This window comes from Coleofasciculus sp. B1-GNL1-01, assembly GCF_040220235.1.
Classification (GTDB): domain Bacteria; phylum Cyanobacteriota; class Cyanobacteriia; order Cyanobacteriales; family Coleofasciculaceae; genus Coleofasciculus.
In genome coordinates this window covers 1-57,671 of sequence record NZ_JAVJTO010000096.1, presented here as the reverse complement: position 1 = coordinate 57,671, position 57,671 = coordinate 1, and the positions used below count along the sequence as shown (strand labels likewise).

Genomic DNA, 57,671 nt, shown 5'->3' with positions numbered 1-57,671 from the left:
TGCTTCTCTGAAGTCACCTGTTTCTAATTTTTGTACTCCTCGTCGGAGAAAATCCTCAGCAGTAGTTTGGGCGATGAAACTCTCCGCCGTGGTCAAGCTAGTTCTAGGAAATTGAACTTCGCTAGCTGCAACTGGATTGATGAAAATGGCAGATAAACCCAACAGGTAAATCGTGCGGCGAATAATATCTGGAATCCCTACAATATTTTGCCTGTTTTCATAGTCTAATACCTGCTTAAGATAATTCAATTTGATATGCATCAGTTCCTCCCTAAGTTGGTCATTCCTCTGTAGAGATAGGAATACCTTACGTATTAATAGCAAGAGCATTGGTCACATCAAGGGATGAGAACAAGCTCGATCCAGTAATCACTGTAATGAACTCTTACTAACATCCTCTCTCTATTATGGCAGGTAGGTCAATGACTATTAGCTGATTTTAATTAAACTTAAACCTTTTAACTTATTGATAAAAAATATCAATTTGCCCTAGAATTGACAATTTTTATTGATACTTGATTAGTCACTTGGTTTCATTCCTAAAACTGACACAGTGTAAAAATGTGATAACTGAACCACCCTAATAATTTTTTATACCGTTTGTTAGAGGAAAAAATTATGTCTCTTCACTATAATGGGAAGTTCTGATACCTTGACTTTGAGTTGGAAACCCCATGTTGCAGAAGAATAGCACTGACGTATGGGTTTGTCGTGGGCGATGCTAGGATTTTTAGCGCTGAAGCGCAACTACGAACTTAGAGTTAGTCCATAACATTCGTGTTAGGGTGGGATCAGGGCTTATGGATTCCGGTGAGTTAATTAAAAAATTATGAAATCAGCCAATAAAATTATCATAGGCTTTCTCTTAGTCGTCATCCTCGGCTTACCTTTCTCTCACACCTTGGTTCACATTCTTACTGAAGCCTGGTGGTTTAATTCCGTTAACTTTTCAGATGTATTCTGGACGCGGATCACCTGGAAAATTATTGCTTGGGTGGGAACGTTTATTATTTACGGACTATTCTTGTGGTTTAACTACTGGATGGCGCAGCGTCTAACTCGCGATCGCGCCTTTCGTTTCCTAGACGGTAGTGATTTAGCTCCCTATACCGATAGTATCGCCAATTCCACTGTCTTAGTGGGGATCTTCCTGATTAGTTTAGCCGCCGCCACCAGCAGTGCTGCGGCTTGGGAGACGATATTAAAGTATTTGAATGCCACCGATTTTAATCTGACTGACCCCATTTATCAACAGGATATTGGATTTTACCTATTTCAGTTTCCATTCTATGAAGGGTTAAAAAATTGGGTATTGACTCTCTTTGGCTGGGGGTTTGTTCTAGCTGTTACCGTTTATGTATTGAAAGGCAAAATACGGTTAGATCGCTACTGGCAACATTTCCTAACCAAAGATGTGAAAACCCATCTCAGTTTACTGTTAGCGGGAATTGCCTTAGTGATTGCGATCGGCTTTTGGTTAGAACGCTACGAATTACTCTACAATGCTGATGGTGTCGTCTATGGTGCAGGGTACACCGATGCTCATGCTCAACGTCTAGCGTTTTGGATTATGAGCGTTATCTCACTTCTGCTAGGCTTATCGTTTATCCTAGCCATTTGGCAAAATAATATTGCTTTACCCACCTATGGCATCGGGATTTATCTGATTGCTTTTCTCGTCTTCAGTGGTCTTTTTCCCTGGTTTCAACAACGATTTATTGTCGAACCCAATGAATTAGAAAAAGAAAAGCCCTACATTGAACATAATATCGCCTATACGCGCAAGGCTTATGATTTAGATGAAGTCCCCACCCAAGACTATCCAGCGGAAGAACAGTTAAGTCGCCAAGCCTTGCAAGAAAATCAATCCACGATTCGTAACATTCGCTTGTGGGATTATCGACCCTTATTAAGTACCTATCGTCAACTGCAAGAAATTCGCCTTTACTATCGATTTAAGGATGTCGATGTTGATCGCTACACCATTGACGATAATTACCGACAGGTGATGCTTTCACCACGGGAATTAGTGTATTCCCAAGTCCCCGATCGCGCTCAGACTTGGGTCAACGAACGGCTAAAATATACCCATGGCTATGGTTTGGTGATGAGTCCGGTTAATATAGTGACGGAGGATGGCTTACCCGAACTGTTTATCAAAGATATCCCGCCAGTTTCTCAAGTCGATCTACAAGTAGATGAATCCGCCATTTACTACGGAGAAGAAACCGATACCTATATCTTTACCGGGACAACAACTCAAGAATTTGACTATCCCCGTGGTGATGAAAATGCCTTCACGAATTACGAAGGAAATGGGGGTGTACCGATTCCTTCACTGTGGCAACGATTAGCTTATGCTTATGATTTAGGTGATCTGAAGATTTTAATCTCGAATTACTTTACCAACACCTCCCGCATTCATTACCATCGCCCGATTCAGGAACGGGTGAGCCAAGTTGCACCTTTTTTACGGTTTGATAAAGACCCCTACATTACCCTAATTAACGGCAGATTACAGTGGATTATTGATGCCTATACGATAAGCGATCGCTATCCCTATTCTGAACCTGTTTCCCAGAGTAATAATGCGAACGCCATATCCCAAGATGGGGATATCGCCCAAATGTCTCAAGGGGATATTAATTATATTCGTAACTCGGTTAAAGTTGTCGTGGATGCCTTTAATGGCACAATGCAGTTTTTAGTCGTTGATGAAGATGACCCTGTACTGCAAACCTATCGTAAAATATTCCCTAACCTATTTACAGCCAACGACGCGATTCCCACTGATGTAAAAGCGCATTTTCGCTATCCTTTGGATCTGTTTACTATTCAGGCGCAGATGTATCTGTCCTACCACATGAATAATCCCCAAGTCTTTTACAATCGGGAGGATTTGTGGCGCTTTCCCACGGAAATCTATGAAGGGAATGAGCAGATCATGCAGCCTTATTATGTGATCATGCGCTTACCCGAAGCATCGAGTGAAGAATTTATTCTAATTCTGCCCTTTACGCCCGTCAATAAAGATAACATGATTGCGTGGATGGCAGCGCGTTCTGATGGGGAAAACTACGGCAAATTACTTTTGTACGAATTCCCGAAACAAGAACTGGTTTATGGTCCTTCTCAAATTGAAGCTCGCATTGACCAAAATCCGCAAATCTCCCAACAATTAACCTTATGGAGTCAGGAAGGTTCACGGGTGATTCGTGGCGATTTATTAGTGATTCCCATTGACCAATCTTTACTTTACGTCGAACCTGTTTATCTGCGGGCGGAACAAGGGGAACTGCCCGAATTGAAGCGGGTGATTGTGGCGTATGCGAAAGAAGTAGTCATGGAAGAAACCTTAGAGGAAGCATTAGCCACTATCTTTGGTGGAACCCAACCCGAGGTACAAGAACCTACTTCGGCTCCACCCTCTGCTCCACCCAAAGAAGGAGTGTCCAAACTTGCCCAATCCGCCTTGGAAACCTATCAAAAAGCACAGGAAGCCATGCGTCAAGGGAATTGGCAAAAATATGGTCAATATCAGCAAGAACTGGAGAGCATCTTACAGCAACTGAACCAAACCCCAAAATCTGCACCCAATCTGAGAAAGTCAGCAGGCGACCAAAATTAAACCTTACGTAGGGGCGAAGCCTTCGCCCCTATAGTTTTCGGATTGACTGCCAAATTTTCATCGCGAATGCTTCACCCAAAAGCCTTACACCAGCTATGACTTTAGCAAGATGAAGCGTATTGAATTAATAGTGATCATAAAAATAGTAGGCAAACTATGATGTTAGATATTTTATGAGTAGGAATAAAATAAATTTAAAACACCAATCAATGTTGATGAGTGCTGTCTTGGCGCTATCTTTCACGACTGCATCGGCTTGGGAAGCGCACAGCACCTCTGTAACCACTCCGGAGAACTCTGAAGCCACCTCACAACCTCAACCCCAAACAATTAGCCAAAATCCAGATGATCCCAGACAAATTCAAGTCTTTTTACCCAAGCCTTCCGCCAACAATCAAACCATAGGGTACGTTGAACCTGTAACCCGCACCACATCCCGCGTTGATGTTGCTGAATTTGCGATTGAGCAAGTCGTCCAAGGTCCGACATCCGCCGAAAAAGAGCAAGGATTTGCTGATTTATTTGACTTTCGAGGCGAATCTACCTGTGGTGAAAACTTTACTGTTGATATCTCCAATGGAATTGCCCAACTTCAGTTTTGTCGCACCGTCTATACGGCTGGACTTGGTGAAGATGCGGGAATTCAAAAAGCTGTAACCAACACACTCAAACAGTTTAATAGTGTTGACCAAGTGGTTATTCTCAACAAAAACGGCGACTGCTTTAAAGATATGAGTGGTAAAAATGCCTGCTTGAATTCTATTGAAGGTGTTGTGTGGAGACCTGTTCCTGGGACTACAGCCGAGTCTGGTGGTGAATTAGGTAGAGTAAATCCCCAACCTTGGGAAGTCGGGATTAATACCATTAGTCGTAATGGAAATGCGATTAACTTCGATGTGAACGCCAGTGGCAAATATGTCAGATATTCGGGAAATTGCCAACGTGAGTTACTATCGCGAATTAAAATTGGCGATGTGCAAAATGGTCAAGTAACGGATACGATATCCGTGGATGAAAACTATTTCAAAGCTGACCGATTTCAAGAACCAGTGTTAGATTATGCTTGTACCCATAGTTAGTTAAAGGTATAGCAAAAGGTAGAGGACAGAGACCAGAGGGCAGAAGACAGAAGGGGTATTACTGGTACGTTATCGCCAGAGCCATTCAATCTGTCCTAGCCTTTTATTAAGACTAAATCCGGGTTAACTACTCCCCTTTTTTGTTTTAACTAAAACTTGTTTTAAACTGCTCAATTTTGCTTTCAATTTGTTGAACAAGCTGCTGGCAGTAATCTAAAGCTGTTCTCGCCTGATCTTGTTCTATATTATTAAGTTCCAAGGAAAGTTTCACTTTTTTATCAGGCGTGTTTTCTCCAGTGATAACTGCATAACCTACCCAGGTTCTATATCTAAAATACTTTTCATAATCTATTTTTAGGGCATAGCATAACAAAATTTCCTGCATTTTTTGTAATTCTTGAGAAACTTGAAAATTAACTTTTTGTTTGCCAAATTCATCCTGAACAACAACTCCGTCAAATGCTTCAAGGCTGGAAGACTCATCGTGTTTTAGTTCTAAAACAGTTCCTTTGGCAACGCTTATCGTCAAATCAAGAGAAGCTGTAGCATAACTAATCGCCTGCATTAATTTGCCATCGGCAAAAAAATGTTCAGCAACCTCTAAAAGGTCTTTGTGTTCTTTTATCTTGTCCATAATCGATGAGAAATAGCTAGGGATTCAACAGTGAATCTCTAGTTTCTTGCTCACTGACTGAACTTGTCATCGACCTGAAGTTATAGGCTGTTTTCAGCTTATCCGATTAAAGTCTTGAATCATAGGAAAGATAGGGCGGGTTTAGCTGTATCTGGGTAAGGTAAGGGACTTGCAACTTAATAATGTACCAAGGAAGCTTGGCTGAGTTCATGAATTCAGCTTTCCTCACTGGTACTTTATTTTTACGCAGCTCCCTAAGTAACAATAATGGTAAAACCCGCCCCTACAAACCAGGTTCCCTTGAGCCAAGTGACAGGTTCCCACCTTGCAGATTTTTCAGATTCGCGAAATGGTTAAACAACGGCGGGAGCTTGCCAACCTCGCAAATAATAGTAAATCGAGGCGTAAAACTCTTCCACAATTCGCGTCGTGACAGTCAGCGCTTCTACAGAGGGGATAAAAGATTCAATCCATTGGGTGATTGTGGATGTTGTTCCCGGTTGAATGGTAAAGAAGCCGGTCGGTTTAGCAACAACATTGTTAAGACCTACACTTCTAAACGCCTGTTGAGCACGACGGCTGTTATAGGCTGAAGTAACCAGAAAAACGCGATTGTCTGCTATGCCGCGATCGCGTAATATATCTTCAACTTCTTCGGCGCTGGTGCGGAGATTGGTACCCGTGGGTTCAAGCACAATCCGAGTTTGGGGAACCCCAAACTGAACCAGTAAGGAGCGGATATCATTGGCTTCGACAATTTGGTCTTGATTTCCTTCCAGGTTAGGTCGAGGACCAGCACTAACCACGACTAAGGGGTTATTGCCAGATTGTCGATACAGTTGAGCGGCATAAAGAATGCGATCGCCCGTATCGGTGAGTTGAACTTGGGTTCGAGGCGGTTCATCGGGCTGGGTGGTTCCTTGTCCAAGAACCACAATCGCTGAGGCGGTTTGAGCCGCCGCCGACTCAGGCGTAACCACTGTTTGTTCCGTGCTAGCCGCCAACAGGTTAGAGAAAAAGGGCGTGCTGGCGAGGAGTAAGATTAGTAAGGCTGCCATAACCTGGTTCTTTGACTTATCCAGCCCTTGGCGGAGGGCAAAACCCAACAGCACGATGCAAGCACCGACAGGTTTCAAGAAAAACGAGAGAACCTGCCAAATCGTTGATACTGCATCATTGCCGGGAGAGAAAAACGCCACAACAATGAAGCCAAACAGAAATAAACCCCCAAGCAAGGTAAAATACTCCTTGGGGATTACCTTCTTAAACAGGTTGTAGAGAATAACTGCAATCAGCAGCCAGAGTAGGATTCGAGTCAGTAGTAAAAACATTGTGTTTTGACGGTGTAATGTTTGGATAGTGAGCGAGGAATTGTTACTTGTTAGTCTGACTCCTCAAAATAACAATTAACAAGTTAGGGGGGATTGGGATCAAGTTTTGTGTAACGTATCACTTGGGGAGAGCATGGTTCAAATAACCCTAACACGGGCATTATACTCGTCATTGTCCACAAGCATGAGGGAAATGAGGGAGAGGGGGGATAGGGGCGATGGAGAAGAGGGGGGAGAAGCCGTTTTGAGCCAAATTACTATTCAAGCAAAGACAAATAGCGAAAATATTTGTAAAGTTAGTCTATAAAACGAAACAGGGACGGTTTGAGCGTGTCGCAAGTCCAACCGGAAATTCTAGTGACTGGCGGAGCTGGATACATCGGCTCTCACACAGTATTAGCCCTGCAACGGGCAGGTTACAACGTCGTTGTACTGGATAACCTGGTCTGTGGACATCGAGAGTTTGTCGAAGAGATCCTGAAAGCGAAATTGGTGATCGGGGACGTGGGCGATCGCACTCTGTTAGACCAACTCTTCGCCAGCCACAATATTGCGGCTGTACTCCACTTTGCCGCCTATATTGCCGTGGGTGAGTCGGTTACCTATCCGGCTAAATACTACCGCAATAACGTGAGTGGCACTCTGACCCTCTTAGAAGCCATGGTCGCCGCTAATGTGAAAACCTTAGTGTTTCCCTCCACCTGTGCCGTCTACGGGATGCCTCAGCAAGTACCCATGACCGAAGACCATCCGCAAAATCCGATTAATCCTTATGCGACGAGTAAGTGGATGATGGAGCGGATGCTAGCGGACTTTGATCGCGCATACAATTTACGTTCAATTGTATTTCGCTTCTTCAACGCGGCTGGGGCGAATCCCGAAGGACTACTGGGTGAAGACCATTACCCAGAAACCCATCTGATTCCCTTAGTCCTGTGGACCGCATTAGGCAAACGGAACTCGATTGCCATTTGGGGAACCGACTACTCCACCCCAGACGGAACCTGCTTGCGCGATTATATTCATGTCAGCGACTTGGCAGATGCCCATATCCTCGGGCTAGAGTATTTGTTAGGTGGCGGCAAGAGTGAAATCTTGAATTTAGGCAGTGGCAATGGTTTCTCGGTGCGACAGGTGATTGACACAGCAAGGCAAGTCACCCAGAAAGAGATTAAAATCATTGAGTGCGATCGCCGCCCTGGTGATGCACCAATTTTGGTGGGTAGTAGCGACAAGGCGAGGAAAATTTTGGGTTGGTCTGCCAAATACCCGGAACTCAGTAAAATTATCAGCGATGCTTGGCAATGGCATCAACGGCGTCATCATTAAGTAGGTTGGTGGAAATAAACTCAACCTTATGAAGTTATGTTAACAAGCCTCAAACCCTTACAAAGGACGAATGACCAATGACCAATGACGATCCGTACCATTAACTTTAATTGTCCCCACCTCCTTAGTAAAGTATGGACAATTGCTATTTTCTTAGAAACTGGGAGTTCACATAAGTTTTTTGAAGCAGTGAAACAATTATCGGTGAATAAACACACCCAGACTGGAAAGGCTACAAACAACCTCAACTCTACCAACAAAAGGACTCTTGCCCTAGAAGCTCGACTCAGCCGTTTGGAATCCATTGTTGGGCAAATTGGTGAGGCGGTGCTTGCCACAACCGAGACGGTTGAGTGTCTAGGTAAGCGGGTTGATGCGTTGGCTGTGCAGGTGCAACACCAAGGGCATCAAGTTCAACAACAGGGTTACCAACTCTTTGCCTTGAGTGATGCGGTGCAAACCTTAGCCGAAAACCAAAATGAGTCACTCGCAGAACTTGGAGAACTCACTGAAACACTCCAACGCCTTGCGGCTGCCATCGAAGCCCAGCAGAAGTCAGTAAGCTAGGAGTAGCGTTAAAATGTTGGACGGCTTATTCTTCAATGAACCTAAGAGCATTCATGTATCGTCCCCGGCGAAATTTCCTGCGGCTAAGTGTCACGGCTGTGATTAGCCTATTGGCAGTAAGCTGTGGTCAGAGCAAGGTTGCCCAGTGTAATCAAATGATTCAAGTGGCGAATCAGGCGGTCAGTGACGCCAAAGTCGTGACCAGTGGTGTTCAAGAGGACAATCCGCAAGCTGAGGCAATGCGACAAGCGGCGGCTGTCATGGATAAGGCTTCTGAAGAAATGAACGCGATAGACGTAACCGACGAGACGTTGGAAGACTATCAAGCCAGTTTTGTCAACATGTATCGCGATACGAGTCAAGCGATGCGGAATTTCGCGGTGGCGTTTGAGCAGAAAGACCGCCAAGGGGCGGAAACAGCACAGATGAGTTTACAGCAAGCAACGACTCCAGAAAAGCAATTAGTTGATAATCTTAATGCTTACTGCTCCGGTCAATAGTGATAGGGGGGAGATGGGGAAGCATGTAGAGACGTAGCATGCTACGTCTGGAAGCTGGGGAAAAATAAATGAAACTACAGCTTATTTGAACAGACTTGTATTGGGGGATAACGATTCTTGAAATATGCCTTGGTGCATGAGTGGCTAACGCCCAACGCAACGGGGGGTTCTGAACGGGTGGTTCGAGAAATCCTCAAGTCCGTTGAGGCAGATTTGTATGCTTTGATTGATTTTGAATCAACCAATCCCCACAGTTATTTGTTTGAGCGTCGGATTGGCACGACTTTTCTACAGCATTTTCCTGGGGCGAGGAAGGGGGTACAGAAGTATTTACCCCTGCTACCCTTAGCCATTGAACAGCTAGATTTGCGGGATTACGATGTAATTCTCTCCTCCTCCCATGCGGTTGCCAAAGGTGTCCTCACCCGTCCACAACAGCTACACATCTGCTACTGCCATACACCGATGCGCTACGCTTGGGATTTGACCTTTGATTACCTCAACAGCAGTGCTATGGGGCGGGGACTCCCTGGGTCAATCACGCGGTATCTGCTGCATCGGTTGCGTCAATGGGATGTGATCTCAGCCAATCGAGTGGATTATTTTATTGCTAACTCCCGCCATACCGCACAACGGATTTGGCGTTGCTACAGGCGAGAGGCACAGGTGATTTACCCTCCGGTTCATACGGAACGGTTTTCTTTCCAGGCTCAAAAGTCAGATTTTTACTTGACGGTTTCTCGATTGGTTAGTTATAAGCAAGTGACTTTAATCGTGGAGGCGTTCAATCAACTGGGATATCCTTTGGTCGTCATTGGCGAGGGATCGCAATTGCAGGCGCTGCGCCATCTGGCTAAACCCAACGTGCAAGTCCTGGGTTTTTGTCCCGATCGCGTGGTCGAGGAGTATATGGCACAGGCAAAAGCCTTTGTCTATGCTGCCTGTGAAGATTTTGGCATTGCTTTGGTGGAAGCTCAAGCTTGTGGTACACCAGTCATTGCCTATGGTGCTGGTGGGGCATTGGAAACCGTTCGGGATATCCGGAAACATCCGGATAAGGGTACGGGTCTGTTTTTTCTAGACCAAAGTCCCCAGGCTTTGATGGAGGCGGTGAAAGTCTTTGAAGCACGAGCCACTGCCTTTAGTCCCGAACAGATACAATTAAACGCGGCTCAATTTGCGCCAACTGTGTTTAGCGATCGCTACTTGACGTTTCTGGACGGCTGCTATCGAGACCACCTGTCACGATGTTGAGTCATAAATTCCAGTTTCCTGGTCGCTATTGCCTTAGCTAACCGCTTCTGGCTTTATGATCGTGACGTGTGGTGTGAAGTGAAGGAGTAAGATGACTGCCCAAAGCCAACTTATCTCCGTCAAGACGTTGCGAGCGTTCGTGAAGCGTGGTATCCAGCCCCGCGCTCCACGCAGTAGACCCAAAGGTCTGTCTCGATATCGCTTAGACGGAATTTTTGCCAAGCGGCTGTTTGATGTCGTATTTTCCCTATCGATTCTCACGGTGTTTTTCCCGATTTACCTGCTCTTAGCGGTCTTAATCGCTATCAGTTCACCGGGTCCTATTTTTTATGTTCAGGAGCGAATCGGTAAAGACTATCAGCCGTTTCGGTGTATTAAATTTAGAACCATGGTGGAAAATGCAGATGAACTATTGCTAGAAATGATGACCGAATCAACCTCTATTCGTTGTGAGTTTGAAGAAAATTTCAAGCTCAAGGAAGACCCCAGAGTGACCTGGATTGGTAAATTCTTGCGATATACGAGCCTGGATGAGTTTCCGCAATTTTGGAATGTTTTGAAAGGAGATATGAGTGTGGTCGGTCCTCGCCCCTTAGTCCCGGAAGAAATGCATAAGTACGGGCGTTACATGGATAAAATCTTGACAATTAAACCAGGCATTACTGGACTATGGCAAGTTTCAGGGCGCAATGACATTCCCTATAACCGTCGAGTACAAATCGATGTTTATTACGTGAATTTCCAAAATTTTTGGCTTGACTTATGGCTGGTGTTGAAAACAATCGGCGTAATGATTTCCCCAAAAAATAATGGGGCGTACTGACGAATTAAGCATGGGGAGCATGGGAGGATTAATTCAGAATTAAACCTCTCGGCTCAAATGCAGTAAATCAGCGTAATATTGGGATGGCTTCGGTGTTCAATGTTATTCCCGGCAGGACTTTCCTGGGTTTTGACGGAAATAAACCAAACACCGGACGGAACAACGATGACAAAACCGCGCCAGAGAGATCATCGAACTCCGACATGGTAGGCTTGATAGGTTATGAGTCAAAAGAAAGTTGATCAATGCTGGGAATTTTAGGATAATCTAAGGAATAATTTCCCTGATCCCAAAATCCAGTTGGGAGATTAACACTTTTGTCAACCACTGTTGCCCATACGCATCACAGGACGATTCAAGGATGACGCAACCCAAACGAGCGCTGATTACAGGTATAACTGGTCAAGACGGTTCCTACTTAAGTGAGTTATTACTGGAGAAAGGCTACGAAGTTCACGGAATTGTCCGGCGAACTTCCACCTTTAACACCGATCGCATTGACCATATCTATGTTGATCCTCATAATCAGGTTGCCCGATTATTTCTGCACTACGGCGACTTGACCGATGGCGTAACCTTACGCCGCATTCTCGAAGAAGTTAGACCCAAAGAAATTTACAATTTGGGCGCTCAATCTCACGTTCGCGTCAGTTTTGACTGTCCGGAATATACGGTGGATGCGGTGGGAATGGGAACCCTGCGCCTGTTGGAAGCGATTCGGGATTATCGAAATCGCACAGGTATTGATGTGCGCTTCTATCAGGCGGGTTCGTCGGAAATGTTTGGTAAAGTGCAGGAAGTTCCCCAAAAGGAAACTACTCCATTTTATCCCCGTAGTCCTTATGCTTGTGCTAAGGTGTATGCCCATTGGCAAACGGTGAATTATCGCGAGTCTTACGAGATATTTGGTTGCAATGGTATCTTATTTAACCATGAATCGCCGCGTCGGGGAGAAACCTTTGTCACCCGTAAGATTACTCGGGCGATCGCCCGGATTGTCTCGGGACAGCAGAAAAAACTCTATCTGGGGAATCTAGACGCCAAGCGAGACTGGGGCTATGCTAAAGACTATGTTCAAGCCATGTGGCTGATGCTGCAACAAGACGAACCCGACGATTACGTCGTCGCCACAGGTGAAACTCACTCAATTCGGGAATTTTTGGATATTGCCTTTAACTGTGTCGGTAAGAATTGGCAAGATTATGTAGAGTTTGACCCACGTTATTTACGTCCTGCGGAAGTCGAATTACTCATTGGTGATCCGACAAAAGCTAAGGAAAAGCTAAATTGGCAACCGTCTTTATCGTTTGAACAGTTAGTCGCCCTGATGGTAGAAGCCGATTTACGTAGCTTCGGCAAATCATCGAATGGTGAAGGGGCAGAACTGTTTGAAAAACACAAAGAAAATACTTACGAACATTCCGCTGCTCACGCACCTGTTGATTGAGCCAAGGTCAAACGGACGTATTGGTAAGGGCGGACGAGAGTTACTTAGAGAATACGGTAACCAATAATTTATCAAAATTATCCGCCCTGGAATTATGGATTATTCAGTGTTTTCAAGTATCTAATAAATATGACCATGAACAAGGACTCAAAAATTTATGTAGCCGGTCATCGTGGCTTAGTGGGTAGCGCCATTGTTAGATGTTTACGCGATAACGGGTATACCAATCTTATCCTCAAAACTAGCCAAGAGGTGGATTTAAGACGCCAGCAAGCCGTAGAAGATTTCTTTGCCGCTGAACGCCCAGAGTACGTGTTTATCGCGGCGGCAAAAGTCGGGGGGATTAATGCCAACAATACCTACCGGGCTGAGTTTCTCTACGACAACTTAATGATTGAATCAAATATTATTCATAGCGCCTATTTGTCTGGTGTAGAAAAGTTGTTATTTCTCGGCTCATCCTGTATCTATCCCAAACACTGTCCCCAGCCGATGCAGGAAGAACACCTACTCAGTGGGTATCTGGAACCGACAAATGAACCTTATGCGATCGCCAAAATTGCCGGACTCAAACTTTGCGAAAATTATTGTCGGCAATATGGGGTAAATTTTATCTCGGCTATGCCCACGAATCTCTATGGTCTTAATGATAATTTCAATTTAGCCAATTCCCACGTTCTCCCCGCCCTATTGCGGAAAACCCATGAAGCAAAAATTAATAATGCTGAGGCGGTAGAAATTTGGGGAACGGGTTCGCCGCTGCGGGAATTTTTATACGTGGATGACTTAGCGGATGCCTTGGTTTTCCTGATGAATCACTATGATGATATCCAATTCCTGAATGTGGGGACAGGGGAAGAGGTTTCGATTAAAGACTTGGCGATGTTAATTAAAGCGGTGGTGGGTTATGAGGGTGAGTTGAAATTTGATTCCTCTAAACCCGATGGCACACCGCGTAAACTGTTGGATACCTCGAAACTGAATGCCGCTGGTTGGCAACCCAACATTTCGTTAAAGAAAGGTTTAGAATTGACCTATCAGTGGTTTGTCGAGAACTATGAGAGTATTAAAGGAAAATAGTCTGATTATGACTAAATAATGTGTGCCAAAATATTTCGGGTCTTCGGTACTTAGTGTGCTCAATTGTTAGTTTGATTAGTCCGAAGATTGAAGAGTAAGCTAAATGAATTGTTGATGGTGGGTTAAAGGCAACAGGGAATAGGCAACGGGGAACAGTTGTCGTGGCAAGGTTTTAACCTTTAAGAATCCTCTCGCTTTTAAATACTTATTCAGCAGACCCTAATTACAAATGACAACGAATTCATAGTGAGGCGTCTAAATAATGTGTGCCAAAATCTCTCTGTACTCCTTTTCGTTCAGAGGAGTTAACTGCTTCTTTTCCACCCAAAATAGGCAGTAATCGCAGTAACCATTTTCCGGTTTGAGAACTTCGGCTTTGACCATATCATGTTCACGCTGGGGACTACCATCAGCATTTTTGAGCGCCGTATATTCGGGGTTAATTTCGTGAATTAATAAGAACTCTTTTAGACGATCAATACTGCCCCGATATCGAGCGATTGTTCCTGGCACTATCTCGGAACTTGTTTGCTGTCTAATTTTTAAGCCCTTTCTAGAAACGGCGTTGAACATTAATTAATCCTCCTTGACAACAATATAGGATAATCCCCAGCTACTCGGTGCTTTTTTGATCGAGTAGTTAGACCAGCCTAGCTTTTGGGCTATCTTCTCAGCATTTTCTGGGGTAGCAGCAGCATGCCATTCTCGAGTTTCGCTAATCGGATCAAAAGCGCGATCGCGTGGAGATTGGCTCATCTTTGTTCTCCTCTAAATTTATTAGTTTATCAGTTAGGGGAACTTACAGGTAGAGGAACCCTTACCCAAATTAATTGGCTACTGACTAATGGGCAAGTTGTAGAGACGCGCCATGGCGCGTCTCTACTTAATTAAATCCTGAACAAATCGAGACGAACTCAAGATAGACTTCCGTAAAATCACGGTTGTGTCTAGTGGAACACACTGGAGAAAATAGAATCAGTCTTTCCTGATGATTCCCTTGCGTCCAAATCCCTCATCTCGCCCTCGTTCACGTCCCAGGAAACTGGCTAAACTGACCCGAAACTGGCGCTTTGTCGCCTCCCACTTCAATCCACGCCGACGACTTCCCACCCAACTGGGGTTGGGATTACTCTTACTGACTCTACTCTTTTCCAGCCTCACCAGTCTGGCGGTAGGATACACCACAGGGAATCAGCTTCAAGCGCTGCGGGGACAACTCTTTACCAAGCTGGTACATAATACCACTGAACTGTTGGATCGAGGGATGTTTGAGCGCTACCGGGAGATTCAAATTGTTGCCTCCCTAGAAACACTCAGCAGTCCAGACACAACCAACGTCGAGAAGCGATCGCTTCTGGAAAGGTTACAAGAAACCTACCCTGATTATGCCTGGATTGGTTTAACTGATCCCCAAGGTCAAGTGGTTGCCAGTACGGGTGGTATTCTCTCCGGTGAAGATGTCTCAGCCCGCCCTTGGTTTGACCGGGCTAAAATCAGTCCCTTTGTGGGTGATGTTCACCCAGCATTATTGTTAGAAAAATATCTTCCTAATCCTACAAACCAACCCTTGCGTTTTGTAGATATCGCTGCACCTGTATGGGATAATAATGGGCAATTTCGCGGGGTTTTAGGGGCGCACCTATATTGGCAATGGGCAGAAAAAGTTCAGGAGAATTTACTCGATCCTGTACAGCAACGGGAACAGGTTGAACTGTTGATTTTAGCGGCTGATGGCACGGTGCTAGTGGGTTCTCCTGAGGCGCAATTGTCCCCTGTGGCGTTGGCGAACTTAAGGGAGTCTCAACCGGGAGAATCGGGTTATGGGGTGGAAACTTGGTCAGATGGCAAATCTTACCTGACGGCTTTTCAGAAGACAAACGGGTTTAAGGCGTATCCGGGATTAGGATGGATTGTACTGGTGCGACAACCCACACCCCTTGCCTTTGCCGCCGCCAGACAACTCCAACAGCGCATCTTCCTATGGGGATTAGTCCTGGGTTTAGTCTTTGCCAGTGGAAGTTGGCTATTTGTTGAACGTATCACTCGCCCCCTATTGGGAATTACGGCGATCGCCGATCGCCTGCAACGGGGTGAAAAAGACGTGAAAATCAACGTACTACCAGGGAAAAATGAGGTAGCCAGACTCTCAATGTCGTTCCAGAAACTGATGAACACACTGGGACAAAAAGAACAAGCGCTGTTAGCCACGAACGCGAATTTAGCCGCCGCCAAGCAGCAGTTAGAGGACTATTCCCGCACCTTAGAAGTGAACGTTCAACAGCGAACTCAGGAATTACAGACAGCTAAGGAAGTGGCTGATGTTGCCAATCGCGCTAAGAGTGAATTCCTAGCAAACATGAGCCACGAATTGAGAACACCCCTGAATGGTATCTTGGGCTATGCTCAAATTCTCAAGCGAGAAAAAACTCTGAGTGCCAAGCAACAAGATGGTTTAGAGATTATTCAGCACAGTGGTGAACATTTGCTTACTCTAATTAATGATATCTTAGACCTGTCTAAAATTGAAGCGCGAAAAATGGAACTCCATCCGAGTGAGTTTCATTTTCCTCAATTTCTTAAAAGTATTGCTGAACTGGTTCGCATTCGTGCCGACCAAAAAGGAATTGCGTTTACTGAGCAATTTTCTGCCTCACTACCTGTAGCTGTGCGGGGAGATGAGAAACGGTTGCGACAGGTGTTGCTGAATTTGTTGAGTAATGGGATTAAGTTCACTAAAACGGGTGGCGTGGTGTTTAAGGTTGGCTATGTAACCGAGATGGAAAATGGGCAGGTTCAGGGAGAAGAGTCTGTGTTAACTCAATATTCACTCCGGACGGATATTGTAGCGAAAAACTCCCCAGGAATCGCCAAACTTCGGTTTCAAATTGAAGATACGGGCATCGGCATGACACCTGAACAAGTAGCTGAAATATTTCTACCGTTTCATCAAGTGGGTGAGCATTCTCGTCAAGTGGAAGGAACGGGATTGGGACTCGCGATCGCGCAACGGTTCGTGCAAATGATGGGAGGGGAAATTCAGGTTAAAAGTTTTTTAGGAAAGGGGAGTATTTTTTGGCTAGATTTAAGGTTACCACAGGTTCAAGCTGGGAGAACTATTACTCGAAGTAACTGGGACGAAATTACAGGATTTAAGGGGGTATCTTCTAAGGTTTTGGTTATAGACGACAACTGTGCAAATCGCTCGATAGTGGTTGATTTCCTAGAACCGTTAGGATTTAAACTGATTGAGGCAACAGATGGGCAAGATGGATTACATAAAGCCAGGACGTTGAACCCTGATATTATTTTTACTGACTTAGTGATGCCAGTAATGGACGGTTTCGAGGCGATTAGACAGCTACGCCAAGACCCCAAGTTTCAAACTGTGGCAATTATTGCTATGTCTGCCAGTGTTTTTGAGTATGATCGTCAGCAAAGTTGTCAGGCAGGATGTGATGGTTTTCTGCCCAAACCGATTCGATTTTCGGAACTTTTAGAACAGTTAAGAATTCATCTGGATTTGCAATGGGTGTATAACGAGTCAGAGGTCAAAAGTCAGACAACCGAAGTTAGCAATAGTGAACCATTGCTGAAGAGTAACCTCATTGCCCCACCACCGGAAGAATTGGCAATCTTGTTCGATCTAGCGATGCGAGGTAACATTAAGGGTATCATAGAGCAAGCCACTCTCCTGGAACAAGCGAATCAGCGTTTTGTACCGTTTACAACCCAATTGCGCCACTTTGCCAAAGAGTTTCAGGAAAGACGGATTCGTGAGTTTTTGCAGGAATATATGAATAGAGAAATAGAGTGATTGAGTATGGATATTGAGCAAGGAATAATTCTAATCGTTGACGATAATCCTACGAATTTGGGCGTCTTGTCCGATGGTTTGAGTGATTCGGGCTTTGAAGTCTTAATCGCTCAAGATGGAGAAAGCGCGATCGAACGGGTAGACTATGCTCACCCTGATATTATCTTGTTGGACGTACTTATGCCCGGAATTGATGGCTTTGAAACCTGTCGTCAGTTGAAAGCCAACCCCTCCACTCAAGACATTCCGGTCATTTTTATGACGGCGCTTTCTGACACAGTAGATAAAGTGAGAGGATTTGAACTGGGTGCAGTGGATTACATCACTAAACCTGTTCAGCATGAAGAAGTTTTAGCCAGAGTCAGAACTCACCTAACAATCCGCAGACTGACACAGCAACTGCAACAGCAAAACGCCTGTCTGAAACAGGAAATTATTGAACGTCAGCAAGTACAAGAGGCACTCCAGCAAAGCGAACAACGCTTACAAAAGCTAGCGAAAAATGTACCGGGAATGCTTTACGAATTTTTGTTGCGTCCCGATGGTTCAATGGCTTTTCCCTATATTAGTCCTGGCTGCCGCCAAATCTATGAACTCGAACCTGAAGTTATCCAGGAGAATACTACAGTAATTATTGAGCTAATTCACCCGGATCAGCGCGAGTATTTTGATCAATCTGTTGCTATTTCAGCCCAAACGTTACAACCCTGGAACTGGGAAGGAGAAATAATTTTACCATCTGGTAAGAATAAATGGATTCAAGGTGCAGCCTGTCCGGAACGACTCGATAACGGTGATATTCTTTGGTATGGTATGCTAATGGATATTACTAAGCTGAAGCAAGCCGAAGCTGCCGTTTCTATGGCACTGGCAAAAGAACAGGAACTCAACGAATTAAAATCCCGTTTCGTGTCGATGACATCCCATGAGTTTCGCACTCCGCTAACGACTATTCTTTCATCGGCTCAAATGTTGGAATATTACCGCCACAAGTTGACTGAGGAGAAACAAATAACCCACCTGCATCGAGTGCAAAAGGCGACCAACCAGATGATTGATATGTTAAATGATATGTTAGTTCTGGGCAAAGCCGAAGCGGGTAAAGTTGAATTCAATCCCACGTCTCTAGATTTGCCCTCCTTGTGTGGCGAACTGGTAGAGGAGTTACAACAGGGGATTGGTAAACGACATCATTTTGAGTTTACCTGTGAGTATAATAATACACCCCAAACCCCAAACAGCATTGCCACCTGTTTAGACGAAAAACTGGTGCGGCATATTATTGGCAATTTGCTCTCCAATGCGATTAAATACTCCCCCGAAGGGTCTACTGTACGACTGTCTCTGTGTTGTTCGCCCAAGGAAGCGACTTTCACAATTCAAGATAAAGGAATTGGCATTCCCGAATCAGACCAAAAACGACTGTTTGAAACATTTCACCGGGCGGCGAATGTGGGGAATATCGAGGGAACTGGATTGGGACTGGCAATTGTCAAAAATAGTGTGGACGCCCACGGGGGAACGATTACCTTATCCAGCGAGGTTGATGTGGGTACAAGATTTACGGTTACGCTACCGTTAATATCCTTGTGAGTGGAACAAAGGGAACAGGGAACAAGGAACAGTAAGGATTTGATAATTTTTAATTTTTAACATGTATTACGTCTCTACGAATTTATAATGTCCTAACTGTCTTGGCGGTTGCTATAAATTCAGATTCAGTTCTTGGAAAAATTCCGAACTATTTTTCAGATCAATCGTCTGGGGAAACGCAGGCTGATTGTTGATTTGCAGGCGGTATGTTCCTTGCTGTAACCGTTCTAAATAATAAACGCCAGCATCATTAGTAATGGAAAATGACCGAGTACCATAATTCGGTTGGATGGCTTCAACTCTCGCCCCACTCACAGGTTGACCTTGGTTATCGGTGACAATTCCCGATATTGTGTAAGACTGAACCAAGGGAATCAGAATCGGTGTATAACTCCCCGCCACCACCTCCACCGCCAAGGCTTCATTAATCACTTGCCAATCAAAGGGAAAACCCGCCGGATCAAAGTCGAGGCGATAGATTCCAGGGGGTAAATTCATGATGATCCGATCCTCTTGGATATCGGCGCGTAATGATCCCAGAGACTGCTGATTCACTAGGAGTAAGGTAGAGTCGGTGTAGTATTTTTCCCCTGGATCAGGTTTACTATTTTGATTGCGGTCAAAAAAGGGTTGAATCAAGAGTCCGCCTTGGGTGCGGAGATAGTCGGCTTTGGTGTCTCTGGGGGTAATCCCTTGTTGTAGATTGAGACTGGAGACGAGGTTTAAGCTGAAAGCAGAGTTATCGGAACTTACGGCTATCCCTTGATATCGCGCTTGTAGGCGTAAACCCGGTAAAATCGAGGTTCCGACTGAGGCAACTATTCCGGAACCGCGAGAACCGATACCATAGCCTAGTTGGGCATCCCAGAGGGGGTTCCCATCCCCCGATTTTTGGGGGGAACGATAGCGCCAAGTCAGGCTGGCTAAAGAGTCATGACTATTTTGGTTACGGGTATCATAACCGAGAACCAAAGAATGACCCGTACTTAAGCTATCCGAGAAACGATAACCGAGTTCAGATTGGGTGCTAATTTCATTCCCCAATGACCGAAATTCCCATTGATTCAGGCGTTGAATCAAGTTCCACCGGAAACGGCTTTGGGTATCGACGCTGAGACGGGCAAAGGTAAAGGCGTTTTTGCTGCTTAAAGCGAATTGTACACCAGCCGCCGTTGCATCATTGGTGCTGGTATTGGCAAATAGGGTGAAACCCGGTAACACTTGCCAAGACGCATTCAACCGTTGGGCGAAGCGATCGCTTGTGAATCGGGCGGTAAAATTAGGGGAGGGTTCAAACAGTACGTTGGCGTTAATATCCCAGTCGGACTCCTCTGTACCACTTAAAACGGAGACGGCGGCTTTTAAAGGGAAGCCTTCTGGCTGAAAAAAGGCTTCTGCTAATCCCCGAAACGATTCGTCGTAAACCGCACCAGCCCCTAATGTCAGGCTATTAGAAACCCCCCAGCGCCCCATCACTCCACCTTGGATGTCGGTAAAATTGCCCAATATTTCTTGATTCAAACCCGACAATTGTCGCCGCCATCCTCCAGAGACAATAACGGCTGTTGATCCGGCGGGGATTTGTCCGGGTACATTGGAAAAAGTGGCGTCTCGAAGTTCTGGGGTTTCCGTGAGTCGCCCTTGGGGATAGAGTAAAATACGATAATTATTGAACGATTGACTCTCGAATTCCACATCCTCGAAGCGGTAGACACCTGAAGAATCCACCAGAACTTCTGCGATCGCGTCATCACTTAATCCTCGCACCAAACGCACTAATGTTCCCGGTTCCGCTGTTCCAGAAATCGTGCGTCCGATTTGCGCCGCTTGTAGGCGTTGACGGGGATCAGAACCGCCGTAGAGTTGGAGTTGGGGGATAAAACCATTCCGTTGAATCGTGGTGAATCCCCAATAATCTCCTGGACTTTGACTACGCCAGAAAGGGGGTTGAGATCCAATAATATAATCCGCCGCATCCGTTTGGCGTTGAAATCGCGCTTCCGCTAAACTCCAGGTATCAGAGGAGAAGAGTTGGGGTTGATTGGCGCGGATATACCAACTCCCCCCAAAAATACTCCCCACAGCGGATACATTTCCTCGATAGTTCGGTGATTGAGTCGCCGTTCCACTCGCATCAATTCGTTGTTCAACAGCGGAAAGGGAGAAGCCAGAGGGGGCAATTCGGGGCAATCCTTCGGTTTGGATAATGACGTCTCGTTTTCCCCGTTGACGCCGTTGATTTAACCAGGGGGCTTGAATTGAAACTGCATAATCAATAATGTCAAATTCGATTTCTACGCCGAATAAGGTTCGCACATCCGCCACGGAAAACACCAAGCCTAATTCTGAATCCGTCTTGAGTTGACTGGGGTTGAGGCGAATAACCTGGGTAGGCGATCGCAGTTCGATTTGATTGTCGGGTAAAACGGTCGCGGTTAATTTTAAGGCTTTGACGATAGCGTCGTAAGGTAACAACCATTGTTCAAAATTAATCGCAGCTTCTCCGTCTTCTTGCCCGCGAATTAAAGTGCTAGTAATTACCGGGCGATTGTTGACTTTGATTCCTACCAGAAAGGAGGAGAAATCATCTGGAACTTGGGCAATTGAAAATTGAGTTTGAGGAAGGGTTAAGATATCCGGGTTTTGCGGGGGTAATGTTTCGGGTTGAGGTGTGGGTTCCTGATCCGTGAGTTTTTCGGGTTCTGATGTTGAATTAGCCGGATTTAAGCTAGGATTTGAGTCTGCTGGGGATGGTAAACTATTCGATGTTGAATTATTTGGTTCAGCCGGATAGAGAGTCAGATCCAGATTAACAGGATTGAATTGAATAGAAGGATTCGAGGAAGAAAATTCGGGTTGTATTGGCTGATTATCGGAGATGCTGACTGAAATCGGTTGTCCGAGTTTAGCAGCGTTAGATGATTCTATTCCTTCTGGCAAAGTCGGTAAATTTGAGTCGGAATATTCCGGGAAGAATAATTCAGGTGAACTCGGAATTGAATGAGATGCGACAGGATTTTGGGTGGGAAATGTTGGCGTGTTGGCGATTATAAATGGATGTTCGCGAACTTGATCTGCCTTGTCTGGAGTTACGTGATGTACAATTTCTGGCGGTGAATGGGGCGGTACGGCGTGAAACATAGGGCAGATATTAACGTCTGCTTAAAAAAAGTGGTATTTTATGTTTATAGTTCATGGTTTATTGTTCATAGCAATTAATAATCTACGATGAACAATCAACCATCAAATTTGAAACGCTTTGACAGCAAGGTTAGAAAAAAAGGTAATTTTTTTAGTGTAATCAAACATGGTGCTAAATTTTGCCTGTTCAAGTATTGTTCAAGCGAATAATTAGCTGCTAGGGTTACATTCCCCTCGATTTCCCCAGCAGCTAATTGACTAGACAAAAGCGAAGATTGACGAATAACCTTGTGGCTAAGGAGCTACAGTCAACCGCACAAAAAAGTCATAGTCACCACTAGGAATAAATCCAGTTAGCGGAGTTGTTGACATGTTTACTGTCAGATTGGTTTCACCTGGAAGAGGTACGGCTGCTGGAGTAGCAGGTGCAACAATAGCGACAGCGTTAGCACCAGTACCTGTAACACCAACAGTGGTTAATGCTGTACTATGATCGTAACCCTCAACTGTTCCTTGTTGGGCAGGAGCATCTGCTGTTAGTGTGGCAAGAACATTGTTGCAGGTAAGTTTAGCAGTACCAGCTGTACCACCATCAGCAATAGCACTGCTTAATGTAGTTCCAGTGACGAGTCCTAGAGTTCCATTATTAACCTCGCTAAACGTGCAAGATGCGGGAACATTAGCGGTAAAATGAACATCGGTAGTTTCCTCAGCTTGTGCCGAAGAAGTGAATCCAACAGTACCGCACAGAACTAAAGTAGAAGCGATTAGGGTCTTACGAATCATTGACTTGAATTCCTCAAAAGCTTTGTTTGATTTACAAGTCAATCTTATTCAAAACCCTAGCCTGAAAAAATCGGGTAAATTACGGGAATTTGTTAATAACTACTGAAATCAAAATCCGTATATACACTGAGGCTGAGTCAGACAAAATATGAGAACTGTACTTTAAACTGACGCCTCAAACCCTTGAAACCTTCATCCAGTAAAGCTTTTATCGTTGTTGTGTCGAAGGCTAGTAAACAGAGATTATCATCGTTCTCAGCAGTCATTTCCCAGTGATACTTACTCATCAACTCCAAGGAGACTCTGATCAACCAATGAGGGGTTTGACCCCTTATCCCTTACAATAATTCAGATATGGGGATTATCGAAGATAAGGATTATTTGTCTCTATGAAACAGGCGATTCAGGTGGTACTATCACTATTACCCCTACTGGTGCTTGGCATAAGCCGCGATCGCGCTGACGCCACACCGACTCAATGCCGTCAAATTCGCCAGGTACGTCGCCTCGCGATACAACAAGGTTTAGACGACGAAAACCTGGCTACCCTAGAAGCGCAATACTGTGACACCGCCCAACCCTCAGCAGTAGAAACGATTCCATCCCCAACCGCTAGCCAGGAATGTCTGGATCTCACCATCATGACACGACTGGCGCGACTGTCTGACGGAACCAACAATCTGGTGCGATTAGTCGAGAGTCAGCAACAATTCGCCTGTGGATTAGCCGATACTTGGGGACGGGCAATTATTGAATACCCGAATGGACAACGGGCAAAAATTGGTGATAATTGGCAGTATCCCAACGGACAAACGGCGAAATTTGGCGCAATTTGGAACTATCCCAACGGACAAACCGCAAAAATCGCCTCTCGCTGGTATTATCCCAATGGAGAAATCGCTAAATTTGGCACACGTTGGAGTTACCCCACAGGACAATCAGTAAACTTTGAAAATCTGGTAACCTGGGCGTGCAGTATCATAAACCGGGGTGAATGCGCCTCACGATTATTAGCGTTGCGAAATACCAATGATTTTTGGAGTGAAATGGCAACCTTAGAGTTAGCTTGGCAAGCGTACAGTCAATCAATTGTAGGGGCGGGTTTAGTCACTCAGATAAGCTTTTCACCGATAACTGCTCAACAAAACCCGCCCTTATATTACCCCCTTTTAACCCGTGGTTTAAACCTCCGGGCGATTGATTAGAATGGGGCTTTCATTAAGGACTTTCACAGTCGGTGGCGTTTTGCCAATTCACCTGAGGGGTTACGGTGGGCGATTCCGCTACCAAAACAATCTGCCCATTTGCCAATTTTACCCACCCTTGCGCTTCAATAATTTGCCGAGGTTGATTTGAATTGGACGTGACAGATTCTGGTTGCGTTTGGGTTGGAGTCTCCTCATCTAAAGTTACCCAATCACTGACCATCACGTCACTCTCCAGAACATCCAGAGGACTCGGTGGAATACCACCACGACCTGTGAAAATAAAGCTACTAGCTAAGGCTGCACCTCCCGCATTGCAGGAACGGTCAATCAGGCGTTCTGCATCAACAAAATTAGTCGGTAACTCGGTTAACCCTTGACCAAAGAAAGGTACGGGAGTGGTAACTGAACCATCGCGACCTGTTCGAGAGTCGGCGGAGATATCAACGCGCTCATTAATGCGAAATCGATTCACATTCTCGACAATATCAACGACATTAACTGGCTGATTACCAGAAAACTGAGCAAAGTCCACCGAAATATCGACCTCACCATTACGGCGAAACCGATCTAAGTCACCCGGATTACGACCGACTGGAATCGCCCGATCACTCGAAAACAAATCAGCCAGAAATACTGAGGAGTTAATGATAATATCGCCTCCGGGTCCAGCATCAGCATTTGCTAGAATATCGCTGTCCTCCAGAGCCACAAAACTATTAGAGTTTATCTGAATATTGCCACCGCCACCTGTACTATCAAATACACTCGTGCTAATTAGACTGCTGTTACGCAGGAGAATATCTTGAGCCGTGATATCGATATTACCACCACCAAATTGTAAGGACGTAGCCACAACTTGACCTTGACGCGATCGCAGCTCATCATTCAAACGGATGAAAATATTGCCAGCATTGTTCAACCCTTCACTGCGACTGGTGATACGTCCGCGATTGGCGAGTTCCAGAGAATTCCCTTGCAACTGAATATCTCCACCCAATCCTTGACCAAATGTGCCAGAGGATACGGCGGCTTCATCCTCTATTCTTAATTGTCCGGTGGTAATGGTAAGAGTTCCCCCGTTTCCTATACTGTCGGGACGAGTTTGAGTGGTAATATCGCTGCCAAAACCGATAACATTGACCGTATCGTTGGCACTAATGGTTAAGTTTCCTGAATTACCAGAACCAAAGGTATCCGTGACGATTGCACCAGCGTTATCAACCGTTAACTGTTGGGTATTTATGGTTAAATCGCCACCGGATGCTTCACCCCGACCTTGTGTCGAAATCACTCCATTCTTCGCCACATTTACGGAGTCTGTGGCAATAACAATCAGGTTTCCTGAATCCCCTTGAGTAAAATTTCCTTGAGCGGCTATATTAACATTATTCCGAATTCGTTCAATTAAATCAGGTGAATAAAGGTTCGGGTCAAGACTGTTCAAATCAAATGTACTGGCATCTAAACTGCTACTGAAAACTTTACCCTCGTCTTGGACATTTAAACTTCGGGTTTCGATTAAAAGGTTTCCACCAGTTCCTGTACCGAGAGTACCTGTTGATAATAGACCATCACGGATTACATTAACCGAGTTTTTGGCTTGTACTGTTAGGTTTCCCGCACTCCCTTGACCCGCTGTACTGGTGACCACACCACTACCATCACGAATCGTAAGAGTTCCCGTTTCGATTAAAAGATTACCCCCTATTCCTGAACCAAACGATAGACTTGAGATCACACTCCCTTTGTCTACCGTAACGGATTCGGATTGGCGAATGGCAATACTGCCAGCATCGCCTTGACCCGTCGTGCTAGTGTTAATAATTCCCCCATTTTCAAGGGTCAAATTTCTCGTTTCCATCGAGATAGTCCCACCAAATCCTGCCGCCGCGTTAGCCACTATAGACCCGCCATTAGCTAGGTCGATAAAATCGGTGGCTTGAATTGTCTGATTTCCACCATTGCCAGCCGTTGACGCCGTTGTGATAGTCCCCCCATTGCGAGCAATTAACTGATCGGTTTCAATCGTTACTTGCCCAGCATTTCCGGTTGCGCCTGGATGCGCTTGAGCAGACAAAGCGCTGGGATAAATCTTGCCCGTTCCGGTTAATTCAATCTCAGAGGCTTGAACAGTTAGCTCCCCACCCTCTTCACCCGTAAACGTGGAAACATAAACCCCTGCACCATCACGGGCAATTAATCGTTCGGTTTCAATCGTTATTTTGCCACTGACTCCTGTGCTTCCCGGTTGATTGTTAGCCAAAATTCCACTCGGAAAACCATTGAATGACGAGTCGCCAATTAGTTCAATTTCCGACGCTCTGACAATGATTTCTCCAGCATTTCCAGAACCCGATGTTGTTGCAGTTATTTGTGCGCCATTTCCAGCGGTTAACTGTTCTGTTTCAATGGTAATCCTACCCGCATTGCCACTAGAACCTCGATTGGTTTGTGCAGCAATACCTGTAAGAATATTAGATGAAGCGTTCACGGATTCAGTCATTTCAATTTCAGTCGCCCGGACATCTAGATTCCCGGCGTTACCCAATCCAAATGTACTGGTGTCTACCTGTCCTTTATTCTGAAGAATTAACCGCCCTGTTTCAATCGTCATGTCTCCCGAATCTCCGAGAAACCCCGATTCGGTATTGACTGTCGCCTCCTCGACTACGATATCACCACCAGCTTGGAGAACGATATCTCCCCCACGAGAGCGAACATCGTCGTTGATAAAAATAGAACCATTATTAGAGGTTATGCCACCGATTAATTGGATATCACCACCCGGCGTGGCAATGCGTCGATTAACGGTAATCGTGTTGCCGGCTTGGGCGGTAAGTCCGATGCCAGATTGTCGGATATTAACGGCAGCATTAAAAATAATATTATTGGTCGCCTGAAGCACGACATCCGCCGCAGCATTGTTAATCGCCGTCGCATTAATTTTGGTGTCACCATCAGCCCCAATATCTGGATCAGCAAACCCATCAACATCATTTAAATTATCAGTTTCATTTGCAAAAAGTACAACTTCGATATTTGTCGGATCAAGGAGTAGTGTTCCCGTTGTTCCATTCGCGGCAGTCGTATCGACTAATCCATCAAACTCTAAAACGTCTTTCCCCGAAACCTCCACAAAGCCACCATTACCAGACATTTCACCCCCACGGGCGCTAATCGTGCCATAAAAATGAGTGACTTCATCCGACCAAACCAATACGTTACCACCATCACTATTGCTAATTCCATTGGCATTGATAATGGTATCAGGACTGACAAAGGTTCGATTAGCATGAGTAACTGATGGAATGTATAGGTTATTCGCTTCCTCAGCTATACCAATCAATACCGTACCGCCTCCCATCTCGCTGGAGACATCAATTTGAGCATTCTCGAACAATCCCACGCGATCGCCTAATACCTGTACTGTTCCTCCGGGTGCTGTCAGTATCCCGGTATTGGTGACAGTATTGCCATACAAACTCAGGGTTTCACCGACACCCACTTCTAACGTCCCAGCATTGGCAATCTTTCCGTTTGAATTTGACCCATACTGCAATCCTGGTGTTAAATTAATCGTTAATAACGGCGGTGCTTCAGGATTCGTAGCGCTAAACTCCACCCCATTCTCCAACACCACAGAATTCGCCGTAGACGCCACAAACGAACCCGCGATATCCAACCGCGCATTTTCTCCAAAAATAATCCCATTGGGATTCAACAAAAATAAACTGGCGTCCCCATTGACTCCCAACGTTCCCAAAATATCCGAGACATCACTCCCCGTCACCCGACTGAAAATCGTTTCAATCCCCACCGGATTGGCGAAATAAACCCGCAATCCCTCGCCAACATTAAACTCAGAGAAACTGTGAAACAACGCCGCGTCCCGTGTCGCCCCACCTTCAATTAAATCCGCCGGAAGTCCCTGGATATCTACATTGGGCGTAACCACGGAATTTTCAGTTCCTAGGGTAGTATCCGGTGTAATCTGAGCCACAGCAGCCGTATCCCAGAACGCAAAAACGCCGCCAATTCCAACAATCCCGGCGAATGTCCACCACCAATATTTCCAGCTTTGATTCATCACCAATTTGAACCCAAACCATACTTTTCTAGTATATATCTCTCAGCAGTGGGAACTTATGCACGTTGGTAAAAATTTCATCCCGGTTATGAATAAACGTTACAACTCTCAAAAAAGTGCATAAGGGTCAATCCCTCAGAGACAGATGACAGTGAACCGTTTAATCGTGACTCCTTCATTCCGGTGTAACTATGACTTTCACTTTGTCTAGCTTCAAGTCCCTAACTCTTCTGTCTGCAGTAAGTTTACTCACTCCTTTCGTTACTGTTGTACCTGCTAAAGCCGCGAATTTAAATAATACCTCAATTCAGACACAAGTCCAGCCCCTCTATAGGACAACAGGCAATCCTGATGATTATCTTGTGTCTCCCGGAACGGGATATGATGGCGTCGCTCAACTTTCTCTAGGTGGTTTTTGGGGAAGTTCTTGTACAGGTGGATTATTAGGAACAGGCGCTCATATTCTCACGGCGGCTCATTGCCTCACTGATGATTTTGGGACTTTAGATGTTTGGGATGGCACAGCCACGTTTGACTTATCCACAGGTGATGTCAATCTCTCCATTGCTGATATCTTTGTTCATGATGACTGGACGGGTGATTTATCTAATGGCTATGATATTGCCATTTTAGAGCTAACCGATATTGCCCCAGATACAGTCGATCGCTATGACATTTATCGAAATAACAACGAAGTGGGTAAAGTTGGCGATAAAGTCGGTTATGGTCAATCTGGAAATGGTAACGTTGGTGATGAATTTTGGGATGGCTTGAAGCGTTCCGGTCAGAATCGTTATGATGCTTCCGGGGATTTGTTTAATCAACTATTATCCGATAACTTCAGTGACGCCTTATTAGCTTACGACTTTGACAACGGACTTGCCGCGAATGATGCTTTTGGCTATTGGTTTGGCGATGATTATGCTGACTTAGGTTTGGGGTTAAATGAAGTTAACTCAGCACTAGGAGATTCTGGAAGTCCCACATTTATTGATGGCGCGATCGCAGGAGTGACTTCCTTTGGTTTACGAGTTTATTACCTGAATGGTATTTCCTCTGATATTGACGATGCCCTCAATTCTTCCTTTGGCGAGTTTTCCTTTGATACCCGTGCGTCATTTTACACGAATTGGATCGACGATATTCTAACCAGTTGGCAGCCTCCAACGCCTCCTGTTGTAGACAATCCAGTACCTACACCTCCTGTTGTAGACAATCCAACACCTACGCCTCCTGTGGTAAACGATCCAGGGGATGACATTGATGAAAACTTACCGAGTGATGATGATGTTGCCGATGATCCAATCGACAATACTCCCGATGACGAGATTCCTGATCACCCAGATGATAGTATTGGTGACGATAGCCCAAGTGATCCAGTGTCCGTACCCGAACCTAGAAGTTTAGCTGGACTGATGGCATTCGCTACAGGATTATGGCTAACCAAAAAGAAAAAGGTGAGCCGTTGATTAGTCCGTTAAAAACCTGGGTAGAGACGTTGCATGCAACGTCTGGACGGGTTTAGTTACATCTGGGTACAACCGAAAAGATAGTAGTGAAACCCGCCCCTACAGAGATGCCATATACTGTGAAAACTCAGAATAAGCTGTCATGCATTTAAATTGGGTATTAGTAGCGAGCAAGATGCTCAATGCAGCGAGCAAGATGCAAAGCCTGCGGCATGGCTTCGCTAAACGCACTACGGCAAGGATTGCGCCATTATTGATATTAAGGTTTAAATGCCGAACAGCTTAAAGGCATAAGATAGGCTAAGATTGAACGGTTTCTAGGGGACGCGATCGCAAAATCTGACTGTTTGGCATAAGCTTGAGAGTATCGATACGAATAGGTGACTGGCTTGGCTTCAGGGGAATCATCTCCTGATGGCAAACTGTGCAAAACCAATAAATACCTTGCCGTCTTACGTGGCGTAAGAGGGGATGACCACAACAAAGACAAGTTTTGACTCCCATAATTGCCTATCTCCTGATTTCATCAACAGTTGCTAACCACAGATCCGCGAATCGCTAACTAAGACAAGTCATCAGTCAGTAGAAATGTTCCCGCAGAACCTCTGTCCAAAGTCATAACCGGGAAGTATAAGTAGCGAATGTTACTGAAGGATAGTTCAGTAAATGATTATGATTTGGCAGCTAGACTGATTAGCTAGAATGGATGGTATAGCAATTCCATAGCCTCATAAAGTATCTTTTGATATAAAATCAGCCTAAAATCCAGAAATTTAACAAATAGTTTTGGTAACTATCCATACAAAATAGAGGTTGGGTAGGAAGCGGCGCTAGTAGAAGTCTCCAAAAGGTGATCCTTCATCTATCCCAAGACAGAAGACGGGGAGGACAGTAATTCGGTAATCCTCTAGGGCAGAAGGGGTAGAAGGAAAAAGTACCCCAGCTAAAAAGGGGATTACATCAATTTTTGGTTAGGAGAGATTATACCGAGCAGTTTACGAGCGCGATCGCACCTGAAGAGGAAAAGACTCCACCAACCACTTAGCGCCAAGGCATAACAGATTTTTACACAGACGTTCCGGATCGCGGTCTGATGCGGTTAAGCTGACGGATAGAGCGAAAGCAAACCCCAACGTCTGATACCTTGGCATCGCCAATTTTAGAGACTAGAGTAGCAGGGGGAACGATATTAAATCGTGTCATCAGTAACAACCAGTCTATGAATAACCAAGTTTTTGAACCCAATAGCGATCAACCCATCCAGTCGAATGTCTGCCTCCCGGAAATTCAAGTAGAAGACGATCGCACCGGGATGACGGTAGAGACGCTAAAACGTGCCTTTGCCGATAACTTGTACTATATCCAGGGCAAGAACGAGTTCTTAGCTACCCCCTACGATTACTACATGGCTCTGGCTTACACGGTACGCGATCGCTTGCTGCATCGGTGGATTAATACCGCGACAACCTACCTGCAAAAAGAGGTCAAGTCCGTTTATTATCTCTCAGCAGAGTTTTTAATGGGTCGTCAGTTAAGCAATAACTTGCTCAACCTGAATATGTACGACCGAGTGTGTCAAGCCTTAGAAGAATCCGGATTAAAGCTGGATGACTTAATGGCACTCGAACCCGAACCTGGACTGGGAAATGGCGGGTTAGGGCGTTTAGCCGCCTGTTTTCTGGATTCCCTCGCCACCTTAGAAATTCCCGCCGTTGGCTATGGAATTCGCTATGAATTTGGTATCTTCGATCAGCGTATTGAAGAAGGGGCTCAAGTCGAACATCCTGATAAATGGCTGCGTTTCGGCAACCCTTGGGAAATCCGCCGTCCCGAATTAACCGTTGTCGTCAAGTTTGGCGGACATACCGAAGGGTATCATGATGAGAAGGGTCAGTATCGGGTGCGTTGGATTCCCGATCGCAAAGTCTTAGGAACCCCCTACGATACCCCTGTACCGGGATACCATAACAACACCGTCAATACGCTACGGCTGTGGCGAGCCGGAGCCTCCGAAGAGTTTAACTTCCAAGTATTTGACAGTGGAGACTATTCGGGTGCGGTGACAGACAAGATATTCTCCGAGAATATCTCAAAAGTCCTGTATCCCAACGATAATACTTCTCAAGGTCAACAACTGCGCTTGGAACAGCAGTATTTCTTCGTGAGCTGTTCTCTACAAGACATCATTCATACCTACCGCCGCACTCACCGAAATTTTGACCAGTTCCACGAAAAAATCGCCATCCAACTCAATGACACCCATCCCTCGATTGGGATTGCCGAGTTAATGCGGTTGTTGGTGGATAAATATCAATTGGGATGGAACCGAGCCTGGTACATCACCAAGCACACCTTTGGCTATACCAACCATACCCTGCTAGCCGAAGCCCTAGAGCGTTGGCCCGTCAGCTTATTCGAGCGTTTGCTTCCTCGACATCTAGAAATTATCTACGAAATTAATCACCGCTTCCTGGAACAGATCAAAGTGAAATATCCGGGTGATGGGGAGCGAGTACAACGCATGTCCCTGATTGAGGAAGGTGGGGAAAAATTCGTCCGCATGGCACATTTAGCTTGTCTTGGTAGCCATAGCATTAACGGCGTCGCCGCACTCCACACAGAGTTGCTCAAGCAGCGAGTGCTGCACGATTTCTATGAAATGTTCCCCGAACGATTCAACAACAAAACCAATGGCATTACCCCACGTCGCTGGCTCTTACTGAGTAATCCCCAACTTTCCAACTTAATCACGGAAAAAATCGGTGACAATTGGGTGACTCACCTGCAAGAGTTGCAAAAACTGGAAGCCTTTGCCGATGATCCAGAGTTTCGCCAACGGTTTGTCGAGATTAAGCAGCAGCACAAGCAAGAGTTAGTGGATTATATTTTGCTGTTTAATGACGTGGAAGTCGATCCCAATTCCATGTTTGATGTCCAGGTGAAGCGATTACATGAATACAAGCGTCAGTTGCTCGATGTCTTGTTTATCATTACCCTCTACAACCGGATTAAGCGCAATCCGGGCATCGAAATTCTGCCCCGAACCTTCATTTTTGCAGGCAAGGCAGCTCCAGGCTATTATATGGCGAAGTTGGTGATCCGGTTGATTAATGCTGTGGCTAAAGTGGTCAACAACGACCCCGATGTCGCTGGTCGGATTAAAGTGGTGTTTATGGAAGGATTTTCTGTCTCCTTGGGTCAGAAAATTTACCCGGCGGCAAATCTGTCCGAGCAAATTTCCATGGCAGGTAAAGAAGCTTCCGGCACAGGCAATATGAAGTTTGCCCTGAATGGAGCGCTAACTATTGGCACCCTAGATGGAGCAAATATTGAGATTCGGGAAGCTGTAGGGGCTGATAATTTCTTCTTATTTGGTTTAACCGCACAAGAGGTCTATGACTTGAAATCCCGGGGCTACAACCCGATGGACTACTACCATAGTAATGCTCAATTAAAAGAAGTGATTGAGCGCATTGCTTCAGGTGACTTCTGTCCTGAGCATCCGGACTTGTTTAAGCCAATTGTGGATTCACTCCTCTACAAAGACGAGTACCTGTTGTTTGCTGACTATCAATCCTATATCGATTGCCAAGATCGTGTCAGTCACGCCTATCGTGACCAAGAGAATTGGATTCGGATGTCCATTTTGAATACAGCTCGCACTGGGAAGTTTTCCTCAGACCGCACGATCCGAGAGTATTGTCAAGAGATCTGGAAGGTTGAACCAGTCACGATTGACATTGAGGAATATGTGCAAGAAGAAGCCGGGTTGAAGGTGACGAAGCCACCCCTTCATATTTAAGTTAAGTTGTGATTAATTGAGGTGCATCACATTAATCATCAAAAGAGTCAGACCCAATTATGTTGCCAATACACTTGAGGTCTGGCTCCTGATTTATACTGAAGTAGTAAACTATCGCGCATTTAAATTCGGAATGGGTAGCGAGCAGGATGATCGCATGACAAAGATTTCACTGTTGTCGATAATAAGGTTTCAAGTCCGAACAGCTTAGAAACGAAACTAATCCTAGAAAAACAGAAGAAAACAAATGCAACCAATTACCCTGAAATCCCACATCGGTTCAGATGGACTCTTACAACTACAGCTGCCTGATGAACTCAAAAACCAGGATGTAACCGTAATTATTCAAATCCAAAAAACAGAATGGCTCTCTATCCTACAAAATACAGCAGGGAGCATTCCTGATTTGAAGCGACCCTCCCAAGGTGAATATGAGGTGCGTGAGTTCCTATGATATCATGTCCCAACGATTGCCCATAATTGCAATGCTGCAATTGCCTTAGCTCACAATCTGACATTGATTACTCATAATATTCGAGAGTTCAATCGGGTACAGGATTTAAAAATTGAAGATTGGCAAAGCAACGAATAATTATAACCATCACTTTTGTTCTTTTTCTGACAAAGTATCTAGTCTCTTGAAAAGTTAGGGTTTACAAAATATCCTTACGCTTGTGTAACCAAAGCGCGATCGCCAGATAAACAACGGTATGGACACAAAGGATACCCCAGTTAAGTCTCAGGTTGTCCCAGGTTGGATCATAAACGGGCGTCGGTTCAAAGGGAAGGGGAAGCGGTTCCATTCCAGGTAGAGGTGTTTGTTCCGGTACCATGGCATTGACATCCACTAAAGCACCATAAGCGCCCACTGACCAACGACTGATGGTTAACCAGGAGAGTTTACGGGCAAAACCAGTCAGTTCAAAGAGAACGCCAGAAAAGATAATTTGGGGTAGAAAGAGTAAGGATAGGCTATTATTTGCCTCGGTTTCATTGGTGACTAAGGCGGACACCAAGAGTCCTAAACTCAAGGTAGCCATTAACGTTAAAAATGTAGTTAAAGATAAACCAATTGACCAGGGAATTATTTCCGGATTAGGCGATTGAAACCCCACTAAAATAACCAGAACCATCAAAAGAGTTTGCAGAATCGCTAAACCTGAACGGATCAGGAATTTTGACCCCAGATAGGGAAAAATGCCTAAATTAACTAATCGTTCTCTAGCATAAATACTGGATTCTTTGACAATTTCTTGGACTGAACTTAAGAGTCCAACTAAAATGGCTGCACAGGTAAAAATAAATAGGACTCGTAAGGCGAGAGGCGCTTGGGTTATCTCTAGGGTGTCAAGTTCAGCTAAAGGGGTTTTACCCGCTAACGTGAGGACAATTAAGCCAATACCAATTGGGGCGGTGAGTAAGGAGAGGGCGAGACTGCGGCGATCGCGAAGAATTAGTTTTAGGTAGCGTTTACTTAGCAGCCAGAGTTGGTTTAGGGGAGAACTCCCGCTTCCTGAACTGGGTGGGGGTTGGGATGGCGTGACTTTTCCTGGACTTAGGGAGGCTTGAATGTAGCTTTGATAGGCGGCGGAATGATGCAAAAATTTCTCAGTCCAATGCTTGACAGTTTGCTCATTTTCTGATTGAGTTTTGCCTTGGTCGAGTTTGATGTAAATATCGGCAAAGTATTTTAAGTCACCAGAGGGCATTTCAAAGAAGTCCATCGCCTCTTGCGGGGGACCAAAGTAGCACAGATGTCCACCGCGACCCAGAAACGCGATGCGATCGCAGACTTCAATATTGGCGGTTGCATGGGTGACGAGGAGGATGGTGCGCCCCTGATGGGCGAGTTCCCGTAAGAGTTGCATCATCTCTTTGTCCAATCCGGGGTCAAGTCCAGATGTGGGTTCATCCAGGAAAAAGAGTTTGGGATCAGCCAGGAGTTCCACGGCGATACTCACCCGTTTGCGTTGTCCCCCACTCAAATCCCGGACAAAACTGTTGCGGACAAACTCTAGCTTAACTTGGTCAAGAGTGCGATCGACGATCGCGTTGACATGGGTATCCGGGGGTAATCGTAACCGACAGGAGTAGGTGAGGACTTCAGCAACAGTTAAATCCGGATGGACGATATCATCTTGGGGGACATAGCCAATTTGAGACCGATAGAGGTTAAAATTCTGTCGCAGGTTGTCGCCATTGAGAAAAACGGCACCTTCCTGGGTGGGTTCAATGCCTAAGAGGGTTTTTAATAGGGTAGATTTCCCCGTACCACTTCCGCCCACCAAGGCGACAAATTGTCCCGGTTCAATGGGGAGAGAGATGTGACTGAGGATGGTTTTGGTTTGCCCCTGTTTATCTTTAACCTGACGCACTAAGCGATGGGCGTCGAGGCGAATAAAATTGCCTCGATCCACTAATTCCAGGGTGTCTTGGCGTAGTAGTAGGCTAAAGGGTCCGATGCGGATGGTATCGCCATCCTGGAGGGGAACGCTAGTATTGATCAGTTTTTCGTTCAGGAAAGTACCATTGGTGCTACGGTCTTCTAAGACATAGCCACCTTGGGGGAATGGAGTGATAACGGCGTGTAGGCGGGAGACGGTGGGCGCGTCAAGTTGGATGGCGGCGTAGCGTCCAGGAGTCGGTTCCCGTCCCAATTCCACGGGCCACTCCCGTAATCCTTGAAGGGATAGGCGCTGTTTACTGGGTTGGACGGTGAGTTGGCTGCGATTGGGATTGGTATAGGTGAGGAGGATGTAGTTGTGGGGATCTTGACCAATTTCCAGTTGTACACCGCTTTGGAGGAGATAGCCTTGGCTGGTGTTGATTCGGGTTTTGTTGATAAAAATACCATTGGTACTGGGACGTTGACCATCGCCATCGAAAATACGATAGTCTTCACCCTCTTTGCGTAAGATGGCGTGGCGGTTAGAGATAACGCCCCAACTGGGAGGGATGGGGAGGTTAGAGAAAGTGCGATCGCGTCCCAGTGTATGGGTGTCTTGGTTGAGATAAAAGCGCTGGATTTGACCTTGATTGTTGAGTTCAAGGTAGGGGTGAGTCCCGACAACGGTGGTGTGACCAGAGGTGTTGCTTCTTCCCATAACATCATGATAACGGGTTGCGTTACCCGCTCAAGATTTGGATTACGCAAAGGCTCTATCTGTAGGGTGTGTTAGCGAAGCGTAACGCACCTTAACCAGTCTGATAGCAGGGCACGATGGTATCGTGCCCCTACCAACGGCAATTTAGATGTATAAGAAAGTGCGATCGCCCAAACGAATCAACCGTTAAACAAAATCATTCCTTTAGAGTAAGCCATGCTAAAAGATATTGTCGATGTTCAACCTTTAGCAGGATATCAACTCCATCTACGATTCGATGATGGCGTTGAGGGCATAGTTGATATTAGTCAAATCATAGAATTTACAGGTATATTTACTCCCTTAAAAAATCCAGACTATTTTGCTAAAGTCCGAGTCAATCATGATTTAGGCACGATCCAATGGGAGAATGAAGCCGATCTCGATCCCGTTGTCCTGTACGCAAGGATTACAGGTCAAGAACCCAGCCATTTATTAAATGCAACAGTCAATGCTGTCAAGGTTCAGGGAGTAGTGATGCAAATTCAGCCTGCAAACAAGACTGAATTAATCGGACAAATTACACTATTTGGAGCCGTCAACAATCAAATCTGTAAAATTCAGACCGAATTAAGCGGACGTGATTATATTTTGGCGATTAAAGCGTATCAAGAACGCATTCCGATATTCTGTACAGGTAATTTAATACAAGTAAATGATGTTTGTATTCTCCAAGATTCTTGTAACTTTACCCTAGATGCAACATGGCAAAACTAAAGGAAATAACAGGGTATCAGGGGAGCGTGTCCCGACGAAGGGTAATTTAGATGTCAAAAACGTGCGATCGCGCTTTCAACACCTCCATTAATTCCGTAGGGATATCGCGGCTATTCTAGGGATAGGCTGTAAGATTAGCGAGTCATCGCAGTAATCCAGGGTTTTGAACATGAGTACCATTAAACCTTCTTTTGATCGCGCCTATCAGGATTTCCTCCGGGACATTAAAATTCAGGTTGTTCAAAGTCGGATTGAGGCGGCGCGGGCAGTTAATCGATCGCTGATTCGCTTGTATTGGTCTTTGGGGCAGTTGATTGTAGAGCGGCAGGAGGCGTTAGGATGGGGCAAGGCAGTCGTAGAACGGCTATTGGCTGACCTCAAGGCTGAATTTCCTCAAATAACTGGATTTTCACCGCGCAATTTGTGGTTAATCAAGCAGTTTTATGAAGCCTATGCTGAAGCACCTGAATTTCTGAAACAGCTTGTTGCAGAAATTCCTTGGGGTCATAATATTTTGATTATGCAGCGCATTAAATATCAAGGCTTATTGCCAACCGATGAGGATTGGCAGCGATTGTTAGATTCAGCGTTGCTTGAGGAGGATGATAATTGATAAATTATGACACCAATAATTGGGAAAGGCTACTCAATTGCTAGGTTTGTTGCTAGTTTATACGAAAAGGTCAAAGCCTATCAAGATTCTAGGAATGACTCTTAATTTTAGGCTCGAAGTTTATGAGGGTGTTGCTTATTGTGAGAGGAAAGTTACGGTTGAATGGGGCGTACATTGGTGTGAAAAAAGGGCGCACGTCGGTGCGCCCCTACAGTTTAATCCTAATTCATAAAATTGGGTGTGCCACGTAGGGTGGGTTAGGCGGGAATTTAATCAGCACGAATGACTGTTTAATAACTATCTCGCCGTAACCCACCAACAAGCTATACACTCATGACTGACTTATAAGCAACTTCTGACTCAATCCCCTTGAAGTCATGATTAAGCAGATTATGATGTGATTAGTTTCATTCACGGATTAGTCATGTCGCGATCGCGAATAATTTCCCCCCAGTATATCGAACGGGTCAAGCGAGTGGTTAAGCGTAATAGTTTTTGGAGCCAGAGAGACTTAGCCGAGGAGAGGGCTATGATGGAGACTGAAAACGACATCAGGGATTTCCTTACCGTAGAAGATAGGAATGACGAACGCTGGTAACGAATATATTATCCGTACTGAACGGGGATTAACGATCGCGGGTACCCGGATCACTCTCTATGACGTGATCGATTATCTCAAAGCCGACTATCCACACAAGTACATTCGCGATGTCTTCAATTTGACTGATGAGCAGATGAATGGAGTTCTTGCCTATATTGAAGCCCATCAAGTAGAGGTAGAGGCAGAGTATCAAGACGTTTTGCAAATGGCAGAAGAAATTCGACAGTATTGGGAAGAACGCAACCGCGATCGCTTGGCTCGGATTGCGGCTGCTCCTCCCCGTGCTGGCTACGAAGCCGTTCGAGTCAAACTGATAGAAAACAGAAGGCAACGGGAAGCCAACAAGAAATGATTATTTTGTAAGCCATAACTTATGGATTGTCAAAATCTAGTTTTTTCACGTCATGCTATCCAACAGATGTTTCTACGCCGAATTAGTAAAGCTGATGTACAAACTGTTGTTGCTTATGGGGAAGTGATCGAATAAAATCTATATGATAAGCCGTTTCCTAGTTATCTGTTATTAGATTTTGTCGAAGGTCAACCCATTCATGTTGTATTTTCATAATGAATCTATGGATACAGGATATGTGGTGACGGCTTATCGCCCCGATCCCAATTTGTGGACAAATAATTTTAGAACTCGGAGATAAAAGCATGAGGTGTGTAATCTGTCAGCATGGCGAAACACAAGCTGGTTTAGTGACTGTGACTCTCGAACGAGACGAAAGTATTGTGATTATCAAACGGGTACCAGCAGAGGTTTGTGATAATTGTGGTGAGTATTATCTGAGTGATTTGATTACCGAGCAGGTACTTCAACGGGCGGAGATGGCTGTGAATAATGGAGCTGAGGTAGAAATTATCCGCTATGCGGCATAAAGGACTACGGGACTTATCGCTCTATTGTCACTCTGGGAAACGAAATGCCAAACCTGATTGCTGAAAGCCATGGCGCGTCTCTACAATCAATGGCGCTGAAAGTCCTAATCGATGTGTCTACTGCTAGGGGAACTTCAGTTTAACGCAGCGATTAGGGTTGAGGGTGTAAGTCAGTCACGAACTCAGTTATCAAGTCAAGCATTGCTCAGTTTCGACCTCAATAAGCGGTTTTAGAGGATGAGACTGTAGAGTTAGGAAAAACACCATGCAAGGTGAAGCACATCAAATTATCCACACTGGTGAACCACTCATTGCTGTACCAACTCATGTCGAGCCAAATCTACCGCTACAGGTTCCAGTAGGCAGTGTACCTGAAACCATCTTCGCGATCGCTGTCCTAATTCGCTCCATCGCCCTACTGATTAAAGTTATTGGGCAACAGAAGGAACGCAAGTAAGACTACTGTTTATTGCCTTGGGTTTCATTGGTAACTAAACTAGAAACCATTAGCGCCCCTACAATTCTAATCCACCAATAAGCTATACACTCATGACTGACTTATAACCGACTTCTGACTCAGTTCCCTTGAGGTCATGATCAAGCAGATTATGATGTGATTAGCTTCATTCAAGGATTAGTCATGTCGCGATCGCTAAGAATTTCCCCCCAGTATATCGAACGGGTCAAACGAGCAGTTAAGCATAATGGTTTTTTCCGCCAGAGAGACCTAGCCGAGGAGTTACAGCTTGCTTTGTCCACAGTGAGTAGTTTCCTCAATGGTAGACGTGTTGATTATGCGACGTTTTATGAAATTTGCGAAAGATTGGGATTAGAGTTGAAGGAAATCGCTGATCTTGAAGACGAACGCAGCGATCGCGCATTTTCAGCAGAGGCGTTGGAATTGGCTACGGTTGATTGTTCTGGGGAGGAAACAGGAACAGCCGTCTCTGAGTATATGGAGCGACCTCCTATCGAATCTCGCTGCAATGAGACAATCTTGCAACCGGGTTCCCTGCTGCGGATCAAAGCACCGAAGCGAATGGGCAAAACCTGGCTGATTGATAGGATTCTGGCTCAAGCAACTAAACAAAAGTATCGAACTGTGAATTTAAGTTTACTGCTAGCCGATGGGTCGGTCTTAAGCAGTCTGGATAAATTCCTGCGCTGGTTCTGTGGTGTCGTGGGGCGCGAGTTGAGACTACGAGATCAATTGACTGATTATTGGGTAGACGAGTTAGGTAGCAGCCAGAGCTGTACAATTTATTTTGAGGAATATTTGCTCAGTCAATTAGAGCATCCCTTGGTCTTAGCGTTAGATGACGTGGATCGTATTTTTCCTTATTCTGCAATTGCTGGGAACTTTTTGGCGATGCTGCGAGCTTGGTATGAGAAAGGAAAGAGAAGTAAGCTTTGGAAAAAACTGCGGTTGGTTGTTGCCCATTCCACGGAAGTGTATATTGAGCTAAATATTCATCAGTCGCCGTTTAATGTTGGTGAGTCCATAGAATTACCGGAGTTTAACCGGGAACAAGTACAGGATTTGGCACAGCGACAAGGATTGGATTGGCAGGGTTCACAAGTGGATCAGCTAATGTCGTTGGTGGGAGGACATCCTTATCTCGTACAGAGGGCAATCTATCACCTGACTCGCTCCGAAATCACCCTGGAGGAACTGCTGCAAAAGGCTTGTACGGAAGCGGGAATTTACGCTAATCATTTGCGGGGACATTTGGGCAATTTGCAGGAGCATCCAGAACTGGCAATGGCAATGAAAATAGTAGTCGAGTCAACACATCCGGTGCAATTAGAATCCATGCTAGCTTTTCAATTACAAAGTTTGGGTCTGGTGCAGTTAGAGGGAAATGAGGTCAAACCTCGCTATCATTTGTATAGTAATTATTTGCGCGATCGCCTAGGGAATTAAGCGTTGAAAATGAGTACAGTGCAAGGTTCAACCTACCGATATCAAGTTGGCGGAAGCTTGGAAGCGGACGCACCAAGTTATGTCACGCGACAGGCAGATCAAAACCTGTATCAAGGGCTGAAGGCTGGAAACTTTTGCTATGTGCTGAACTCGCGACAGATGGGGAAGTCCAGCTTGCGATTGCAAACGATGCAACGGCTGGAAGCTGAGGGTATTCGCTGTGCTGCTCTCGATTTGACACTGATTGGTAGTGACAAGAATACCCTAGCCAGTTGGTATATGGGATTGTTCTACGATTTAGTCAGCGAGTTCGATTTATCGGGAAAAGTTAATCGCAGAACTTGGTGGCAAGAGCGTAATTGTCTATCACCTGTGCAGCGTTTTCGAGAGTTTATTGAGGAAGTGCTGCTGGTCGAGATAGCGGAAAATATTGTAATTTTCATCGATGAAATTGATCATGTTCTCAGTTTAAATTTCTTGACCGATGATTTTTTTGCCCTGATCCGAGCATTCTACAACCAACGGGTAGATAAGCCTGCTTATAAACGCTTGACTTTTGCATTACTGGGAGTGGCGACGCCTTCTGATTTTATTGAAGATAAAAAGCGCACCCCGTTTAATATTGGACGAGCCGTTGAACTCTATGGCTTTCAATTGCAGGAAGCACAACCGTTAGCCAAGGGATTAGCTGAGATTAGTCATGATCCCCAGGCGGTGTTAGCTGTGGTGTTAGATTGGACGGGGGGTCAGCCATTTCTGACTCAAAAGCTTTGCCAAATCGTTGCTACTTCGGGGTCATTTATTGCGGTTGGCAAGGAAGCAGAGGCAGTAGAGAGATTAGTGCGATCGCACTTGATCAAGAACTGGGAATCGCGGGACAATCCAGAGCATTTGCGGACAATTCGCGATCGCCTGCTGTGGAATGAACGGCGTAAGGGTCGATTGTTGGGGCTTTACCAGGAAATTTTGCAGCAGGGAGAAATTATTGCTGATGACAGCCTCGAACAAATGGAACTGCGTTTGTCTGGGTTGGTGGTGAAGCTAGAAGGCAGTTTGAGAGTTTACAACCGCCTCTATGGTTTAGTCTTTGATTGGGCTTGGAGTGCTAAAGAGTTGTCGGAGTTGCGTCCTTATGCAGAGGCGCTGAAATATTGGCTAGATTCTCATGGTCAGGATGAGTCACGGTTATTGCGTGGCAAGGCTTTACAAGATGCCAAAGCTTGGGCAGCCGACAAAAATTTAATGCCTCAAGATTATCGGTTCTTAGATGCTAGTCAAGAATTAGATCGGCAAGAAAGTCAGAAGGCTTTAGAAGCAGAAAGAGTTAGACAGGAATTAGAGAGTGTAGAAAAAGCTAATCGAGTATTATATGCGGCTCAACGAAGAGCGAATAGAAGCATTCGTATCGGTTCAATTGTGCTGTTAATATCCTTAATTGCTGCCGTAACTGCTAGTTTATATGCGGGGAGGAAAACTCACCAACTAGCGGGTGCGACAACAAAACTAAAAGATGTTAGTCAAAAAGCGCAAGTCGCTGAGGATAAATGGGAACAAGCAGAACAGGAAACTGAAAGAGCAAATAACCAATTAAAGGATGCCAAAACTCAATTAAAAGTAGTTTATAAAAGTGTTAAATTAGCTGAAGATAAACGCCAAGAAGCTGAACGGAAGGCTCAAAAGTCTAGCCAACACTTAACAGCGGTTGAAACTCAACTTAAAGAAGTTAATCAAAAAGTTCAATTGACTAAGGAAGAACGCCAAGAAGCTGAAAGGAAAGCTCAAGAAGCCAATCAACAATTAACCACGGCAAGGAAAACCTTAAAAAATGTAACTCAGCAGGCACAGCAAAAAGCGATTGAACTGGACAGAGCCGAGCAGCAAGTTCAACTAGCAACTCAGAGAGCCGAGGTTGCTGAAACAGAAGCATTCAATGCTCGCTCTAAGCTTTTGGTTGAGGAATTAATACAGAAAGCTGTTGACAAAAGAGAGTTCAAAGAGATAGAAGCCCTGCTATTGATAATGCAGGCTGGACAAAAGGTCAAGAAATTTGCCGAACATGGTACTCCTGATTCTAGCACTAGCAAGCTAGTAGCTAGAACTTCGTTGCACTTACAGGTCATTTTGGATAGTATTCACGAGCAGAATCAATTGAAGGGTCATCAAGGTAGGGTAATGAGTGTAAGTTTTAGTCCTGATGGAGAGTATCTAGCTAGTGCTGGTGAGGATGGTACTGTGCGGATTTGGAACTTAGCTGGACAGCAACAAACTCAATGGCAAGCGCATTCTGGTGGTGTGAGTAGTGTGCAATTTATAACTGCTGCAAAACATCTAGCTAGTGCGGGTGAGGATGGTACTGTGCGGATTTGGAACTTAGCTGGACAGCAACAAACTCAATGGCAAGTTAATTCCGGTGGCGTTACCAGTTTTAGTGTTAGCCCAAATGGACAACTTTTTGCGACGAGTGGCAAGGATGGTACAGTTAAGATTTGGAACTTGATAGGGCAACTTAAAGCTCAATGGCAAGTTTCTCAAAATGCGGTAACAACTGTAAATTTTAGTCCGGATGGAGAGTTGATTGCCACGGGTGGAGAGGATGGCATTTTTCAACTCTGGACACTAGAAGGACAACAGAAAGTGGAAGCAAGGGGTAGCAGTAGTATCCTTACAAGTATCATTTTTAGCGCTGACGGAAAGCAGATTGCTATGGCAGGTAAGAATAGCCAAGTCCGAATTTGGAATGTAGCAGAACAGAAGGTAGAAGACTTTGATAGCCGTCAATCTGGAATAAATCACCTTAGCTTTGACCCTTCTCGCCCTATTCTTACCACTGCTGGTGAGGATGGTACAGTATGGCTCTGGGAAACTACTCAATCTAGCCGATTTCCTCTTGGATTATTTGGTCATGAAGGCAAGGTGTATAGTTCAAGTTTTAGTCCGGATGGACAGAGACTCGCTACCGCCGGAGAAGATGGTGTAGTCAGACTATGGCAGTTATCTAAGCCGTCGTTTAAACAACTATTAGGAGAAAAAACTCCAGATCTGGACGACTTAGATGCATTGCTAAATCAAGGATGCGACTGGTTAGAAAATTACCTAGTTACTCATCCTCAAATTAGAAAAGAATTCAATATCTGCTTGGATAGATAGTTTTTTATCTCTCAATATATTAAAGGCTTAAGCTTTGTCAATTATCAAGGATAATCATTCTTGTACATAATGTTCAATAACTCTGATGGTGCTGCTTGTAAAAAAACGTCTATTGGAATACCAGAACCAGCATTCAAGTGAATTCCAACTAGATCACCTTTATCATCCAATACTGGTCCACCTCTCATCGGTCTTGTGGTAACGTTAGTATAATCTAGACGCGCTCTATGGCTAGAAATTGCCGTATCAGCAGGAATTGCCGTATCAGTAAGTTGTCCCTCAGCTAGCTGATATATTTGTGTTTCGTCTAAATATAAGTCACCACTAATATACACAGCATTTCCTCCAGTCAAGCGACTAGTATCACCAATTGCCGCAACTTGATAGATTCTTTCACTCTTAAACTCTAAAATAGCTAAATCAGAGTTAGATAGTCTTTCAATAGATATGACAGGATAGTTTTTTTTATCAGGAGTAAAAATTTCATAGTCAGCTATATTGTTGACCACTTGTTCACTGGTCAGCACATAATAAGTGTCTCCTTGTTGAGCAATGATTGCTCCAGAACCAACAATAACTGTTCTATTTTCATTTTCCAGCACACTTTTATAACTGACAATGATAACTGTGAAGCTTGTAGCTAGTTTTTGCACATCAGGTCTATTAGATTCATCTTGGCAGGGTCTAGATAAAGAATAGTTACATGAAATAGAGTTTATGTATTCTGAAGAATTTCTTGAATATTGGGCGAATCTGATCCACACACCAACATCAATTGCAATATAGTGGTTTCCTGATTGTTGAATGTGATCTTCATAAAAGATCAATGGAGAAGTTGAACTGCCAGTATTTATATTAGCCAATTGCGAAATCACCTCCTGAGGATCTTCTCCGGGTCTTAGGGTTACTAAAACTCTTTCAGCAGGACATTGAACAACCCTATCAGAGATACTACGAGAAGCGCATAGTGCAGGAAAACCCTTATATCTACCAGAAGAAATATAGTTTAATACTCCACTTTGATGATTTTGTTGAAACCTGTGGGAAACTTCTTCACAGCGCCGTTGAGGAGGATAGCCATAATTAGAAAAATAACTGCTACTCCAGATAATCAAGACTACTTCTCCCCGTGTCGCATGCCGAGCGATTGTTGCTGGCTGACCATTATGACTACCACAGTAGAACGTTGTAGGCGCTCGCTCTTGGGCATGACTAGACAAATTCATCGATGTAGTAACACCCAGAGTCACGGCGACAGTACCTAATAATAACGACCAAATTTTCATAGTTACTCCGCTCAAAATACTGCCAAATACTTGATTGACCCAAAAAATAAAATCGCAATTAGATTTTGCTGAACCATTATTGGCAAGCTAATCAGATCATATCCTTATTTCTTAGGCTATATACATAATTCAGTTACAATTCAGTTATAAGTCAGTAACCGGTATAGGTATTTCGGTAGTTCGTAGAATTACGAATACAACATATCAGTTAAAGTTATCACACCCTTCAGTTCAATTTAACCAATTGAGTGCCACACTTAAAACAGAACTTAGAATTACTAGGATTCTTCGTCCCACAATTCGTACAGAAAACATGGGCTTGCGGCGTTACACTCTTCGCCTCAATCTGAGTTGGCGCATTCCCCCCATCACTCCGAGGCTGCTGCACAACCCCTGGCGACACAGACTGACTCTCTACCTTCAATTTATACCGCTCAATCACATCCAACAAAATCCGCGCCTCTCGCTTATAATCAGGACTATCTTTTCCCCCCTGCTTATCCAACTCCAACGCCCGTTGTTCCAAATACTGTGTCAATTGCCCAAAAATGGCTTGCTTTTGTCTGGGCGTTTCTGCTGCATTCAGCTTCTGCATCACTTGACGCTGAATCTCTTCCCTATCTGGGCGACAAGCTAACACCTCCAACACCTGAGACGCTTCTTCCCAACTAGAAGCAATATCTACCGATTCTGCACCAATTGCCGTTTGCCGAGTATAGCGAATCACCGTTTCCTTTGTCGTGCGATTTTCCTCTTGACGCAATACCCCCAGCGCCCGTGCTTGAACCACTAAACTAAAAATAGCCGGATCTTCAGGAAACACATCCCAAAACGGCGGTTCTTTTTGCAGATGTACGGGAATCGGTAAATCGCGACTTTCTCCCCGTAACTGCGCCCGTTTCGCCACAATACTTTCCCCTTTCCAATCTTGATAGGATTGGCGTAATTCTTTCATCCCATCAATACAACGTAGGGAAAATCCGCCTGTTTCTTGGACAAATACCAGGCGATGTCGTTCTAAATCTCCCAAGGGTTTCATCGATTCCTCATTTCCCAGAAATTCTTCTAATTTAGGGATAATTTTCTGTGCGGCTGGATCACTGGTATTCCGCCCACCCAATAGCGCTACATTCGTATTCGTTGCGGGGGTAAATCCAGCATCTTTCCCGGTTAACACCGATCGCGCAAGCAGAATTAACGGTTTAGACTTGTTATAAGCAATGCGTAAATTATTCACAATCTCCGCATCATCATTAAATACCTTGAACAGGCGATCGCACGCGGCTAAGTCTTGCTGCAATTTACTACTCTGCGGGGCTTTCGCCACCACCGCCTGACTGCGATCCAAAATAATCTGCCGCAAATCCTCATCTTGCACATCCGGGATTTCGGTAATATCAAATAACCGCATTACCTCATCTGCCATCCGGGTTTCTTTCCACAAGGGACTGGCTAAATTCAGCACTTCTTCTGATACCGTACTACATACCCCATTCATGCCTATCTCATAAGCCGTTTGACTCCCCTCCGACGCCCCTGCCAACTGCTCAATTAAATCCTGATATAATCCATTCAGTTCCTGTCGGTCATACAACTTAATCCCATTAATCACTAAAGCATCCGCACTCTCCGCCTGCCGATTCGCTTTTTCCTGATACAAATCCCGTGCCTGAATCAGCTTTTGCTTCCATCGGTTGAATCGCCGCTCTAATACCGTTAAATGTTCTTGTAACCGACTAATTACCTCCAATCCGAGACCCCGTGCCTTCCGCTGAATCGTTGCCGTTAAACAGCCTTCTAACCCGATCAGGGCTGATTCACAATACTCCTCCATTTTGGCTTGTTTGGTCACACCAAACTTATCCTTAAATTCAGTAATATCTTGCAGCGCCGCTTCATATTGTCGCTGGCGTTCCGATTCCTTCGGTGACCAAATTTTATCCTGTTCCCGGCGAAACTTATCACTGGCATCCTCAAAAATCTGTCGCACCGTTGCTAAGAAAGCATCGGCAAATTTAGGTCCTTGACGGCGGTTCTCTAGAATCTGATAAAACTCATCCTCTAAGGCTTTCCGCCCCCGTTTAATCAATTGATCTCGGTTATCGTACATCTTTTTCAGGAAGTCCCCATGTAACCGTTCATCGGGACTAATTTCGCGAAAATGATCGGTGCGATAATTATCAACCTTTGGCTTGAGATACCCATCGACAAATCGCAGAATCTTCCCCTTTTCCGACGCCAACATCTTCACCCCTTGCTGGGTGCATTGCAGCCAGTTATCGGTGGCAATTTCATTACGAATACTATTGACCCATTCAGAAATGACGGCTAAATAAGACCGATCTGCCGCCGCTGATAAATCAGCAATTAATTCCGCCTCAGTTAACCGCATCCGCTTCAGGATATCCCCTCGCACCAATTCCAACAATTGCGGCGGTAATTGCACCGACTCATTCAACCACCACCCAATTAAATCCTTTGCCAAACGATTCGATAAAGATGTTCTAATTTGAGCGATAGGAATTTCTATCGTAGACAAACCAAAACTCATAAAGTTCTTGGGATACCCTCGTCCCCCCGGATCAGCCTGCGCCCAAGCCCCCTTAATATTGTCGCGAATTGAGCGTTTATGGGGGGCAAAATCTGAGGTTAAATCTAGGAAAATGTTCTGAGCAATCATTTCCCGCAATTGATCCAGTTTAAAGTCACTTTCGCCGTTTTTAGTGCCGACTAAATAGGTGAAATCAAAGGGAGGGCGTTGACTGCGGATTTCATCGGTTAAACTATTACTAAATTGGGCAACATATTCGGTGCGGTAGTCGGAGAAATAACTTAATTCCATTAAAGCCGCATAGCCATTTGCCAAAACGCGATCGCCTACACTAATTCCCACAAACGCATTCGGCATGGGGACAATGGCGGTAATGAGGGGACTGCCTTCTCCCTCTAACCACTTGCGAATACTATAGCCCATATCGATGAGCATTCCACTGCCCGTTCCCCCGGATAAAGACCCCGTGATGAAGACATTAATCGCATTGGTACTCACTTTTATTCCATAGCGATCTAACATAAAATTTTCCCGCCCTTTCACCCGTTGACAGGCGGCGATAAATTTATCCCGAATCTCGTGATAGTTACACCATAAAGCAAATCGCCCACAGGCACGAATTTGTCCGGCACCGGCTTCTAATGAGGTGATGTTGCGTTCTAATTCTCTAGGAAACCAGCGATTAATCCAGGGATAGTTTTCCATATTAGACACCATATCCCGGACTTGTTTACCACTGACACTTGCCCAGTGTTTTTCGTTATCTTTTAAAGGGGAACCAGCGGCGTCGGGGTTGTTGATTTTATAGTCTTTATCGGTGTCAATAACCAGGAAGCTGAGGATGGGGAAGTTGGTTAAGTTGCCGTAGGTTTCTGCAACTAAGCGTCGGACTCGGGAGACGATTTCGGCACCGGTGCCACCAATCCCAATGAGGATAGTGGGAACCATGCTTTTTTCTTCGACTTGAGTTGCCATGGTGGTTTCTTTGGTGAATGAACGAGAATTGGTAGGGGTTGTCGCTTTTTGTCTGAAGCCTTATGTGTCGAGTCTATAGGCAGGCATATTTTCCCATAATGAAAAGTATACCATAGAAAAACACTGATTCCACAGATTTACAGCAATCATTGAGCTGGGGCTTTGGCAGGTTAGTCGCACTGATTTCACAGATTGATAGAGGTGTGAGACTCTAATGAAAAGAGGATTGGATTGAGTAATATAGCAGTTCCAAATGAAACGTGAAAATATTACCCCTCCCAAACCCTCCCCTTAGCAAGGGGAGGGCAGGGGTGGGGTTCACAACTCAAATGAAAACGCTATAGATGAAACAATTAACATAGTGAAATAAATGGTAATCCTTTAGCTAAATGCCAAACAATTAAAAGGGTGGCGACTGTCCAGAAGAAGGCATTGCCTAACGCTAATTGACCCGCGAGATTCATGGGCAGTTTTAGCCATCCTTGGAAAATCCAGCGATCTAAGGGGAGGATGAGTAACCACATCAGAGAAATCCAAGCCGCACCCAGCCAAAAAATAACCCAGCGTCGATTACTGTTAAAATTCCTAAAGAATTGATTCGTGAAAACAGTTTCTAAATTGGTGACTTGACCAGAGTGATAGATCCCACCTGTAGTAGCAGCCGCGTTGCGTAAATCAGGCGCGTCTCCACCCACGACAACAGCGTTAATCTTCACCCGACGGGCGGCGGCGGCTTGAATCACCTCAGCATCAACGTCAGCTTCCCCATCGGTGACTAAGAGTAATTCCCGGCAATGATCCTGAATTGGACTTAAGGCGTCTGTTCCTTCCTGAATCGCTAAATTCAAATCCGTTGTACCCGGTACAATTCGCTGAATCAGGTTAGGATTTTGCAACGCCTGGTTCAATTCAGCACTTACCTGTTGACTATCGGTTTGAAAGGAATCGGTCAGGGGTAAAACAACTCCCGCAAAACCAAAGACCTGAATTTGATTAGGAACTCTTAACAGTTGAGCATTTTGGTCAAGATAAGACTCAACAGCGATAACTTCCTGATACATCACCGTACCCGGTTGGTTAAACTGGGAGGGTTCAGAGAAGGTACTGCTACTTAAATCTAACGCGATCGCGACGGCTACCGATGGTCTACCCAGTCCGAGTAAGGCAAACAATACAGCCGCGACTAAACATATACCCAAACAGATTAAGGGGATTTGGAATAGGGGATACAACCAAAGACGGCGACGATAACGAAGCACCAGAAATCCTATAGAATTTTAAATCAGTGTTTTATCCTGTATTATAAGGCTTCCCTGGTTTGGGCAATTTGTACAATCGGGTAGAAACGTTCCGGCGGAAGGTTTCATTCTCCGTTGAGGAAAGGGCAATCCGAGTCAATTGAGTGGATGGGTGGTGTTCATTCGTGCAAGCGGGTTGCCCAAACCAGGGGAATTATAGGTGTTGATTATTTATATGGATGCGAGGTATAAGCATGAGCGTTACCATTCCTGATGAAATCGTTAAAGCCTCACGACTCTCAGAAGCCGAGTTGATTCAAGAAATTGTGCTAATGCTTTTCCAGCAGAAAAAAATCAGCATCGGCAAAGCCAGTCGGTTACTGGGGATGAATCTAATCCAGTTCCAGCATTTGATTGCCAGTCGGGATATCTGTGTTCATTACGATGTTGCGGATTTCAAAGAAGATCTTAAAACAATTAATACTTTGTATCCACAATGATTGTCGTTAGCAACACTTCACCTATCAGTAACTTAGCCGTTCTGGGGAATCTCCCTCTACTGCAACAGGTTTACCACACTATAATTATTCCCACTGCTGTTGCCGATGAAATCGCTCAGGTGGCGACAATTTACACCCAAGCCGCAACTGTCCCTACACTTGATTGGATTCAAATCCAGAATCTTACCAATAATGATAATGAGCTGATCGAGTCCCTGCGTGAAGAACTGGACGCTGGCGAAGCTGAAGCCATTGCCCTGGCGCTTGAACTCAATGCTGATTTGCTCCTGATTGATGAACAATTGGGTAGAACCGTTGCGTCCAGATATGGACTGAAAGTCAAGGGACTTTTAGGAGTTTTGGTTACAGCTAAACGTCTGGGGATGATTTCGGCGGTTAAGCCTGTGATGGATGATTTGATTGTGCAGGCAAGATTTAGAGTCAGTCAGCAGCTTTACACAGATGTTCTGCAAGCGGCTGGCGAGTAGAGACATGATCTAATACAGTGAATGCAACTTGGTATAAAAGCGACGTAGAGGGGATATTCTGGATCAGCTTTGCCTCTGAATAATTACAGCACAGAGAGATATAGACTGGACATAATCTCATTTTGTCACCTCAGACATTGCAGAAAGTAAGGCTCTCAGGGCATGATTAACGGCTTCCGATGTCTTAAAAACCTTAGCCACATCTGGAGCCAGGGTAACTGTTACAGGAGAGTCATCAGTTTGAGTGACAAAACGATTCGGGCTAGCTTTGCTATAGTCAAAGTCATATTCTGGAAGCATCTCGTCACCTATATTATTGTTAGGAAATTTAGAAGCTTGTGAATTTTTCATAATCCTTGCCTTCCTTGTAGGGGCGACCCGCTTCCCATTGGTGTCAACTTAAGCTCAACCCCTCTCCCCCAGCCCCTCTCCCACGCCGGGGAGAGGGGAGTAAGAGAATCTGGTTCCCCTTCTCCCCACGGTGGGAGAAGGGGTTAGGGGATGAGGGGGAAATTTTGAGCAGTAAATAGACATAGCTGAAAACCTTGCCAGCATTGGTTTTTGACCTTAAGTTGACACGGATGCCCGCTTCCATAAATGAACAACTCTAGTCCACTCAATCGGATCGGGTCGCCCTCTCCTCAAATCTTTGGGTTAGAATGTATTTCTCATATTCTGGAAGCCTATCGTTATCTGTGTTGTTAGGGAATTCAGAATGACGAGAAAATTAATATCTATATTACTGTACCGGATCAAACTGATACCGCGAACCCGTCGGACCCGCAGAACCAGGAACGGCTTTAACCAGAGGGATTTGATTAAACAGATTAAAGTCTTGTGCTGTCCCAGAAATGGGAATCCCTTGATTAAGCTGCTGGTACACTCCGGTGCGAGTGGGGTTCTGACTCAACGCTGTCGTTAAGGCGTCTGTTGCATCATAAGCTGTGGTGGTACGCCAGCTAATTCTACCTCGCCAAATCTGGGCGGCTTCTTGGGCAAAAGCATTGTCGGGTTGCCAACTCCAAGGAACAGCCAGTACCATTCCCGCGATCGCATCACCCCCTTGAATTAAAATGGTTGGGTTATAAAGTTCATCTCCCCCAATTAAACCTAACGGGTTTTCAGCTTGAGCAGCATTTGCCTGAGCGAGTGCGATCGCGGTATCTACTTTATTCTTACTCAATGCCAGAAATGCCATTGTTGCACCCGCTTGAGTAGCACTCTGAATTTCCCCGGCGGGGTCAATATTCGGATTAGCAGTAATATCAACCGTTTTCACCACCTTACCTTTACCTTGAGACAAGGCGGCGGTAAACTGAGCGTTTAGAGCTTGGCTATAGGGACTGTCAGAATTGTAAAATACCACCACCGATGCCGGAGAGGATTGTTGGGCGGCATAATTTGCCAAGGTTTCACCCACTTGTTGTAAATAGGTGGTGAGTAATTCCTGGTCTTGTTGAGCCAGAGAAATAGTTTTTAAGATAGACTGACCTGTCGGGTCAGGTGTCACATTGGTACTCACGGGTGAAATTACGGCTAACCCAGCTTTTTCATATTGTGCGATCGCTTGTCGGGTTCCGGCATCAACCCCATGTCCAATCACGCCTAAGACAGTGGGGAATTGAATTAAATCCTCTGCCAAAGACGCAGTTTTACCTGTGCCATCATCATTGACAATTATCACCTCCAGTAAGCGATTGGCTGGTGTTGGAGAGGCGTTAAATTCCGCCTGTGCCGATGCGACACCCCTCAACACTTCTTTGGCTTCATTCTCACTCGGCGTAATCGGAACTACAACCGCGATTGCCAATGGATTACCGATTTGCCTAGCTTTGGCATTATTGAAATAGAGTTTACTTTCTGGATCATTGGGGTCAGAAGTCGTCGCTTGTTGATATTGTGCGATCGCCTGATCCCAATCTTGTTGAGCAAATGCAGCCGCGCCAGCTTGTTTGGCAGATGTTGTATCCAGTAATATCTTTTCACCCTGACTCATCAGTGAAGCATTACTTGGACTGGCGGTATCACTGAGTAAAGCGGTAGAGTTCTGGGGTGAGGGTGACGTCGGTGTTGGCGTTTCATTATCGGTGACAGGTTGCGTCTGATTGTCCCTTGTCGCCAGATACCAACTCACACCACCACCCAACAGAACTAAGAGTGCGATCGCCACTAGAATCGGTAGGGAAAATCGTGGTATTTTAACACCCTTACCCGACATGACCGTTTTTTTCTGCATCGCCTCTCTGGGCAAGCCACAGATTGAGCAATCTGGACCATAATTGTCGTGGGGAGCATGGGAACCTGTACCAACATAAGACTGATCATTATTTTTCGGTTCACCATCGCAGATCCATTTCCCTTGTGAACTCACCTTGCCCACTCTCCTAGCCTTAGTCACGCTTTGTCTACTATTCTAGGATGTTTCCAATATCCAATTTTTGATAACGAGGGTTGGCTGCACAAACGCTCAACCGTTACCAATAAAGGTTCAGAGTAGGATTAAAGATAATCACGTCACGGCGCGGGTGGGAAATCCTGGGCAGGTATATCTTGGTAAGGAGATGGGGGTGAAGCCTCTGGAGAGTCGTGTAGCAGGTTGGAAACGAGGCTATAACTCAGATAGGCAGGAGTTGCGATCGCAATCAGCACGGCGACTAGACCCAACCAACTTCGGGCAGTCCATGACGACCCATAATAACAACGGTAGGGATCAAACGGTAGCTGTTGGGGATCAATGATATTCCGTAACGCAATCAGTCGCTTAAATCGAACGCGCCGATCATCGAGTTTTTCTAATAAGATCCAACCCGCCAAGGCTTCTTCTTCACACAGTTGTTGAAACACAGCCGGTTTATGAAATAAGTCCCGGTGCGATCGCACAATTTTGAATTCCCAGCCAACCAGTTGCGGGTCTACTGAAGGTTGTTCTGGATGACTCATACGGTCAATCGTGCCGTTCGCTTGTCGCTGCTGTAATAACGCTGAGTCTTCTTTTGCCTCAAAACCCATCACAATCTCCTCTTCCTCCTCCTGATAATGATGACTCCCGATCATCTGTCGCCAGCGCAGCCATGTACTGACAACTACTGATTGCCAACCCAGATTGCCGACTAACACGCTGAAAATGGTTACTTCAAGCATTTTTTAGTCATTCGTCATTCGTCATTCGTCATTTGTCATTCGTCATTTGTTATACTCGCTTCTCTCCAAGCCAGCACTGAGTCAGGGCGGGTTTAGCGGCATTCGGGTGGCAAGAAACGATAATCGTGAAACCCGTTCTTACAACCGGTAAAACTTAAACCTCTTTTTCGGTTATTCATAATTCATAATTCATAATTTATAAATTCATGACACATAGCCTTCCACAACATAATCTGATCCAAGCTGACGCCAACTGACTTGTTCAAGCGTCAGGGCGTCTGTCATCCTTGCTAGTCCTAAATCCCCAACAGGTGAGGGCGCTGTTATACCACCGACAATTTTCGGAGCAATAAATGCCAGTACTTTTTGGACTGTGCCATCCGCGATCGCTCTGGCTGCCAAAGTGCCACCACATTCCCATAACACCGTTGAAAGCTGTCGGTCGTACAGATACGCCATTGCCTTGGCGGGTGTCAGAGGCGTCATTTCAATCACTTCTACTCCCTTGTTCACTAGCTGGTGCTGTAAATCCGGATTGGCTCCGATCTCGGTCAAAACTAACGTGGGAGCATCAGCGGTTTCCCATAAACGGGCATCGATGGGCAAGTCTAGGGTGCGACTCATGACCACTCGCAATGGATTGTGAGTATCGGTATCGTGACTGGTGAGATGAGGGTTATCCAGACGCACAGTATTACCCCCGACAATAACGGCATCACAAGCCGTCCGAAGTTGATGCACATACCGCCGCGCCTCTTGACCCGTCACCCAAGCACTGTGACCACTGGCGGTGGCAATTTTGCCGTCGAGTGTCATAGCATATTTCAGCATTCCCCAGGGACGCTTATGCAGGATGCGATGAATAAAGGCTTCATTAAGCTGGCGACAAGCCTCCGTTTCCACACCCACGACAACCTCAATCCCCGCCTTTCTCAGCCGCTCAATTCCACCCCCTGCCACGAGAGGATTGGGATCAACCATACCGACGACAACCTTAGCCACTCCTGCGGCAATTAAGGCTTCTGTGCAGGGGGGTGTTCGTCCATAGTGATTACAAGGCTCTAGGTTGACATAAATTGTCGCTCCCTGAGACTTGTCACCCGCTTGACGGAGAGCAAAAATTTCTGCGTGGGGTTGACCTGCGCCTGGATGAAATCCCTCTCCCACGATCACTCCATCTCGGACAATGACAGCACCCACTAAAGGATTAGGGCTAGTTCGTCCGAGGGCACGGCGAGCAAGCTCGATGCACCGTTGCATCATCGTGTGATCAAATGGCGTCCAATGAGGAGACGCCGATGACACTGATTGAGTATCAGGTTGGGCGTCAACGGGAGAGTGTTCCATTGGTCTGCTATCTTTCTGGTTATTCTTGAGTTTAGAGTATACTCCCCCCAGATCACGGATTCGGGAATGTCTTTTCTGGCTTATCGTCGATATTCGTCGCCACAATCGCCAATGATTTGATACAAATCATAAGACTTGACTAATACGGCTTCAATCTTTTCCTTTTCCTTGGCATCGAGAGTCATGGTAAATACTCTGGCATTATCGTCTATATGTTCCGATATGCCTAACCTCGCCCCAACAATCACACCAGCTACGGCTGGCTGATCGAGGATATACCGCACGGCTACATTCGGAATACTCACATTATGGTGAGTCGCTATATCCTGGAGTACGGTGAGCAACTCTTGAAATAAACGCCAACCGCCCCACCCATCAATCATGTTCTTGTATTTTCTCAAGCTAGCCGTAGACAGTTCTGCCCAACCCGGTTCAGGTTGTCCTAAATACTTTTCTGATAACAAGCCGCCGCAGAGGGTGCCATAGGTGAAAAGTTTAATGTCATGGTCTTGACAAAACGGTTCCATGTTGACTTGAGGACGGCGGTCAATCAGGGAATACTGGACTTGATTGGAGAGGATGTTGATCCCGGCGTCGATGATAATTTTTAGGTGTTCGGTATCAAAGTTGGTTAACGCCAGATGCTTGATTTTCCCTTCGGCTTGCAGTTGTGCCATCTGCTTGAGGGCGTCCAGATAGTTGCGATCGCGGTAGTCCCACCAGTGGAATTGTAACAAGTCCAGGCAATCCATTCCCATCCGTTGGCGAGAGCGATCGATATTTTTCTCCACCCATTGTCGAGTCATCCGACCTGGGCGGGGTACCCATTTGGTAAAGGCTTGCATGTTTGCTAACGCTTCCTCACCGCGAGTCGCCACCAGTTGACGCTTAAATTCGCCAATAAAATCTTCCGCCGGTCCATAATGATCGGCGAGATCCCAGGTGGTAAAGCCAGCATCTAGATAATCAAACATACTGGGAATGGCTTTTTTGGGATCAATGCGTCCATGAGCGCCAGATACTTGCCATAAGCCATTTAGGAGGCGACAGATGTTCAAATCTGGGGTCAATTGCAATCGGCTGGATTCAGGTAAAGTCATGGTTAGGAGGGAAGTAGGTGGGGACAATTAAAGTTAACGGCTCTTATCGTCATTTGTCATTCGTCATACTCGCTGCCCTTGAGAAGCAAGCTACGTTTATGTCAGGGTTTAAGGTCTATTTGCAGAAATTAATCGTGTTGGGTTGATTTCCACCAGCCTACTTAAAAGGGTAAGCAACTGTAACCAAATACTTGCCCAAAGCTACCCATATTTTGACTTTTTGGGTAAGTTTTAATGTCGCGCCATCCGTTCTATTACGTCGCTAAGGCTATTAGCGCCCAACTCCAGTCGTTTTATCTTTAACTATTTGATAGCTGTTTCGGTCAATGTCATCGTAAACCTGCGTTTTGGCTCATCGTAAATTTTCTTTCCAGACATCCTGATTGGCCTTAAAACTCATGTATGATATGAGTCTAGCAGTCATTGAGCAGGTCGAGTCAATGCTT

At 45.3% G+C, this 57,671-nt stretch carries 45 protein-coding genes and 1 pseudogene (1 of these 46 running past the window's edge); 26 read left to right on the top strand and 20 right to left on the bottom strand.

Translation table 11 applies throughout. The features are described from left to right. Nucleotides 1-261: the 5' portion of a tetratricopeptide repeat protein gene (locus RID53_RS23930; RefSeq protein ID WP_446390487.1), read on the bottom strand. The gene continues 915 nt to the left of window position 1, outside the view; 261 of the gene's 1,176 nt are visible here — the first part of the coding sequence; it begins with the start codon at nt 259-261; the stop codon falls past the left edge of the window. 568 nt (nt 262-829) lie between these two features. Between RID53_RS23930 and RID53_RS23925 the strand changes: the two genes are divergently transcribed. Together RID53_RS23925 and RID53_RS23920 are read left to right on the top strand one after the other, a co-directional pair. Continuing rightward, nucleotides 830-3,628, top strand: coding sequence for a UPF0182 family membrane protein (locus tag RID53_RS23925; protein WP_446390486.1), 2,799 nt, complete (start codon nt 830-832; stop codon nt 3,626-3,628). Nucleotides 3,629-3,801: 173 nt separating this feature from the next. Next, a complete protein-coding gene (locus tag RID53_RS23920; protein WP_446390485.1) occupies nt 3,802-4,707 on the top strand; it encodes a GerMN domain-containing protein in 906 nt (301 codons plus the stop codon). A 145-nt stretch (nt 4,708-4,852) separates the two neighbouring features. On the opposite strand, the gene RID53_RS23915 is transcribed toward RID53_RS23920, so the two are convergent. Then, the gene (locus tag RID53_RS23915) at nt 4,853-5,341 is read right to left on the bottom strand and encodes a hypothetical protein (RefSeq protein ID WP_446390484.1); all 489 of its coding nucleotides are present in this window, start codon (nt 5,339-5,341) and stop codon (nt 4,853-4,855) included. Nucleotides 5,342-5,694: 353 nt separating this feature from the next. After that, entirely contained in the window at nt 5,695-6,672 is a 978-nt protein-coding gene (locus RID53_RS23910; RefSeq protein WP_446390483.1) for a YdcF family protein, read from the bottom strand. A 330-nt stretch (nt 6,673-7,002) separates the two neighbouring features. Here RID53_RS23910 and galE point away from each other — a divergent pair, with 330 nt between their 5' ends. The 7 genes from galE to fcl all read left to right on the top strand — a co-directional run bounded on the left by galE (nt 7,003) and on the right by fcl (nt 13,672). Then, a complete protein-coding gene (gene galE / locus RID53_RS23905; RefSeq protein ID WP_446390482.1) occupies nt 7,003-8,001 on the top strand; it encodes a UDP-glucose 4-epimerase GalE in 999 nt (332 codons plus the stop codon). Between the two features lie 84 nt (nt 8,002-8,085). Continuing rightward, on the top strand, nt 8,086-8,568 hold the full coding sequence (locus RID53_RS23900; RefSeq protein ID WP_446390481.1) for a hypothetical protein: 483 nt from the start codon (nt 8,086-8,088) through the stop codon (nt 8,566-8,568). Nucleotides 8,569-8,621: 53 nt separating this feature from the next. Further along, a complete protein-coding gene (locus RID53_RS23895; protein WP_446390480.1) occupies nt 8,622-9,068 on the top strand; it encodes a hypothetical protein in 447 nt (148 codons plus the stop codon). A gap of 117 nt (nt 9,069-9,185) precedes the next feature. Further along, nucleotides 9,186-10,322, top strand: coding sequence for a glycosyltransferase (locus RID53_RS23890; RefSeq protein WP_446390479.1), 1,137 nt, complete (start codon nt 9,186-9,188; stop codon nt 10,320-10,322). A gap of 91 nt (nt 10,323-10,413) precedes the next feature. Further along, on the top strand, nt 10,414-11,145 hold the full coding sequence (locus RID53_RS23885) for a sugar transferase (RefSeq protein ID WP_446390478.1): 732 nt from the start codon (nt 10,414-10,416) through the stop codon (nt 11,143-11,145). Nucleotides 11,146-11,506: 361 nt separating this feature from the next. Beyond that, on the top strand, nt 11,507-12,592 hold the full coding sequence (gene gmd / locus RID53_RS23880; RefSeq protein WP_446390477.1) for a GDP-mannose 4,6-dehydratase: 1,086 nt from the start codon (nt 11,507-11,509) through the stop codon (nt 12,590-12,592). 135 nt (nt 12,593-12,727) lie between these two features. Further along, the gene (gene fcl, locus RID53_RS23875; protein WP_446390476.1) at nt 12,728-13,672 is read left to right on the top strand and encodes a GDP-L-fucose synthase; all 945 of its coding nucleotides are present in this window, start codon (nt 12,728-12,730) and stop codon (nt 13,670-13,672) included. 255 nt (nt 13,673-13,927) lie between these two features. On the opposite strand, the gene RID53_RS23870 is transcribed toward fcl, so the two are convergent. Both RID53_RS23870 and RID53_RS23865 read right to left on the bottom strand, forming a co-directional pair. Further along, nucleotides 13,928-14,245: a hypothetical protein gene (locus RID53_RS23870; protein ID WP_446390475.1), complete on the bottom strand. Its 318-nt coding sequence runs from the start codon at nt 14,243-14,245 to the stop codon at nt 13,928-13,930. A gap of 3 nt (nt 14,246-14,248) precedes the next feature. Beyond that, nucleotides 14,249-14,428, bottom strand: a complete 180-nt coding sequence (locus RID53_RS23865; protein WP_446390474.1) for a hypothetical protein — start codon at nt 14,426-14,428, stop codon at nt 14,249-14,251. Between the two features lie 232 nt (nt 14,429-14,660). On the opposite strand from RID53_RS23865, the gene RID53_RS23860 reads away from it, so the two are divergent. Both RID53_RS23860 and RID53_RS23855 read left to right on the top strand, forming a co-directional pair. After that, entirely contained in the window at nt 14,661-17,486 is a 2,826-nt protein-coding gene (locus RID53_RS23860; RefSeq protein WP_446390473.1) for an ATP-binding protein, read from the top strand. A 6-nt stretch (nt 17,487-17,492) separates the two neighbouring features. After that, nucleotides 17,493-19,079, top strand: a complete 1,587-nt coding sequence (locus tag RID53_RS23855) for an ATP-binding protein (protein WP_446390472.1) — start codon at nt 17,493-17,495, stop codon at nt 19,077-19,079. A 111-nt stretch (nt 19,080-19,190) separates the two neighbouring features. On the opposite strand, the gene RID53_RS23850 is transcribed toward RID53_RS23855, so the two are convergent. Together RID53_RS23850 and RID53_RS23845 are read right to left on the bottom strand one after the other, a co-directional pair. Continuing rightward, nucleotides 19,191-22,220 carry a carboxypeptidase regulatory-like domain-containing protein gene (locus RID53_RS23850; protein WP_446390471.1) on the bottom strand — a complete coding sequence of 1,010 codons (3,030 nt, stop codon included), beginning with the start codon at nt 22,218-22,220 and terminating at the stop codon, nt 19,191-19,193. A gap of 294 nt (nt 22,221-22,514) precedes the next feature. Beyond that, nucleotides 22,515-23,006 (bottom strand): hypothetical protein, encoded by a 492-nt coding sequence (locus RID53_RS23845; protein ID WP_446390470.1) that lies wholly within the window; start codon nt 23,004-23,006, stop codon nt 22,515-22,517. 389 nt (nt 23,007-23,395) lie between these two features. On the opposite strand from RID53_RS23845, the gene RID53_RS23840 reads away from it, so the two are divergent. After that, on the top strand, nt 23,396-24,211 hold the full coding sequence (locus RID53_RS23840; RefSeq protein ID WP_446390469.1) for a hypothetical protein: 816 nt from the start codon (nt 23,396-23,398) through the stop codon (nt 24,209-24,211). A 13-nt stretch (nt 24,212-24,224) separates the two neighbouring features. Here the strand turns inward: RID53_RS23840 and RID53_RS23835 are convergent, their stop codons facing one another. Beyond that, on the bottom strand, nt 24,225-28,301 hold the full coding sequence (locus RID53_RS23835; protein WP_446390468.1) for a two-partner secretion domain-containing protein: 4,077 nt from the start codon (nt 28,299-28,301) through the stop codon (nt 24,225-24,227). 191 nt (nt 28,302-28,492) lie between these two features. Between RID53_RS23835 and RID53_RS23830 the strand changes: the two genes are divergently transcribed. Further along, nucleotides 28,493-29,770, top strand: a complete 1,278-nt coding sequence (locus tag RID53_RS23830; protein ID WP_446390467.1) for a trypsin-like serine protease — start codon at nt 28,493-28,495, stop codon at nt 29,768-29,770. A 259-nt stretch (nt 29,771-30,029) separates the two neighbouring features. On the opposite strand, the gene RID53_RS23825 is transcribed toward RID53_RS23830, so the two are convergent. Together RID53_RS23825 and RID53_RS23820 are read right to left on the bottom strand one after the other, a co-directional pair. Continuing rightward, entirely contained in the window at nt 30,030-30,254 is a 225-nt protein-coding gene (locus RID53_RS23825) for a hypothetical protein (RefSeq protein ID WP_446390466.1), read from the bottom strand. Between the two features lie 511 nt (nt 30,255-30,765). Then, the gene (locus RID53_RS23820; protein WP_446390465.1) at nt 30,766-30,921 is read right to left on the bottom strand and encodes a hypothetical protein; all 156 of its coding nucleotides are present in this window, start codon (nt 30,919-30,921) and stop codon (nt 30,766-30,768) included. Between the two features lie 68 nt (nt 30,922-30,989). Between RID53_RS23820 and RID53_RS23815 the strand changes: the two genes are divergently transcribed. From RID53_RS23815 to RID53_RS23805, 3 genes and pseudogenes are all read left to right on the top strand, one after another. Continuing rightward, nucleotides 30,990-33,572 carry a glycogen/starch/alpha-glucan phosphorylase gene (locus RID53_RS23815; protein WP_446390464.1) on the top strand — a complete coding sequence of 861 codons (2,583 nt, stop codon included), beginning with the start codon at nt 30,990-30,992 and terminating at the stop codon, nt 33,570-33,572. A 247-nt stretch (nt 33,573-33,819) separates the two neighbouring features. After that, nucleotides 33,820-34,026, top strand: coding sequence for a hypothetical protein (locus RID53_RS23810; RefSeq protein WP_446390463.1), 207 nt, complete (start codon nt 33,820-33,822; stop codon nt 34,024-34,026). A 33-nt stretch (nt 34,027-34,059) separates the two neighbouring features. After that, nucleotides 34,060-34,164 (top strand): annotated as a pseudogene (locus RID53_RS23805) (PIN domain-containing protein); the annotation flags it as partial. A gap of 61 nt (nt 34,165-34,225) precedes the next feature. On the opposite strand, the gene RID53_RS23800 reads toward RID53_RS23805, so the two are convergent. Beyond that, entirely contained in the window at nt 34,226-36,676 is a 2,451-nt protein-coding gene (locus RID53_RS23800; protein ID WP_446390462.1) for an ATP-binding cassette domain-containing protein, read from the bottom strand. A gap of 216 nt (nt 36,677-36,892) precedes the next feature. Between RID53_RS23800 and RID53_RS23795 the strand changes: the two genes are divergently transcribed. Both RID53_RS23795 and RID53_RS23790 read left to right on the top strand, forming a co-directional pair. Further along, nucleotides 36,893-37,432, top strand: a complete 540-nt coding sequence (locus RID53_RS23795) for a DUF2442 domain-containing protein (RefSeq protein ID WP_446390461.1) — start codon at nt 36,893-36,895, stop codon at nt 37,430-37,432. 169 nt (nt 37,433-37,601) lie between these two features. Next, nucleotides 37,602-38,045: a DUF1016 N-terminal domain-containing protein gene (locus tag RID53_RS23790; protein ID WP_446390460.1), complete on the top strand. Its 444-nt coding sequence runs from the start codon at nt 37,602-37,604 to the stop codon at nt 38,043-38,045. 411 nt (nt 38,046-38,456) lie between these two features. Here RID53_RS23790 and RID53_RS23785 read toward each other — a convergent pair whose 3' ends face one another. Further along, nucleotides 38,457-38,597 carry a hypothetical protein gene (locus RID53_RS23785; protein ID WP_446390459.1) on the bottom strand — a complete coding sequence of 47 codons (141 nt, stop codon included), beginning with the start codon at nt 38,595-38,597 and terminating at the stop codon, nt 38,457-38,459. A 29-nt stretch (nt 38,598-38,626) separates the two neighbouring features. On the opposite strand from RID53_RS23785, the gene RID53_RS23780 reads away from it, so the two are divergent. From RID53_RS23780 to RID53_RS23755, 6 genes are all read left to right on the top strand, one after another. After that, a complete protein-coding gene (locus RID53_RS23780; RefSeq protein WP_446390458.1) occupies nt 38,627-38,998 on the top strand; it encodes a DUF433 domain-containing protein in 372 nt (123 codons plus the stop codon). A gap of 21 nt (nt 38,999-39,019) precedes the next feature. Beyond that, nucleotides 39,020-39,133: a DUF4258 domain-containing protein gene (locus RID53_RS23775; protein ID WP_446390457.1), complete on the top strand. Its 114-nt coding sequence runs from the start codon at nt 39,020-39,022 to the stop codon at nt 39,131-39,133. Nucleotides 39,134-39,303: 170 nt separating this feature from the next. Continuing rightward, the gene (locus tag RID53_RS23770) at nt 39,304-39,528 is read left to right on the top strand and encodes a type II toxin-antitoxin system MqsA family antitoxin (RefSeq protein WP_446390456.1); all 225 of its coding nucleotides are present in this window, start codon (nt 39,304-39,306) and stop codon (nt 39,526-39,528) included. 265 nt (nt 39,529-39,793) lie between these two features. Continuing rightward, a complete protein-coding gene (locus RID53_RS23765; RefSeq protein WP_446390455.1) occupies nt 39,794-39,985 on the top strand; it encodes a hypothetical protein in 192 nt (63 codons plus the stop codon). Between the two features lie 156 nt (nt 39,986-40,141). Further along, entirely contained in the window at nt 40,142-41,452 is a 1,311-nt protein-coding gene (locus tag RID53_RS23760) for an AAA-like domain-containing protein (protein WP_446390454.1), read from the top strand. Between the two features lie 9 nt (nt 41,453-41,461). Then, nucleotides 41,462-44,599 carry an AAA-like domain-containing protein gene (locus RID53_RS23755; protein ID WP_446390453.1) on the top strand — a complete coding sequence of 1,046 codons (3,138 nt, stop codon included), beginning with the start codon at nt 41,462-41,464 and terminating at the stop codon, nt 44,597-44,599. 44 nt (nt 44,600-44,643) lie between these two features. On the opposite strand, the gene RID53_RS23750 is transcribed toward RID53_RS23755, so the two are convergent. The 3 genes from RID53_RS23750 to RID53_RS23740 form a co-directional block, all read right to left on the bottom strand. Continuing rightward, nucleotides 44,644-45,885 (bottom strand): COP23 domain-containing protein, encoded by a 1,242-nt coding sequence (locus tag RID53_RS23750; RefSeq protein WP_446390452.1) that lies wholly within the window; start codon nt 45,883-45,885, stop codon nt 44,644-44,646. 226 nt (nt 45,886-46,111) lie between these two features. Continuing rightward, nucleotides 46,112-49,411: a tubulin-like doman-containing protein gene (locus RID53_RS23745; protein ID WP_446390451.1), complete on the bottom strand. Its 3,300-nt coding sequence runs from the start codon at nt 49,409-49,411 to the stop codon at nt 46,112-46,114. Nucleotides 49,412-49,764: 353 nt separating this feature from the next. Continuing rightward, the gene (locus tag RID53_RS23740) at nt 49,765-50,670 is read right to left on the bottom strand and encodes a vWA domain-containing protein (protein WP_446390450.1); all 906 of its coding nucleotides are present in this window, start codon (nt 50,668-50,670) and stop codon (nt 49,765-49,767) included. 233 nt (nt 50,671-50,903) lie between these two features. Between RID53_RS23740 and RID53_RS23735 the strand changes: the two genes are divergently transcribed. Then, nucleotides 50,904-51,149 carry a UPF0175 family protein gene (locus tag RID53_RS23735; RefSeq protein ID WP_446390449.1) on the top strand — a complete coding sequence of 82 codons (246 nt, stop codon included), beginning with the start codon at nt 50,904-50,906 and terminating at the stop codon, nt 51,147-51,149. Further along, complete coding sequence (locus RID53_RS23730; RefSeq protein ID WP_446390448.1) at nt 51,146-51,637, top strand: DUF3368 domain-containing protein; 492 nt, start codon at nt 51,146-51,148, stop codon at nt 51,635-51,637. The genes RID53_RS23735 and RID53_RS23730 overlap by 4 nt, the downstream gene beginning before the upstream one ends. A 117-nt stretch (nt 51,638-51,754) precedes the next feature. Here the strand turns inward: RID53_RS23730 and RID53_RS23725 are convergent, their stop codons facing one another. From RID53_RS23725 to RID53_RS23705, 5 genes are all read right to left on the bottom strand, one after another. Next, entirely contained in the window at nt 51,755-51,988 is a 234-nt protein-coding gene (locus RID53_RS23725) for a hypothetical protein (protein WP_446390447.1), read from the bottom strand. Nucleotides 51,989-52,376: 388 nt separating this feature from the next. Beyond that, complete coding sequence (locus tag RID53_RS23720; protein WP_446390446.1) at nt 52,377-54,035, bottom strand: ABC transporter substrate-binding protein; 1,659 nt, start codon at nt 54,033-54,035, stop codon at nt 52,377-52,379. A gap of 116 nt (nt 54,036-54,151) precedes the next feature. Next, nucleotides 54,152-54,778: a hypothetical protein gene (locus RID53_RS23715; RefSeq protein ID WP_446390445.1), complete on the bottom strand. Its 627-nt coding sequence runs from the start codon at nt 54,776-54,778 to the stop codon at nt 54,152-54,154. Nucleotides 54,779-54,982: 204 nt separating this feature from the next. After that, nucleotides 54,983-56,125, bottom strand: coding sequence for a bifunctional diaminohydroxyphosphoribosylaminopyrimidine deaminase/5-amino-6-(5-phosphoribosylamino)uracil reductase RibD (gene ribD / locus RID53_RS23710; RefSeq protein WP_446390444.1), 1,143 nt, complete (start codon nt 56,123-56,125; stop codon nt 54,983-54,985). Between the two features lie 80 nt (nt 56,126-56,205). Continuing rightward, nucleotides 56,206-57,225 (bottom strand): aldo/keto reductase, encoded by a 1,020-nt coding sequence (locus RID53_RS23705; RefSeq protein WP_446390443.1) that lies wholly within the window; start codon nt 57,223-57,225, stop codon nt 56,206-56,208. Nucleotides 57,226-57,671: the final 446 nt, after the last annotated feature.

Bases quoted from the DNA above. Each gene is read 5' to 3' on its own strand.
- RID53_RS23840 (WP_446390469.1), top strand. From the start codon at position 23,396: ATGAAACAGGCGATTCAGGTGGTACTATCACTATTACCCCTACTGGTG.
- RID53_RS23920 (WP_446390485.1), top strand. From the start codon at position 3,802: ATGAGTAGGAATAAAATAAATTTAAAACACCAATCAATGTTGATGAGT.
- RID53_RS23780 (WP_446390458.1), top strand. From the start codon at position 38,627: ATGACGAACGCTGGTAACGAATATATTATCCGTACTGAACGGGGATTA.
- RID53_RS23895 (WP_446390480.1), top strand. From the start codon at position 8,622: ATGTATCGTCCCCGGCGAAATTTCCTGCGGCTAAGTGTCACGGCTGTG.
- RID53_RS23730 (WP_446390448.1), top strand. From the start codon at position 51,146: ATGATTGTCGTTAGCAACACTTCACCTATCAGTAACTTAGCCGTTCTG.
- RID53_RS23850 (WP_446390471.1), bottom strand. From the start codon at position 22,220: ATGTTTCACGCCGTACCGCCCCATTCACCGCCAGAAATTGTACATCAC.
- RID53_RS23910 (WP_446390483.1), bottom strand. From the start codon at position 6,672: ATGTTTTTACTACTGACTCGAATCCTACTCTGGCTGCTGATTGCAGTT.
- RID53_RS23715 (WP_446390445.1), bottom strand. From the start codon at position 54,778: ATGCTTGAAGTAACCATTTTCAGCGTGTTAGTCGGCAATCTGGGTTGG.
- RID53_RS23750 (WP_446390452.1), bottom strand. From the start codon at position 45,885: ATGAAAATTTGGTCGTTATTATTAGGTACTGTCGCCGTGACTCTGGGT.
- RID53_RS23765 (WP_446390455.1), top strand. From the start codon at position 39,794: ATGCAAGGTGAAGCACATCAAATTATCCACACTGGTGAACCACTCATT.
- RID53_RS23845 (WP_446390470.1), bottom strand. From the start codon at position 23,006: ATGATTCGTAAGACCCTAATCGCTTCTACTTTAGTTCTGTGCGGTACT.
- RID53_RS23915 (WP_446390484.1), bottom strand. From the start codon at position 5,341: ATGGACAAGATAAAAGAACACAAAGACCTTTTAGAGGTTGCTGAACAT.
- RID53_RS23735 (WP_446390449.1), top strand. From the start codon at position 50,904: ATGAGCGTTACCATTCCTGATGAAATCGTTAAAGCCTCACGACTCTCA.
- RID53_RS23785 (WP_446390459.1), bottom strand. From the start codon at position 38,597: ATGTCGTTTTCAGTCTCCATCATAGCCCTCTCCTCGGCTAAGTCTCTC.
- RID53_RS23705 (WP_446390443.1), bottom strand. From the start codon at position 57,225: ATGACTTTACCTGAATCCAGCCGATTGCAATTGACCCCAGATTTGAAC.
- RID53_RS23865 (WP_446390474.1), bottom strand. From the start codon at position 14,428: ATGAGCCAATCTCCACGCGATCGCGCTTTTGATCCGATTAGCGAAACT.
- RID53_RS23835 (WP_446390468.1), bottom strand. From the start codon at position 28,301: ATGAATCAAAGCTGGAAATATTGGTGGTGGACATTCGCCGGGATTGTT.
- RID53_RS23855 (WP_446390472.1), top strand. From the start codon at position 17,493: ATGGATATTGAGCAAGGAATAATTCTAATCGTTGACGATAATCCTACG.
- RID53_RS23815 (WP_446390464.1), top strand. From the start codon at position 30,990: ATGAATAACCAAGTTTTTGAACCCAATAGCGATCAACCCATCCAGTCG.
- RID53_RS23810 (WP_446390463.1), top strand. From the start codon at position 33,820: ATGCAACCAATTACCCTGAAATCCCACATCGGTTCAGATGGACTCTTA.
- RID53_RS23790 (WP_446390460.1), top strand. From the start codon at position 37,602: ATGAGTACCATTAAACCTTCTTTTGATCGCGCCTATCAGGATTTCCTC.
- gmd (WP_446390477.1), top strand. From the start codon at position 11,507: ATGACGCAACCCAAACGAGCGCTGATTACAGGTATAACTGGTCAAGAC.
- RID53_RS23900 (WP_446390481.1), top strand. From the start codon at position 8,086: ATGACGATCCGTACCATTAACTTTAATTGTCCCCACCTCCTTAGTAAA.
- fcl (WP_446390476.1), top strand. From the start codon at position 12,728: ATGAACAAGGACTCAAAAATTTATGTAGCCGGTCATCGTGGCTTAGTG.
- RID53_RS23725 (WP_446390447.1), bottom strand. From the start codon at position 51,988: ATGAAAAATTCACAAGCTTCTAAATTTCCTAACAATAATATAGGTGAC.
- RID53_RS23830 (WP_446390467.1), top strand. From the start codon at position 28,493: ATGACTTTCACTTTGTCTAGCTTCAAGTCCCTAACTCTTCTGTCTGCA.
- RID53_RS23860 (WP_446390473.1), top strand. From the start codon at position 14,661: ATGATTCCCTTGCGTCCAAATCCCTCATCTCGCCCTCGTTCACGTCCC.
- RID53_RS23800 (WP_446390462.1), bottom strand. From the start codon at position 36,676: ATGGGAAGAAGCAACACCTCTGGTCACACCACCGTTGTCGGGACTCAC.
- ribD (WP_446390444.1), bottom strand. From the start codon at position 56,125: ATGGAACACTCTCCCGTTGACGCCCAACCTGATACTCAATCAGTGTCA.
- RID53_RS23770 (WP_446390456.1), top strand. From the start codon at position 39,304: ATGAGGTGTGTAATCTGTCAGCATGGCGAAACACAAGCTGGTTTAGTG.
- RID53_RS23925 (WP_446390486.1), top strand. From the start codon at position 830: ATGAAATCAGCCAATAAAATTATCATAGGCTTTCTCTTAGTCGTCATC.
- RID53_RS23870 (WP_446390475.1), bottom strand. From the start codon at position 14,245: ATGTTCAACGCCGTTTCTAGAAAGGGCTTAAAAATTAGACAGCAAACA.
- RID53_RS23745 (WP_446390451.1), bottom strand. From the start codon at position 49,411: ATGGCAACTCAAGTCGAAGAAAAAAGCATGGTTCCCACTATCCTCATT.
- RID53_RS23885 (WP_446390478.1), top strand. From the start codon at position 10,414: ATGACTGCCCAAAGCCAACTTATCTCCGTCAAGACGTTGCGAGCGTTC.
- RID53_RS23820 (WP_446390465.1), bottom strand. From the start codon at position 30,921: ATGCCAAGGTATCAGACGTTGGGGTTTGCTTTCGCTCTATCCGTCAGC.
- RID53_RS23755 (WP_446390453.1), top strand. From the start codon at position 41,462: ATGAGTACAGTGCAAGGTTCAACCTACCGATATCAAGTTGGCGGAAGC.
- RID53_RS23775 (WP_446390457.1), top strand. From the start codon at position 39,020: ATGGATTGTCAAAATCTAGTTTTTTCACGTCATGCTATCCAACAGATG.
- RID53_RS23795 (WP_446390461.1), top strand. From the start codon at position 36,893: ATGCTAAAAGATATTGTCGATGTTCAACCTTTAGCAGGATATCAACTC.